Origin of the sequence: Paenibacillus cucumis (ex Kampfer et al. 2016) (assembly GCF_019748695.1) — a bacterium.
Taxonomy (GTDB): domain Bacteria; phylum Bacillota; class Bacilli; order Paenibacillales; family Paenibacillaceae; genus Paenibacillus; species Paenibacillus polysaccharolyticus.
The window spans coordinates 1-57,671 of record NZ_JACLIC010000041.1 but is presented as its reverse complement, the minus strand read 5'-3'; the positions used below and the strand labels follow the sequence as shown (position 1 = coordinate 57,671).

General features: G+C 46.1%; 51 protein-coding genes. All 51 read left to right on the top strand.

The annotated features are described in order from the left end of the window. The first annotated feature begins 204 nt into the window (after window positions 1–204). The 51 genes from rpsB to miaB all read left to right on the top strand — a co-directional run bounded on the left by rpsB (window position 205) and on the right by miaB (window position 57,457). Window positions 205–903 (top strand): 30S ribosomal protein S2, encoded by a 699-nt coding sequence (rpsB, locus tag H7T88_RS23125; protein ID WP_024630243.1) that lies wholly within the window; start codon window positions 205–207, stop codon window positions 901–903. 123 nt (window positions 904–1,026) lie between these two features. Continuing rightward, a complete protein-coding gene (gene tsf / locus H7T88_RS23120) occupies window positions 1,027–1,677 on the top strand; it encodes a translation elongation factor Ts (RefSeq protein ID WP_056700641.1) in 651 nt (216 codons plus the stop codon). Window positions 1,678–1,908: 231 nt separating this feature from the next. After that, on the top strand, window positions 1,909–2,637 hold the full coding sequence (gene pyrH, locus H7T88_RS23115; protein WP_090923844.1) for a UMP kinase: 729 nt from the start codon (window positions 1,909–1,911) through the stop codon (window positions 2,635–2,637). After that, complete coding sequence (frr, locus tag H7T88_RS23110) at window positions 2,637–3,191, top strand: ribosome recycling factor (protein WP_090923843.1); 555 nt, start codon at window positions 2,637–2,639, stop codon at window positions 3,189–3,191. The genes pyrH and frr overlap by 1 nt, the downstream gene beginning before the upstream one ends. An 89-nt stretch (window positions 3,192–3,280) precedes the next feature. Then, window positions 3,281–4,048 (top strand): undecaprenyl pyrophosphate synthase, encoded by a 768-nt coding sequence (gene uppS, locus H7T88_RS23105; RefSeq protein ID WP_090923842.1) that lies wholly within the window; start codon window positions 3,281–3,283, stop codon window positions 4,046–4,048. A gap of 16 nt (window positions 4,049–4,064) precedes the next feature. Then, entirely contained in the window at window positions 4,065–4,859 is a 795-nt protein-coding gene (locus H7T88_RS23100; protein ID WP_221790546.1) for a phosphatidate cytidylyltransferase, read from the top strand. A 72-nt stretch (window positions 4,860–4,931) separates the two neighbouring features. Further along, window positions 4,932–6,071, top strand: coding sequence for a 1-deoxy-D-xylulose-5-phosphate reductoisomerase (locus H7T88_RS23095; protein WP_221790544.1), 1,140 nt, complete (start codon window positions 4,932–4,934; stop codon window positions 6,069–6,071). 113 nt (window positions 6,072–6,184) lie between these two features. Next, window positions 6,185–7,456, top strand: a complete 1,272-nt coding sequence (rseP, locus tag H7T88_RS23090; RefSeq protein ID WP_221790541.1) for an RIP metalloprotease RseP — start codon at window positions 6,185–6,187, stop codon at window positions 7,454–7,456. Window positions 7,457–7,518: 62 nt separating this feature from the next. Next, window positions 7,519–8,973 (top strand): proline--tRNA ligase, encoded by a 1,455-nt coding sequence (gene proS / locus H7T88_RS23085; protein WP_221790539.1) that lies wholly within the window; start codon window positions 7,519–7,521, stop codon window positions 8,971–8,973. A 148-nt stretch (window positions 8,974–9,121) separates the two neighbouring features. Then, window positions 9,122–13,444 (top strand): PolC-type DNA polymerase III, encoded by a 4,323-nt coding sequence (locus tag H7T88_RS23080; RefSeq protein ID WP_221790537.1) that lies wholly within the window; start codon window positions 9,122–9,124, stop codon window positions 13,442–13,444. Window positions 13,445–13,711: 267 nt separating this feature from the next. Continuing rightward, a complete protein-coding gene (gene rimP, locus H7T88_RS23075; RefSeq protein WP_090923836.1) occupies window positions 13,712–14,173 on the top strand; it encodes a ribosome maturation factor RimP in 462 nt (153 codons plus the stop codon). Between the two features lie 123 nt (window positions 14,174–14,296). Beyond that, window positions 14,297–15,394, top strand: a complete 1,098-nt coding sequence (nusA, locus tag H7T88_RS23070; RefSeq protein WP_090923835.1) for a transcription termination factor NusA — start codon at window positions 14,297–14,299, stop codon at window positions 15,392–15,394. Between the two features lie 27 nt (window positions 15,395–15,421). Beyond that, the gene (rnpM, locus tag H7T88_RS23065) at window positions 15,422–15,730 is read left to right on the top strand and encodes an RNase P modulator RnpM (protein WP_090923834.1); all 309 of its coding nucleotides are present in this window, start codon (window positions 15,422–15,424) and stop codon (window positions 15,728–15,730) included. Beyond that, complete coding sequence (locus tag H7T88_RS23060; RefSeq protein WP_154886347.1) at window positions 15,723–16,052, top strand: L7Ae/L30e/S12e/Gadd45 family ribosomal protein; 330 nt, start codon at window positions 15,723–15,725, stop codon at window positions 16,050–16,052. Before rnpM ends, H7T88_RS23060 begins: the two co-directional genes overlap by 8 nt. Beyond that, window positions 16,045–18,624, top strand: coding sequence for a translation initiation factor IF-2 (gene infB / locus H7T88_RS23055; protein WP_221790535.1), 2,580 nt, complete (start codon window positions 16,045–16,047; stop codon window positions 18,622–18,624). Before H7T88_RS23060 ends, infB begins: the two co-directional genes overlap by 8 nt. A 25-nt stretch (window positions 18,625–18,649) precedes the next feature. Beyond that, entirely contained in the window at window positions 18,650–19,015 is a 366-nt protein-coding gene (rbfA, locus tag H7T88_RS23050) for a 30S ribosome-binding factor RbfA (RefSeq protein ID WP_090923831.1), read from the top strand. Window positions 19,016–19,034: 19 nt separating this feature from the next. After that, window positions 19,035–20,012: a DHH family phosphoesterase gene (locus tag H7T88_RS23045; RefSeq protein ID WP_090923830.1), complete on the top strand. Its 978-nt coding sequence runs from the start codon at window positions 19,035–19,037 to the stop codon at window positions 20,010–20,012. Further along, a complete protein-coding gene (gene truB / locus H7T88_RS23040; RefSeq protein WP_154886344.1) occupies window positions 20,006–20,929 on the top strand; it encodes a tRNA pseudouridine(55) synthase TruB in 924 nt (307 codons plus the stop codon). Before H7T88_RS23045 ends, truB begins: the two co-directional genes overlap by 7 nt. Window positions 20,930–20,998: 69 nt before the next feature. Beyond that, window positions 20,999–21,937 carry a bifunctional riboflavin kinase/FAD synthetase gene (locus tag H7T88_RS23035; RefSeq protein ID WP_423246155.1) on the top strand — a complete coding sequence of 313 codons (939 nt, stop codon included), beginning with the start codon at window positions 20,999–21,001 and terminating at the stop codon, window positions 21,935–21,937. A gap of 158 nt (window positions 21,938–22,095) precedes the next feature. Next, window positions 22,096–22,365: a 30S ribosomal protein S15 gene (rpsO, locus tag H7T88_RS23030; protein WP_056700672.1), complete on the top strand. Its 270-nt coding sequence runs from the start codon at window positions 22,096–22,098 to the stop codon at window positions 22,363–22,365. Window positions 22,366–22,624: 259 nt separating this feature from the next. Continuing rightward, window positions 22,625–24,727 (top strand): polyribonucleotide nucleotidyltransferase, encoded by a 2,103-nt coding sequence (gene pnp, locus H7T88_RS23025; RefSeq protein ID WP_090923827.1) that lies wholly within the window; start codon window positions 22,625–22,627, stop codon window positions 24,725–24,727. A 180-nt stretch (window positions 24,728–24,907) separates the two neighbouring features. Beyond that, complete coding sequence (locus H7T88_RS23020; protein ID WP_221790531.1) at window positions 24,908–25,903, top strand: polysaccharide deacetylase family protein; 996 nt, start codon at window positions 24,908–24,910, stop codon at window positions 25,901–25,903. 96 nt (window positions 25,904–25,999) lie between these two features. Further along, window positions 26,000–27,280, top strand: coding sequence for a M16 family metallopeptidase (locus H7T88_RS23015; RefSeq protein WP_090923826.1), 1,281 nt, complete (start codon window positions 26,000–26,002; stop codon window positions 27,278–27,280). Further along, complete coding sequence (dut, locus tag H7T88_RS23010; protein ID WP_090923825.1) at window positions 27,246–27,689, top strand: dUTP diphosphatase; 444 nt, start codon at window positions 27,246–27,248, stop codon at window positions 27,687–27,689. Before H7T88_RS23015 ends, dut begins: the two co-directional genes overlap by 35 nt. Before the next feature lie 184 nt (window positions 27,690–27,873). Further along, window positions 27,874–28,773, top strand: coding sequence for a dipicolinate synthase subunit DpsA (dpsA, locus tag H7T88_RS23005; protein WP_090923824.1), 900 nt, complete (start codon window positions 27,874–27,876; stop codon window positions 28,771–28,773). Beyond that, the gene (locus H7T88_RS23000) at window positions 28,770–29,366 is read left to right on the top strand and encodes a dipicolinate synthase subunit B (protein WP_090923823.1); all 597 of its coding nucleotides are present in this window, start codon (window positions 28,770–28,772) and stop codon (window positions 29,364–29,366) included. The genes dpsA and H7T88_RS23000 overlap by 4 nt, the downstream gene beginning before the upstream one ends. Window positions 29,367–29,669: 303 nt before the next feature. Further along, window positions 29,670–30,887 carry an aspartate kinase gene (gene dapG / locus H7T88_RS22995; RefSeq protein WP_090923822.1) on the top strand — a complete coding sequence of 406 codons (1,218 nt, stop codon included), beginning with the start codon at window positions 29,670–29,672 and terminating at the stop codon, window positions 30,885–30,887. Window positions 30,888–30,934: 47 nt separating this feature from the next. After that, entirely contained in the window at window positions 30,935–31,813 is an 879-nt protein-coding gene (dapA, locus tag H7T88_RS22990; RefSeq protein ID WP_221790529.1) for a 4-hydroxy-tetrahydrodipicolinate synthase, read from the top strand. Between the two features lie 512 nt (window positions 31,814–32,325). Then, a complete protein-coding gene (locus tag H7T88_RS22985) occupies window positions 32,326–33,975 on the top strand; it encodes a ribonuclease J (RefSeq protein ID WP_373323207.1) in 1,650 nt (549 codons plus the stop codon). A gap of 246 nt (window positions 33,976–34,221) precedes the next feature. Beyond that, window positions 34,222–34,998, top strand: coding sequence for a ClpP family protease (locus H7T88_RS22980; protein WP_418792739.1), 777 nt, complete (start codon window positions 34,222–34,224; stop codon window positions 34,996–34,998). After that, window positions 34,995–35,225, top strand: coding sequence for a YlzJ-like family protein (locus tag H7T88_RS22975; protein ID WP_090923819.1), 231 nt, complete (start codon window positions 34,995–34,997; stop codon window positions 35,223–35,225). Before H7T88_RS22980 ends, H7T88_RS22975 begins: the two co-directional genes overlap by 4 nt. Window positions 35,226–35,315: 90 nt before the next feature. Further along, the gene (locus tag H7T88_RS22970) at window positions 35,316–38,099 is read left to right on the top strand and encodes an FtsK/SpoIIIE family DNA translocase (RefSeq protein ID WP_221790527.1); all 2,784 of its coding nucleotides are present in this window, start codon (window positions 35,316–35,318) and stop codon (window positions 38,097–38,099) included. Between the two features lie 179 nt (window positions 38,100–38,278). Next, window positions 38,279–39,112 carry a spore cortex-lytic enzyme gene (gene sleB / locus H7T88_RS22965; RefSeq protein ID WP_221790525.1) on the top strand — a complete coding sequence of 278 codons (834 nt, stop codon included), beginning with the start codon at window positions 38,279–38,281 and terminating at the stop codon, window positions 39,110–39,112. Between the two features lie 126 nt (window positions 39,113–39,238). Next, window positions 39,239–40,522, top strand: a complete 1,284-nt coding sequence (gene yfmF / locus H7T88_RS22960; RefSeq protein WP_221790523.1) for an EF-P 5-aminopentanol modification-associated protein YfmF — start codon at window positions 39,239–39,241, stop codon at window positions 40,520–40,522. Between the two features lie 2 nt (window positions 40,523–40,524). After that, the gene (gene yfmH / locus H7T88_RS22955; protein ID WP_090923815.1) at window positions 40,525–41,805 is read left to right on the top strand and encodes an EF-P 5-aminopentanol modification-associated protein YfmH; all 1,281 of its coding nucleotides are present in this window, start codon (window positions 40,525–40,527) and stop codon (window positions 41,803–41,805) included. A gap of 91 nt (window positions 41,806–41,896) precedes the next feature. Further along, a complete protein-coding gene (gene ymfI, locus H7T88_RS22950) occupies window positions 41,897–42,628 on the top strand; it encodes an elongation factor P 5-aminopentanone reductase (RefSeq protein WP_090923945.1) in 732 nt (243 codons plus the stop codon). A gap of 141 nt (window positions 42,629–42,769) precedes the next feature. Continuing rightward, window positions 42,770–43,033, top strand: coding sequence for a DUF3243 domain-containing protein (locus tag H7T88_RS22945; RefSeq protein WP_090923814.1), 264 nt, complete (start codon window positions 42,770–42,772; stop codon window positions 43,031–43,033). Between the two features lie 197 nt (window positions 43,034–43,230). Further along, window positions 43,231–43,998, top strand: coding sequence for a DUF3388 domain-containing protein (locus H7T88_RS22940; protein ID WP_090923944.1), 768 nt, complete (start codon window positions 43,231–43,233; stop codon window positions 43,996–43,998). 66 nt (window positions 43,999–44,064) lie between these two features. Continuing rightward, window positions 44,065–45,147, top strand: a complete 1,083-nt coding sequence (locus H7T88_RS22935) for a helix-turn-helix domain-containing protein (protein ID WP_221790520.1) — start codon at window positions 44,065–44,067, stop codon at window positions 45,145–45,147. A gap of 73 nt (window positions 45,148–45,220) precedes the next feature. After that, window positions 45,221–45,385, top strand: coding sequence for a hypothetical protein (locus tag H7T88_RS22930; RefSeq protein ID WP_167375816.1), 165 nt, complete (start codon window positions 45,221–45,223; stop codon window positions 45,383–45,385). A gap of 149 nt (window positions 45,386–45,534) precedes the next feature. Next, window positions 45,535–46,026 (top strand): YajQ family cyclic di-GMP-binding protein, encoded by a 492-nt coding sequence (locus H7T88_RS22925; protein ID WP_221790518.1) that lies wholly within the window; start codon window positions 45,535–45,537, stop codon window positions 46,024–46,026. A gap of 317 nt (window positions 46,027–46,343) precedes the next feature. Continuing rightward, a complete protein-coding gene (gene pgsA, locus H7T88_RS22920; RefSeq protein ID WP_090923811.1) occupies window positions 46,344–46,931 on the top strand; it encodes a CDP-diacylglycerol--glycerol-3-phosphate 3-phosphatidyltransferase in 588 nt (195 codons plus the stop codon). 109 nt (window positions 46,932–47,040) lie between these two features. Continuing rightward, entirely contained in the window at window positions 47,041–48,297 is a 1,257-nt protein-coding gene (locus H7T88_RS22915; protein WP_221790516.1) for a competence/damage-inducible protein A, read from the top strand. A 240-nt stretch (window positions 48,298–48,537) separates the two neighbouring features. Next, window positions 48,538–49,602 (top strand): recombinase RecA, encoded by a 1,065-nt coding sequence (gene recA / locus H7T88_RS22910; RefSeq protein WP_090923809.1) that lies wholly within the window; start codon window positions 48,538–48,540, stop codon window positions 49,600–49,602. A 241-nt stretch (window positions 49,603–49,843) separates the two neighbouring features. Then, complete coding sequence (locus H7T88_RS22905; RefSeq protein ID WP_167375815.1) at window positions 49,844–50,614, top strand: regulatory protein RecX; 771 nt, start codon at window positions 49,844–49,846, stop codon at window positions 50,612–50,614. Window positions 50,615–50,925: 311 nt separating this feature from the next. Beyond that, window positions 50,926–52,467 (top strand): ribonuclease Y, encoded by a 1,542-nt coding sequence (gene rny / locus H7T88_RS22900; RefSeq protein ID WP_090923808.1) that lies wholly within the window; start codon window positions 50,926–50,928, stop codon window positions 52,465–52,467. A gap of 80 nt (window positions 52,468–52,547) precedes the next feature. Next, window positions 52,548–53,342 carry a TIGR00282 family metallophosphoesterase gene (locus tag H7T88_RS22895; RefSeq protein ID WP_154886335.1) on the top strand — a complete coding sequence of 265 codons (795 nt, stop codon included), beginning with the start codon at window positions 52,548–52,550 and terminating at the stop codon, window positions 53,340–53,342. 117 nt (window positions 53,343–53,459) lie between these two features. Beyond that, a complete protein-coding gene (locus tag H7T88_RS22890; RefSeq protein ID WP_007430104.1) occupies window positions 53,460–53,720 on the top strand; it encodes a stage V sporulation protein S in 261 nt (86 codons plus the stop codon). Window positions 53,721–53,839: 119 nt separating this feature from the next. Next, window positions 53,840–54,844, top strand: a complete 1,005-nt coding sequence (locus tag H7T88_RS22885; protein ID WP_221790514.1) for a dipeptidase — start codon at window positions 53,840–53,842, stop codon at window positions 54,842–54,844. Window positions 54,845–55,020: 176 nt separating this feature from the next. Further along, complete coding sequence (pduL, locus tag H7T88_RS22880) at window positions 55,021–55,593, top strand: phosphate propanoyltransferase (RefSeq protein ID WP_090923805.1); 573 nt, start codon at window positions 55,021–55,023, stop codon at window positions 55,591–55,593. 307 nt (window positions 55,594–55,900) lie between these two features. Continuing rightward, a complete protein-coding gene (gene miaB / locus H7T88_RS22875) occupies window positions 55,901–57,457 on the top strand; it encodes a tRNA (N6-isopentenyl adenosine(37)-C2)-methylthiotransferase MiaB (RefSeq protein WP_090923804.1) in 1,557 nt (518 codons plus the stop codon). Window positions 57,458–57,671 lie beyond the last annotated feature (214 nt).

Below are 57,671 nucleotides of genomic sequence, written 5' to 3'. Positions count from 1 at the left end.
GTGGATTATTTTTGATATAATGTAACTATAAAATTTAGATTCAGATAATGTTGCAACAGACTGACACTTATGATATATTAGATAACGGTGTTAAAACACACGCTGTGCTAATTTTGTTGAGGGTGCTTTCCTAATGGAGAGTCTTAGCGAAAAATGATGCTGGCGGAGGACACAATAAAAAACCATATTAGGAGGTGTGTGAAGATGGCAGTAATCTCCATGAAGCAGCTTCTCGAAGCTGGGGTACACTTCGGTCACCAGACTCGTCGTTGGAACCCAAAAATGGATCGTTATATCTTCACTGAAAGAAACGGAATTTACATCATCGATTTGCAAAAAACGGTGAAAAAAGTCGAAGAGGCTTACAACTTCGTTAAAGGAATCGCAGGCGAGAATGGTACTATTCTTTTCGTAGGTACTAAAAAACAAGCTCAAGACTCCGTTAAAGAAGAAGCTGAACGCGCTGGTCAATTCTACATTAACCAACGTTGGCTCGGCGGTACCCTGACTAACTTCTCTACTATTCAAAAACGTATTGATCGTTTGAAACAGTTGGAAGCTTGGGAAGAAGACGGTACTTTCGCTGTTCTGCCTAAAAAAGAAGTTATCTTGCTTCGCAAAGAAAAAGATCGTCTCGAGAAATTCTTGGGCGGTATTAAAAATATGAAAGGCCTGCCTAGCGCCCTGTTCATCATCGATCCACGCAAAGAGCGTATCGCTGTTGCTGAAGCTCGCAAATTGGGTATCCCAATTGTTGGTATCGTTGATACTAACTGCGATCCAGACGAGATCGATTATGTTATCCCAGGTAATGACGACGCGATCCGCGCTGTTAAATTGCTGACAGGTAAAATGGCTGATGCCGTTATCGAAGCTAACCAAGGCGAAGAAACTTCCGCTTAATAGTTTTCGAACATAACATTCATGAATTAAATGAAAAGGGTGGTTGGTAGGTGGATAACCTCTCACTGCCCTTTTTTTAGAGTGTACGTGTACGTACAATACTTAATCTGGAGGGAATTTATAATGGCAGTTAATGCGAGTGCAGTAAAAGAACTTCGCGAAAGAACGGGCGCTGGTATGCTCGATTGTAAGAAAGCACTGGAAGAAGCCAACGGTGATGTAACGAAAGCGGCTGAATTGTTGCGTGAAAAAGGTCTTTCTGCAGCAGCAAGCAAAGCAGGTCGTGCAGCTACTGAAGGCGCTGTAGAATCTTACATCCACGCTGGCGGACGTATCGGTGTCTTGGTTGAAGTTAACTGCGAAACTGACTTCGTTGGTAAAACGGATCAATTTAAGGATTTCGTTAGAGACGTAGCTATGCAAATCGCTGCAGCTAATCCTAAATATGTTACACGCGAAGAAGTTCCTACAGATGAGTTGGAAAAAGAAAAAGAAATCTTGAAAGCTCAAGCTCTTAACGAAGGTAAACCAGAAAAAATCATTGAGAAAATGGTTGAAGGCCGTATCGGTAAATACTACGAAGAATATTGCCTGATGGAACAAACTTTTGTTAAAGATCCAGATAAAACAATTTCCCAATTGTTGAATGAAAAAATCAGCCAAATTGGTGAAAACATCTCCATCCGTCGTTTCGTTCGTTACGAACTGGGTGAAGGTTTGGAGAAAAAAGTGGATAATTTCGTAGAAGAAGTTATGTCCCAAGTTAACAAATAAGACGTTATCAAGCCGACAAAGCAGGATTGATTTTCGAAGATATAAGAATGATGAAACTTCGAAGCGTAAACTCCCTTATATCTCAGGAAAACAATGACTGAACGGCAATTTGTTTTTCCTAAAAGAGCGGAACACTTCTGTGTTCCTTTCTTTTTAAGCAGGAGTCCATGCGCGAGAAGTTTTGTTGGTTGGACACTGGAAGGTGTTCAATTCAAAGTGGAGGGTGAACAATTGGAACAGCCAGTATTTAAACGTGTTGTCTTAAAGGTGAGCGGAGAGTCTCTTTCCGGTCAAAACGGCTATGGCATTGATGCAGTAACGATCTCATCCATTGCCCAGCAGGTAAAAGATGTAGTTGCGCTTGGCGTACAGGTTGCGATTGTATGCGGCGGAGGAAACATCTGGCGCGGTATTGCTGGCAGTGAAAACGGGATTGATCGTGCAACTGCGGACTATATGGGTATGCTCGCGACGGTGATGAACTCTCTGGCGCTGCAAGACGCACTTGAACAGATTGAAGTGCCAACTCGTGTGCAGACATCAATTGCTATGCAGCAGATTGCTGAGCCGTACATTCGTCGTAAAGCCATTCGTCATCTGGAGAAAGGCCGTGTCGTTATTTTTGCAGCAGGTACAGGTAATCCGTTCTTCTCCACGGATACAACAGCAGCACTGCGCGCAGCGGAGATTGAAGCAGAAGTGATCTTGATGGCCAAAAATAAAGTGGATGGTGTCTATTCGGCAGATCCATTCAAAGACAGCACAGCTGAAAAGTTTGAGCAGTTGACATACCTGGATGTACTTAACAAAAACCTTGGCGTAATGGATTCAACGGCGTCCTCGCTCTGCATGGATAACAACATTCCGTTGATTGTATTCAACATTACTGAACAAGGTAACATCAAACGTGTTGTTCTGGGCGAGCGTATCGGAACAATCGTTAAAGGGAGTGTAGATTAATGCCACAAGCAGTTAAACAACATGCTGAAGAGCGTATGGAAAAAGCAATTCAGGCATTGCGCCGTGACCTAGCTACGTTGCGTGCAGGTCGTGCAACGCCTGCTCTTCTGGATCGTGTGCAAGTTGAGTATTATGGTGCAATGACACCTCTGAACCAATTGGCAAATATCAGTACACCGGACTCCCGGACACTGATGATTCAGCCTTGGGACAAATCAGCGATGAGTGATATCGAACGTGCGATTATGAAATCAGACCTGGGTCTGACCCCGGCTAACGATGGCAGTATGATTCGTCTCGCTATTCCGCCGCTGACGGAAGAGCGTAGAGCTGAGCTTGTCAAACTAACCAAAAAGTTTGGCGAAGAAGGTAAAGTTGCGATTCGTAACATTCGCCGTGATGCGAATGATGATATTAAGAAAATGGAAAAGTCCGAGATTTCCGAAGATGAATCCCGGAGACATCAGGACGACATCCAAAAGTCGACTGATAAATTTATCGCTGAAGTCGATAAGGTACTTGCTGCCAAAGAAAAAGAAATCATGGAAGTGTAAGACAAGCGCAGCCCCTCCAATACGGTGGGGTTTTGTCTCTTTTTCCAAGCTTCAGATGAAGAAACTTCAGGGATTTTGGAGGAACAGGAATGATCAAACGGGTTCGGTCGTGGTGGAATGGGGCTGACAAGCAGGAAACGCTGACTATATCCGAGGATAATATCCCGCAGCACGTCGCCATCATTATGGACGGCAATGGACGATGGGCCAAACGTCTGGGTCTCCCGCGTATAGCTGGACACCAGAACGGCATGAAGGCAGTCAAACGTGCAACCATCGCGGCGGATGAACTGGGCATCAAATATCTGACGATGTACGCTTTTTCGACAGAAAACTGGACGCGTCCAAAAGAAGAAGTGGATTTTCTGATGAGACTTCCGCAAGAGTTTTTGGCTATTGAGTTAGAAGAACTGATCGAAAAAAATGTACGTATCCGTATGATGGGACATGAGGAACATCTGCCTTCACATACGGTTAATGCTTTGCGGGAAGCTATTCGTCTTACGGAGCATAACACTGGTCTGGTGTTGAACTTTGCAATGAACTATGGAAGCCGCCGGGAGATGACGGAATGTGTGAGAGACATTGCTCTGCAGGTAAAGTCGGGGGAACTGGCTGCAGAAGATATCACACCTGAACTTATTGACAAACATATGCTGACCGCAGATATGCCAGATCCGGATCTGTTGATTCGAACGAGCGGAGAACTGCGACTGAGCAATTTTATGTTATGGCAGCTTGCATATAGCGAATTATGGTTTACGGATATATACTGGCCCGAATTTGGCAAACAGCATCTGCTTGAAGCAGTAGCCGAATATCAGCGCAGAACAAGGCGTTACGGCGGTTTGAAATAGATGGAGGATGAAGCCGTTGAAACAGCGATTAACGACTGGAATTATTGCAGGTGTGTTGTTTTTGGGTTTTTGTATGCTTGGCGGGCCTTGGTATCACGGATTGGTCTTGCTTATGGCTCTCATCGGTTATTATGAATTTGTGAAAATGACCGGGGTGAAGCCGTTTTCGGGTGTAGCCCTAATCGGATATGCTGGAATTGTTTCTATGGTATTTCCTTGGGAAATGGTATGGGATGTAAGACCGTTATCCTTGTTTCAAATTTCGTGGATCATCATGCTCATTTTGATGACCGCTTCGGTTGTCACTAAGAACAGATTACCAATTAATACAGTCGCTATGCTTTTCATCGGCGTGTTGTATATTGGAACAGGATTCTATTACATCGCAGAGTCTAGACATTTACATCATGGTTTATTCTGGACATTCCTTCTGCTAGGTTCGATCTGGGCAAGTGATGCCGGAGCATATTTTGTAGGTAAGTGGATTGGGAAAAACAAACTTTGGCCTTCGATCAGTCCAAACAAAACTGTGGAAGGCGCACTCGGCGGCATTGTTATTGCGATTGCCACCGCGGTGGTGTTTGCCTTGGTATCAGATGGCTTGCTCTCCTGGCAGAGAGCAATTCTCATCGGGATTGCTTGTGCGGTAGTTGGTCAGATGGGTGACTTGATCCAGTCAGCCTACAAACGCGTTTACAACATTAAGGATTCAGGCAATCTTCTTCCTGGGCATGGTGGTATTCTGGATCGGTGCGACAGTTGGATTGTGGTGTTTCCATTTGTACATATACTGATGCTACTGCCTTATTAGAAGAAGACGGCTTAAAGATGACTAAGGTGGCTCGCCCACAAGCATTGGATTCGTTAGAGGTGAGGTGCATTAATGAAAAAAATAGCGATTCTTGGTTCGACAGGGTCGATTGGGACACAGACATTGGATGTTGTTGATATGCATCCAGAACACTTTCAAGTGGAAGCACTAGCTGCAGGGGGCAATACAGATTTGCTGATCGAGCAAGCTAGACGTTATCAGCCTAAAAAGATTTCGGTAGGATCAAAAGAGTTGGCTGATAAGATTGCTCCACATGTACCAGCAGGTACGAAAGTGTATTACGGTTCAGAAGGTCTCATCGAGGTTGCTGCAGGAACAGATGCAGACACGGTTGTTACGGCTGTTGTAGGAAGTGTTGGGCTGGAGTCTACGCTTGCAGCGATCGAGTCCGGAAAACAGATTGGACTTGCCAACAAGGAGACTCTGGTTACAGCTGGACACATCGTTATGGAAAGGGCAGTAGCCAAAGGAGTTTCTATTTTACCTGTTGACAGTGAACACTCGGCAATTTTCCAGTGTTTGAATGGAGAGAATCGCTCCAGTGTGGCTGGAATTACATTGACTGCATCAGGTGGTTCATTTCGACATCTTACACGTGAGCAACTACAGCAGGTGACTGTAGAGGATGCACTCAAGCATCCAAACTGGTCCATGGGTTCAAAAATCACGATTGACTCAGCAACGATGGTTAACAAAGGCCTTGAAGTCATTGAGGCACATTGGTTGTTTGGTCTTGATTATGAACAGATTGATGTACTACTTCATCCAGAGAGCATCATTCATTCTTATGTGGAATTTGAAGACACAAGTATCATTGCGCAGCTTGGTACTCCGGATATGCGTGTCCCAATTCAATATGCTTTGACCTATCCTGACCGTATGCCTTCTCCGGCAAAACGGTTGTCTCTTGCCCAAATTGGACAACTTCATTTTAGGGAGATGGATATGGATCGTTTCCCGTGTTTAAGAATGGCATATGAATGTGGTAAAATGGGAGGGACTGCAACGACGGCTTTTAATGCAGCCAATGAGGTTGCTGTAGCACGTTTCTTGCGGAAAGAGATTTCATTCCTTAAAATAGAAGATATCATTGCCTCAGTGCTAGAAGCGCACCAAAATGTGGACAACCCTGATCTGGAGCAAATTGCTGCCTGTGATCAGGATAGCCGCAAGCTTGCTTCCGTGCTGTAATCTCTTTTTTTGAGGTAAACGGAACGAAGCGATTCTCTTGTGCGGGATTAGAGAATAATGATAGTCTAGAGGGACAGACTGCGGTACGTGCCGTGAAGGAGGATGAATAGGGATTGGAAACCATACAAGTGGTATTTCTAACGGTGCTTATGTTCTTTGTCATCGTAACGGTGCATGAATGGGGGCATTATTATTTTGCCAAGCGCGCCGGCATTCTTGTACGGGAATTTGCGATCGGTTTTGGTCCCAAATTATTCTCATATAAAAGAAATGAGACGCAGTTCACACTGCGCTTGCTGCCTTTTGGCGGATATGCACGGATGGCAGGAGAAGACCCGGAACTGATTGAGATTCAAGAAGGACAGACCATAGCGGTACGAACTGTGGACGATCAGGTCAAAATGATCTATTTGGACCAATTGGATAACCGTAAAAATGTGATTCGCGGTGAAGTGATCTCCATTGATATGGAGATCGCGCTTAAGTTACAACTGGATGTGGATGGCGAAGTGCAGCATTATCAAATACATCCACGAGCAATGTTGGTCAGCCGAGGCAAGCAGACACAAATTGCGCCTAAAGATCGACAGTTCGGCAGTAAAACGGTTGCTCAACGCGCTATGGCAATTTTTGCAGGTCCACTCATGAACTTTATTCTTGCTTTTGTTCTGTTCGCTGTTTATGCACAGATGGCAGGCGTTCCGGTGGAAAATCCAAAGAATTTGCAGATCGGTGAAGTGTTTAAAGGCGGAGCGGCAGATCAAGCGAATCTACAAAAGGGCGATATCATTGAAACCATTAACGGTACAGTTATCGGTACGGATTCTAAGAAGATGGTATCCATGATTGCTGAGTCCAAAGACAAGCCGATGGAATGGACTCTGCGCCGGGGGAACGAGACATTTAATGTCACGATTACACCTCGTGCGGTAGAAGGTCAGGAAGGCGGAAAGGTAGGCATTGCGCCTGTCTTGCCGACTCGTTCTGTTGGATTCGTGGAAATGTTCAAGTTCTCGGGAGTAGCTATGGTGGATACGACCAGGGTTATCTTTGAAGGATTCAGACATTTGATTAATCAGTTTAGCATGGATGACATTGGTGGACCTGTGCGTACGTTTGAGGTAACTGGTCAGATTGCCAAGCAAGGTATCGAGCAATTAACAAGATGGGCGGCGATTCTAAGCCTTTATTTGGGAATCTTCAATTTGCTCCCGATTCCTGCGCTTGATGGAAGCCGTCTCGTTTTCCTCGGAATCGAAGCGTTGCGTGGACGTCCGGTTGACCCTAACCGGGAAGGTATGGTGCATTTTGTCGGGTTCGCGATGCTCTTTGTGCTAATGCTGGCTGTAACATATAATGATATACTACGTTTAATTAACGGATAATTACGGTTTGACTATGTTCTGAGTATTCAGTACTAGTCGTTATGGGAGGACGCTGGAGTCTTATGTCAAAGGAAAACGATAAACAGTTCGTGACAGAAATTACACCGCAGGGTGAGGATTTCTCTCGCTGGTACATTGATGTTATTAAAAAAGCAGATCTGATGGACTACTCACCGGTTCGTGGCTGCATTGTATTTAAACCGGACGGCTTCGAAATTTGGGAGCATATCAAGGATGAGATGGATCGCCGTTTCCGCGAAACGGGCCATCGCAACGCGTACTTCCCAATGTTCATTCCCGAAAGCTTTTTCCAAAAGGAAAAAGAGCACGTAGAAGGGTTTAACCCTGAGTTGCCTTGGGTAACTGAAGCAGGCGGAGAAAAGCTCGAAGAACGTTTGGCGATCCGCCCAACTTCCGAAACGATCATTGGACATATGTACTCCAAATGGATTCAGTCCTATCGTGATCTGCCAGTATTGATTAACCAATGGGCTAACGTGGTTCGTTGGGAAAAGAGAACGTTGCCGTTCCTTCGCACGAGTGAGTTCCTGTGGCAAGAGGGGCATACAGCGCACGAGACAGAAGAAGAAGCTCGCGAAGAAACGATGAAAATGCTTGAAATCTACCGTGAAGTAGTCGAAGAATACCTTGCCATTCCGGTTATTACGGGGCAGAAGACCAAATCCGAGAAGTTTGCCGGGGCTGTGGATACGTTCTCGATTGAAGCCATGATGAAAGATGGACGTGCCGTACAGGCAGGTACTTCTCACTACATGGGAACGAACTTTGCCAAAGCCTTTGAAATTCAATATTTGAGCCGTAATAACGTTCTGGAACTTGCGCATACCACTTCATGGGGAACAAGTACACGTTTGATCGGAGCTTTGATTATGGTTCACGGAGATGACCGTGGTCTTGTGCTGCCGCCAAAAGTGGCACCAACGCAAGTGGTGATGATCCCGATTGGACCGCCAAAAACACGTGATGCCGTTGTAGGTCGTGCGGATGAATTGTTTGCTGAACTGAAAAAAGCAGGTATTCGTGTGAAAATGGATGATCGCAGTGATGTTCGTCCAGGCTGGAAGTTCAACGAGTATGAGATGCGTGGTGTACCGATCCGTTTGGAGATTGGCCCTCGTGATATGGAGAACGGCGTATGTGTTCTTGCCTCCCGTATTACTGGAGAGAAGAAAGTGGTTGAGCAAGCAAACCTCGTTGAAGAGATTCAAACGATGTTAACTCAAGTTCAGGCAGACATGCTTGATCGTGCTCGTACATTTATGTCAGACAACTTCTACTCCGTAGACACACTGGATGAGATGAAAGAACTGATGGAAAACAAACGCGGATTTACACTGGCTGGCTGGTGTGGGTCAGAAGTATGTGAAGATAAAGTAAGAGAAGTCACGGGTGCAACCAGTCGGAACATTCCGTTCCAGCCTGCGGAAGAAAAGCACATATGTCTGGCGTGTGGTGAAAAAGCGCAGCACACTGTTGTGTTTGCAAGAGCATACTAGTTGACGGCTTGATGAAGAGAGCTTATTCACCGGTTTAGTAATGAATGAAGAGCTTCTGTCGGATAAAATGGATCGGTGCGGGTTCGGATCGGGGACATTTTTGAATACAGAGGCTTTTCATGTTTTAAGGGGGCACAGGAGGAACACGATGAGTGGATTTGAGGAGAAGAGAAAACGGTTTGAGTTGTTGATGAAACAGGCAGAACTTCCGGTAGGTTTGACTGACCCTTATTTCCTGGATGGGTGGATTGAACAGGTCGAGACCAATCGTACGAATCGCGAATGGCATATTCAGATTGGAAAGGACACACTGGTGCCAGCGCCGATCTATCGAACGTTCAGTCTGCATATTCAGGAGAAGTTAAATCATATAGCTAAAATTACATTTGCTTTTAAATATACAGACAAGGTGCTGTCTAATGATATCGTAAATGAGTATTGGAACCTGTTTCTGGAGTGGGTTACTCGTGAAATTCCGTCTGTAAATGGTTGGATGAATCGTGCGACAGTGGAATGTGAAGACGATCTGCTGCAACTGACGATGAGTGATTCCACATCTATGGAACTTGCTCGCAAAAAGCAGATTGACCAAGCTATTACTCGATTCTACGAGAAGTATTTTCACTTGCCACTGCGTATTAAAATACAGGTGGGTGAAGCGGGAAGCAACAAAGAGGCGATGGAGCAATTCCAGGCCCAGAAGAAAGTAGAAGAACGACAGGTAATCGAAAAAATGATGAGTGAAGTCATAGAGACGGAACTGCCGGAAGAAGAAGATCAAGGTGATGTGCGGTTGCAGATGGGGTATGAGATCAAAGAGCCGGCTGTTCCGATGCAGGAAGTTCAGGATGAGGAGAAGAAAATTACACTCCAGGGAACGATCTTTGGTCTGGACCGCAAGGAACTGCGGAATGGAAATACCTTATTCACCTTTTATCTGACAGACTTTACGGATTCAATGCAAATGAAGATGTTTGCCAAAACCAAAGAAGATGTCAAAATTCTCAGCTTGCTGGCGAATGGAAAATGGGTAAAAGTTCGCGGACGTGTAGAGTACGACCGGTTTATGCAAATTCCTGAGCTTGCTATGATTCCTTCGGATCTGACTGAAATCAAGGCACCGCCATCTCGTAAGGATACAGCGGAGGAGAAACGTGTAGAATTCCACTTACACTCTACGATGAGCACGATGGATGCCGTAACGTCCATTGATAAATATGTCAAAACAGCTGCTGATTGGGGACATAAGGCCATTGCCGTAACGGACCACGGTGGTGTTCAGGTTTACCCAGAAGCATCCAAGGCAGCCAAGAAAAATGGGATTAAGATGATCTACGGCCTGGAAGCGAATGTGGTGAATGACTCTGTAGCGGTTGTGCTAAATCCACAATCAATGGATCTGAAAACGGCGACGTATATCGTATTTGATATCGAGACCACGGGACTGTCGGTAACGCAGAACAAAATCATTGAGATCGCCGCTGTCAAAGTTCAAGAGGGCAAAGAGGTGGATCGTTTTGCTACCTTTGTCAATCCGCATGAACGAATCCCATACAACATTCAACAGTTAACCAACATTACAGATGAGATGGTAAAAGATGCACCAGAGCTTGAACCGGTTATTCGTGACTTTGTTGCTTTTGCCGGAGATGGTGTACTGGTCGCGCACAATGCACGGTTTGATATGGGCTTTATTCAGGCATCCCTCAAAAATCTGGACATGCCTGAGCTACCAAATCCGGTGCTTGATACCCTAGAACTGGCTCGTCTTTTATATCCAAAAATGAAAAATCACCGGTTGAATACACTGGCTGATAAATATAAAGTTGCACTGGAAAGCCATCACCGGGCGATCGATGATACGATTGCTTTGGCAGGCATTTTGAATGGACTCATCAATGATGCAGCCCAATTAAAAGGTCTGACGATGCTGGATCGTTTGAATGATTTCGTTGGGGTAGATTTGTCGAATACACGTCCTTTCCACTGCGGAATTTACGCGTTGAATGATGTAGGCAAGAAAAATCTGTATAAGCTGGTTTCCCTCTCACATACCGAATACTTCAAACGTGTTGCATGTATACCAAAGTCCAAGCTCGTAAGCTTGCGCGAAGGATTAGTTGTCATATCAGGCTGTGAAAAAGGAGAATTCTTCGAAGCTGTCCTTAACAAATCGGTGGAAGAAGCCGAGGAAATCGCCGAGTTTTACGACATTCTGGAGATCCAACCATTGACCATGTACATGCATCTGGTGGACAAAGGACTTGTGGCTACGCCAGAAGAACTAAAACTTGCGGTTCGTAAAGTCGTAGATATCGGCGCCAAATTGAATAAACCTGTCATTGCTACAGGTAATGTTCATTACTTGGAGCCGCGAGATAAAATTTATCGGGATATTACGATTCATGGGATTACCGGATTCAGTCCGCTTAAAGACCAGCGCAAACCGGATGCTCACTTCAGAACGACAGCCGAAATGCTGGAGGAATTCCAGTTCCTTGGACAGGATAAAGCGTATGAAGTTGTGGTTACCAATACCATTGAGCTAGCCGATCGTTTTGAGGAGATCAAGCTCTTTCCGGACAAACTCTTTACGCCGATTTTGGAGGGTGCGGAGGAGGAAATCCGTAACACCTGTTACAACACGGCCAAATCGATCTATGGTGAAGACCTGCCGGAAGTCATTATTGCTCGTTTGGAAAAAGAATTGCAGCCAATCATCAAATACGGATTTTCTGCCAACTATCTGATCTCGGAACGTCTCGTTAAAAAATCAAATCAAGATGGTTATCTTGTAGGTTCGCGGGGATCGGTGGGTTCGTCCGTCGTAGCAACGTTCCTGGGCATCTCGGAAGTTAATCCGCTTCCTGCACATTATATCTGCGTGAACCCTGAATGTAAGCACAGCGAATGGTTCCTTGACGGTAGTGTACCGAGTGGATTTGACTTGCCAGACAAACCATGTCCTGATTGTGGTGGGAAACTCAAAGGGGAAGGACAGGATATTCCGTTTGAAACTTTCCTTGGGTTTAAAGGGGATAAAGTTCCCGATATCGACTTGAACTTCTCGGGGGATTATCAGCCCCATGCCCATAATTACACGAAAGTGCTGTTTAGTGAGAAAAGTGTGTTCCGTGCGGGTACGATCGGAACGGTCGCTGAGAAAACGGCGTTTGGTTTTGCGAAGAAATACGAAGAACAACATCAAAAGAAATGGCGCGGCGCCGAGCTGAATCGTCTGGCATCCGGCTGTACCGGTGTAAAGCGAAGCACGGGACAGCATCCCGGCGGAATCGTCGTTGTACCGGATTATATTGAGGTGGAAGATGTTACACCTGTCCAGTATCCGGCAGATGATGTTACAGCAGAGTGGAAAACGACCCACTTTGACTATCACGCATTTGAAGAAAACCTGTTGAAGCTTGATATTCTGGGACACGATGATCCGACGATGATGCGTATGCTGCAGGATCTTACGGGCGTTGATCCAACAACGATTCCGATGAATGATCCCAAAGTCATGAGCATGTTCAACTCCACGGATGCCCTTGGCGTAACCCCGGAGCAGATTCGCTCCCCTGTTGCGACATTCGGTGTGCCAGAGATGGGTACGAAATTCGTGCGTCAGATGCTTGTCGAATCTCAGCCGTCGTCTTTTGCCGATTTGTTGCAGATTTCGGGGCTTTCTCACGGGACTGGCGTATGGCTTGGCAATGCGCAGGATCTGATCAAGAACGGCACATGTAACATCAAAACGGTAATTGGCTGCCGGGATGACATCATGTTGTTCCTGATCTATAAGGCGGGAATGGATGCGAGTCTGGCCTTTAAGATTACAGAGAGTGTTCGTAAAGGACGTGGACTGCCACAGGAATGGATTGACGAGATGAAAAACTGCAAGGTACCGCAATGGTACATTGACTCCTGTCTCAAAATCCAGTACATGTTCCCGAAAGCCCACGCGGCTGCTTACGTTATTTCAGCTGTACGTACAGCATTTTTCAAGCTGTATCATCCGATTGAATATTACGCGACATACTTTACCGTTCGTGCAGACGAGCTGGATATTGAGCTGGTGTGCCAAGGTTATGATGCCATCTATCGCAAAATCGTAGAGATCGAACAGCTCGGTTTCCAGGCGCCGCCAAAAGAGAAAAACAGCCTTCCTGTTCTTGAAATGGCACTGGAGATGGCCGCTCGCGGCTTCTCGCTTAAACCGATTGATCTGTACCGCTCAGAAGCGACCAAATTCATTGTGGACGAGAAGTCTCTGATTCCTCCATTCTCTGCACTGGCAGGTATTGGGGATAACGCGGCTCGTAACATTGCAGCGGCCCGCGAGCATGGGGAATTTCTGTCGATTGAGGATTTCCAGCAGAAGTCCAAAGCAACCAAAACGATTGTGGAGTTGCTGACCAACATGGGATGTTTCCGTGGTTTGCCTGAAAGCAATCAGCTGTCCTTGTTCTAATTGACAGGCAATTAGCAGGATAACTTCATTTGTTATGTCTGAAGCCATACACTTCGATTTTTCCTTCATTAGTGTGGTTGGTATGCAAAGGTGGGTTACTTGTCACTATTACCAGACTATGTTATAATTTTTGAAGTGAACGAGATAGTACGAATTTCTGAAGAGTGGGGAAACCCACTCTTTAGTCTTTGGTATACAAGAATCTTGGGTATTTAATCATCTGCCAGCGATTATAGTTGGTGTGACCTAAGTTGGAGGTTATCGGTTTTGAGCACAACGAATATTAAATCTACCGTGGAAGAAATGATCCAACCCTACTTGAACGAACAAGGCTTCGAGCTGGTTGACATCGAATACGTCAAAGAAGGCAGCAACTGGTTTTTACGGGTGTATGTCGACAAAGAGGGTGGAATCGACATCGACGATTGTGTCTTGATCAGCGAAAAGCTGAGCGCCAAGCTTGATGAGAACGATCCGATCCCATCTGTCTATTTCCTTGAAGTGTCTTCTCCCGGTGCGGAGCGTCCACTGAAAAAAGCGGAGGATGTTGCCAAAGCCGTAGGCAAAAACGTATTTGTTACAACCTACGAGCCGGTGAATAAATTAAAGGAATTCGAAGGCAAGCTGCTTTCCTTTGATAATGGGGAGCTTGTAATTGAAGCAGGCAAGAAGCAGCATACCATTTCTTATGAAAAGGTTGCCAGTGCGCGCTTGGCCATTTTGTTTTAAAGTGCCTTGTTCACTTGATTAATGAAAAAGACACATCTCACGATAACGGCAAGGTGCTCACAAGTTTCGAGCCTTAGCCGTTTTACGTATGGGATGCCATGTTTGAAAGGGGGATCAACATTCATGAGTATGGATTTTATTGAAGCAATGAATGAATTGGAACGGGAAAAAGGGATCAGCAAGGATGTGCTGTTTGAAGCGATCGAGGCTGCACTTATCTCCAGTTACAAGCGTAATTTTAACACGGCGCAGAACGTACGTGTTGACATGAACCGTAATACGGGGGTTATTCGCGTATATGCCCGCAAACTGATCGTGGAAGAAGTCCTGGATTCACGCACTGAGATTTCATTGCCTGCTGCACGGGAAATTAATCCACACTTCCAGCTGGAAGATATTGCGGAGATTGAAGTTACGCCGCGCGACTTTGGACGTATCGCCGCACAAACGGCTAAACAGGTTGTAACTCAGCGGATTCGTGAAGCCGAACGTGGCCTGATCTACAATGCTTTCGTGGATAAGGAAGAAGATATCGTTACGGGAGTAGTGCAGCGTCAGGATTTGCGCAATATCTACATCGACCTGGGCAAAATCGAAGCGGCACTGCCACTCACAGAGTTAATGCCGAACGAGAAGTTTGTTCACGGTGACCGCATCAAGGCTTACATCACCAAAGTAGAGAATACGACCAAAGGGCCACAAATCATTTTGTCCCGTACTCATCCGGGCCTCTTAAAACGCCTTTTCGAACTGGAAGTGCCTGAGATATTTGACGGTGTAGTTGAGATTCGTTCGGTTGCCCGCGAAGCAGGATTCCGTTCCAAAATCGCAGTTCATTCTCGCAATGAGGAAGTTGATCCGGTTGGATCTTGTGTAGGTCCAAAAGGGATGCGCGTGCAGACCATTGTGGGTGAGCTGCGCGGTGAGAAAATCGACATCGTTCGTTATTCCGAACAAGTGGACGAATATGTGGCGAATGCACTGAGTCCTTCTAAAGTCTTGGAAGTTCACGTGTTCGAGGAGGAAAAGATGGCTCGGGTGATCGTTCCTGACTATCAACTGTCCCTTGCCATCGGCATCAAAGGTCAAAATGCTAGATTGGCAGCCAAATTAACGGGCTGGAAGATCGACATTAAGAGCGAGAGCCAGGCGGAGCAGGAATTCGGCAGAGAAAAAGATTCTTCTTCGGAAATGCATCAGGATTCCGTCTCCGTCGACTAAAGGAAAGCACGGAGGGGGCGCTGACGTATGAAACCTAAAAAAGTGCCGCTGCGCAAATGTGTGGCATGTCAAGAAATGATGCCCAAAAAACAACTGATTCGCATCGTTAAAACGCCTGAGGACGAAGTACTGATCGATTTGACCGGGAAAAAGTCCGGACGAGGCGCATATCTGTGTGGCAAAGAGTCTTGTTTCAAGCTTGCACTTAAAAATCGTGCGCTTGATCGTGCGCTGAAGAGTAAAGTTTCACCAGAAATCTATGAACAGCTCGCTGCCGATTTCGTTGCAGTTGAGGATGAATTCATTGCTGCACAGGAGCGTGAAGAGGATGAGTGATATGAAAGTGTTGTCTTACCTCGGTCTGTCCATGCGCGCTGGTAAACTGCTCACAGGTGATGAGATTGTGCATAAGGCGATCCGTTCGGGTGAAGCCAAGATGGTTATAGTTGCAGGCGACGCCTCGGCGAATACACAAAAGAAATTTCGCGACAAATGTGCTACTTACAAGGTTCCGCTTCTTATCGGATTGGATCGTGACCGTATTGGGTCAAGCATCGGTAAAGACACGCGGGTGGTTCTTGCAGTAACAGACCTTGGGTTTGCAAAAATGATCTCCAAGCAAGTCGGTATAATGTCGGAGGTGGAGTATATTGAGTAAACAGGAAAACAAGGAAAAATTGCGAGTTTATGAATATGCGAAGTCCCTTAACATGAGCAGTAAAGAAATTATAACCATTCTTAAAAAGCTGGATATTCCCGTTAACAATCATATGAGTGTGATGGAGAATGGTTCAGTCGGTAAAGTGGAACAATTTTTTAAAGATATAAAATCCACTGCCGCTTCGAAACAAGGTGGCGAAGCCAAGTCTGTTGCGACTTCGGCTGTGCGCAGTGACAAACCAGTGGACAGCAACAAGCCGGGCGGCGGAGTGAACACGCCGAATAACAGCACAACAGCCGGTAGTCCCGTACAAACAAAAATACAACAGGAAAAGCAGGTAGGTATGAACAATAGACCAAATTCCAACAATAACAATGGCACTCAGAGACCAAGCGGCCAAGACAGCCGTAACAGAACAAATTCTTCTTCCCAAGGTTCAAGCCAAGGAGGACAAACAGGAAATCGTCCAAGACCAGCTTCAAGCGGTCAAGGAAACACGGCTTCCCGCCCGCAAGGGTCCGGACAACGTCCGAACAATAGCGGTGGTCCAGGCAGAACTACAGGACCGAACACCGGTAGTAACTCTGCCAATAGCGCTAACCGTACTGGTGGCCAAGGGCAGGGACAAGGCGGCCAGCGCAGAGGTGGTCAAGGCAATTCCGGTAATAATAACAGCGGCAACCGTTCCAATAGTGGTGGCGGAGGCGGACGTCGTTTCGACGATAACCGTGGCGGTAACTTCCGTAATAACCGTGGTGGCAAGAACAACCGTAACAGAAATCAGCAACAATATGTACAACGTGAGAAAATCGATAACACGCCGAAGAAAATCATCGTTCGTGGTGATATGACGGTTGGTGAAACAGCGAAACTTCTTCACAAGGATGCTTCTGAAGTTATTAAAAAGCTGATTGGTATGGGTGTTATGGCAACCATTAACCAAGAGCTTGATATCGATACCATTCTCCTCCTTGCAGGTGAATTCGGTGTTGAAGTTGAAGTGAAAATTGTGCTTGAAGACGATCGTTTTGAAACCGTTGAAGAGAATGATGATCCTGCTGACCTTCAATCCCGTCCTCCAGTTGTAACGATTATGGGTCACGTTGACCATGGTAAAACAACATTGCTGGATGCCATTCGTTCTACGAATGTAACTGGCGGCGAAGCGGGCGGAATCACTCAACATATCGGTGCATATCAAGTTGAAATTAACCACAAGAAAATCACGTTCCTGGATACTCCGGGTCACGAAGCATTTACAGCAATGCGTGCCCGTGGAGCACAAGTTACAGATATGACGATTATTGTAGTCGCTGCCGATGACGGTGTTATGCCACAAACGGTTGAGGCGATTAACCACGCGAAAGCGGCAGGTTTGCCAATCATCGTAGCGGTTAACAAAATTGATAAGCCGGGCGCTGATCCTGACAAAGTAAAACAGGAACTGACCAACTATGAACTCGTTCCGGAAGAGTGGGGCGGAGATACGATCTTTGTAAACGTATCTGCGAAACAAAGAATGGGTCTGGAAGGTTTACTTGAAATGATTCTGCTCGTTGCAGAAGTAAATGAATACAAAGCAAATCCAGATAAACGTGCCCGGGGTACGGTCATTGAGGCTGAGCTTGATAAAGGACGTGGACCAGTTGCACGTATCCTTGTACAGCATGGTACACTGAAAGTCGGAGATGCGTTCGTAGCGGGTAACTGTTTTGGTCGTGTACGTGCAATGGTCAATGATAAAGGCCGCCGTCTGAAAGAAGCAGGACCATCTACACCGGTAGAAATTACAGGTTTGACTGAAGTGCCAGGAGCAGGAGATCCGTTCATGGTGTTCGAAGATGAGCGTAAAGCTCGTTCCATCGCTGACAAACGTGCGATTACGCAGCGTGAATCCGATCTGGGTACGAACACACGTGTAACTCTGGATGATCTTTTCCAACACATCAAAGATGGTGAGATCAAAGATTTGAACGTGATCATTAAAGGTGACGTACAAGGTTCGGTTGAAGCATTGAAAGGTTCCCTTGCGAAAATCGAGGTTGAAGGTGTACGCGTGAAGATCATTCACAGCGGTGCTGGTGCGATCACGGAATCCGACATCATTTTGGCTGCAGCTTCCAATGCCATCGTGATCGGTTTCAACGTTCGTCCTGAAAACCAAGCCAAAATTACTGCGGATCAAGAGCAAGTAGACATTCGTCTGCACCGCGTCATCTACAGTGTTATCGAAGAGATTGAACAAGCAATGAAAGGTATGCTTGATCCGATCTACAAAGAAAAAGTGATTGGCCATGCTGAAGTACGTAATACCTTCTCCATCAGTAAAGTGGGTACCATTGCGGGTTGTATGGTTACCTCTGGCAAAATCACTCGTTCTGCGGAAGCTCGCCTGATTCGTGATGGTATCGTCCTTTACGAAGGTAAGCTGGATTCCCTGAAACGCTTTAAAGATGATGCCAAAGAAGTGGCTCAAGGTTACGAGTGTGGTATCACATTGGATAAATACAACGATCTCAAGGAAGGCGATGTAATTGAAGCCTTCATCATGGAGACCGTACAACGATAAGCAAGGAAGTTTGAGGTGAACAACAATGGCTAAGATTCGTACAGGTAGAGTGGGCGAGCAGATCAAGAAAGAACTGAGTCTGCTCATCCAGTCAGAACTGAAAGATCCACGCATCGGTTTTATTACCGTGACAGGAGTTGAAGTAACTGGCGACTTGTCGCAAGCCAAAGTTTATCTGAGTGTCTTCGGTGAACAGGAGCAAAAGGATAACTCGCTTAAAGCACTTGCAAAAGCAAACGGCTTTTTGCGCACGGAGCTGGGCAAACGTATCCGGTTCCGTCATGTTCCCGAGTTGATATTCAAGATTGACGAATCAATTGCATATGGTAGCCGAATTGAAAAGCTGCTTGGCGATATTGGTTCTGACAACGACAAAAACGAATCCCAGTAACAGAATAGAGGAGACGGCAATGCACACTTATGAACAGGCGCTCCAGGCAGGAAAACAATTCTTGCTGGAGCATGACGATTACCTGGTCGTGTCGCATGTACAGCCGGACGGTGACGCAGTCAGCTCGACGGTAACGATGGGCTGGCTGCTGTCATGTCTGGGAAAAACATTCACAATGATTAATGAGGGCGAAATCCCATCACGCATGCGTTTTCTGTATCATGCGGATGCCATTGTGAACATGACCGAACAACCCCCGGAGCGTAAGTTTAAAGCGATCATTTGTGTTGATTGCGCTGACTTTGCAAGAGTGGGGCTTACCCGTCAATATTTTGAAGAAGACGCCATTATTTTGAATATCGATCATCATCCTACGAATAACGGATATGGTTCAGTTAACATTATAAAATCCGATGCAGCAGCAACGGCCGAAATTTTGTTTGAATTGCTACAACTATTTGACATTACATGGGATAAGGATATAGCTACGGCAGTATATACAGGCTTGCTAACAGATACGGGTGGATTCCGTTATGCGAATACAAGTCCCAATGTGATGACTGTTGCTTCCCGCTTACTGGAGCATGGTGTAGATGGGCCTTATTTGGCACAAACGCTACTCGAAGAGGTGACGCTCCCGCAGATTCGCATATTGAACAAGGCACTGTCCTCTTTGCAAATGTCAGAAGACGGTAGAGTTGCCTGGGTTGTTATTACACCAGAAGATATGCAGGAGTGTGGAGCAGCCAACGAAGATCTGGAAGGGATCGTCAACTATACCCGTAACATTCGTGGAGTAGAAGTGGGCATCTTTTTCAAAGTGATCAACGATAATGCTGTTAAAGCTTCCTTGCGTTCTGCCGGTAAAATAGATGTTGCAGCACTGGCACAAACTTTTGGTGGCGGCGGACATGTTCTCGCAGCTGGATGCCGACTGGAAGGCAAAGTCGAAGAAAGCGTGGAAAAAGTGTTGAAGCAGGTGAATACACAATGGTAAAACCGTTTGAAGGTATTCTCCCGGTATACAAACCAGCGGGATTTACTTCCCATGATGTTGTAGCCAAAATGCGTCGGATTTTGAAAATGAAGCGCATCGGTCACACGGGCACGCTCGATCCGCAGGTAACTGGCGTTCTTCCGTTATGCCTTGGGCGAGCGACACGGGTGGTGGAGTATATGCAGGAACTTCCGAAGGAGTATCTGGCGACACTAAGGCTGGGCCTTGCTACAGACACCGAGGATCTGACGGGGGAAGTTATTGAACGTTCGGAATCCCCTGTAGAAGTAACTCAGGATCAGGTGGAAGAGGTGTTACAGAAGTTTCTGGGTACCATTTCGCAGGTTCCGCCGATGTATTCAGCAGTAAAGGTCGACGGAAAACGGCTATATGAGCTTGCCCGCGAGGGTAAGACTGTAGAACGCAAGAGTCGTGAAGTCACCATCTACGAGCTTGAGCTTATCGGGATCGAAACCCATGATGGCACAACGGATATATCGTTCCGTGCCTTGTGCTCAAAAGGGACGTATATTCGCACATTATGTGTAGACATCGGTCGTGAACTTGGTTTCCCTTCCACCATGGTTAAGCTGGAGCGCACCATATCTGCTGGTATCTCGGCAGATCATTGTCTTCGTATCGAAGACGTGGAACAGCGTATGAACGAAGGGACTCTCTCTGAAGCATTGATTCCCGTAGATGAAGCGATCTCTTCCATTCCAGCCCATAAAGTTGGAGAAGAACAGACGAAGGGCGCTCTACAGGGCCAAAAGCTGTCAGCACGTTTACTGGAGCCACCTGTGGAGAAGCCAGGGCTACTCCGTCTATACGCTCAAGATGGAACGTTTCTAGGTATTTTTGAACGGGATGAATCGAAACCAACCGTGAGGGCTGTTAAAGTCTTCTTACCGGAATAAAGAGGCAATGGCTTGGCGTGATGACGAGGTTCAAGCTTGGCCTATCAAGTGAAATGCAGGTGAATGATTGTGAAAACCGTAATGCTAACCTATCCGCAAACATTGCAATCGGCGGAACTGAGTACACATCCCCAAGTGCTGGCTATCGGTCAATTTGACGGGTTGCATCTCGGACATGCAAGCGTCATTCTATCCGCTGTTCGCATCGCTAGGGAATCGGATATGAAGGCGGCCGTCATGACCTTCCACCCACATCCGAAGGAAGTTATGCGCAAAGGGGATTACGAAGGTTATCTGACGCCTCTGAGAGACAAAGAAGAAATTTTGGCTGGCATGGGCGTAGACATACTCTATGTTGTTGAGTTCAATGAATCATTTTCACAGCTCTCGCCAGAGCAATTCGTTCATGAACTGTTGCTTCCTCTCCAAACGCGTACAGCGGTTGTTGGATTTGATTTCCGGTTCGGGCACAAAGGTGCTGGGGATGAACGAATGCTTCGTGCGCTCGGGGATGGAGAAATGACAGTAGAGACCGTGCCTCCGTTCTTGCTGGGCGGGGAGAAAGTAAGTAGCTCGCTGATCCGTGCTCTTTTGAAGCGTGGTGAGATGGATGAGGCAAGCCAGTGGCTTGGACGTCCTTATAGTGTCAGAGGTACTGTGATTCACGGAGAGAAAAGGGGACGGACCATCGGTTTTCCTACCGCCAATCTCGAACTTACCGATCACTATGTTACACCAGCCAAAGGTGTATATGCTGTACGAGTAAACGTTGGCGATCAAGAATTGACAGGTGTGATGAACCTTGGTGTCAAACCTACCTTTCACGAGAATGGAATGAGACCGACGTACGAAGTACATCTGCTTAATTTTGACGGCCAAATCTATGATCAGGAACTGAAAGTAGAACTGGTGCATTACATTCGAAATGAACGAAAATTCGATTCCATCGATGCTCTGATTGCTCAGATCCGAGAAGATGCACTGACCGCAGCTCGCTTACTGTCCTAAAAACTTTAATAAAATGGATGTTTACATTTACTTTGTCAGGGCAAGTATGGTATAATGTACTACGTTGTCGAATGAGGCAACATTAACCTTAGCTTGGTTACACGCTCTCACCGGCGGTGACGAGGCTAATGGCGATTATAATGAAGGAGGTGAATAGGATGGCATTGACTCAAGAACGTAAACAACAACTGATCGACGAGCACAAAACTCATGAGTCCGATACTGGATCACCTGAGGTGCAAGTTGCTATCCTTACGGAAAACATCAGAAGTTTGACAGACCACTTGCGTACGCATAAGAAAGACCACCACTCACGTCGTGGACTTTTGAAAATGGTAGGTCAACGTCGTAAGCTTTTGGCTTACGTGAAAAACAAAGATGTTAAACGTTACAGCGCACTGATCGAAAAACTCGGATTGCGTCGTTAATTATCGTACATGTTTTCAAAATCAACCTGGCTGTTATCCGCTTTTCTTTTGTCTAAAAGGACAAGCGGAGCTTACAGCCGGGTTGTTTTGTAGATGAACATGTTGCCATATATTTGTAGCTGAGGGCTCCGCAAGGAGCTTTTGTTTTGCAAGTCAGTCTCCGGCCTGTCCAACTATAGTTAATGAATGCTGGACAAGCAGGAAATACTGTGAATATGCAGAATCCATTGTGATAGGAACGAATTAAAGGAGGGATTTCATGGAACAGCGTGTTGAAATGCAGCTTGGTGGAAGAAAGCTTACGCTTGAAACCGGGCGTTTGGCCAAGCAGGCAAATGCTGCCGTAAAGGTAACATACGGGGATACCGTCGTATTGTGTACCGTGACAGCATCCAGTGAGCCGAAAGATTTGGACTTTTTCCCACTAACGGTGAACTATGAGGAAAGATTGTACGCTGTTGGTAAAATCCCAGGTGGATTTATTAAGCGTGAAGGTAGACCATCCGAGAAAGCAATTCTGGCAAGTCGTCTGACAGACCGTCCGATTCGTCCATTGTTCCCGGAAGGTTTCCGTAACGATGTACAAGTTCTGAATATTGTTATGAGCGTGGATCAGGATTGTGAACCACAAATCGCAGCAATGATTGGTACTTCAGCAGCACTGAGCATTTCCGATGTACCTTTCAGTGGGCCAATTGGCGGTGTGAAGGTGGGCCGTATTGATGGAGAGTTCATCATTAACCCAACAATTGCACAGCTTGAAGTCAGCGAACTTGAACTCGTGGTTGCAGGAACTAGAGATGCGATTATGATGGTTGAAGCCGAAGCGAACGAGTTACCAGAAGAAGTGATGCTTGAAGCAATCATGTTCGGACATGACGAGATCAAAAACATCGTAACGGTGATTGAGCAGCTTGTACAAGTAGCTGGTAAAGAAAAAATGGAAGTGAAACTGCATGCCGTTAATGCAGAAGTGAACAGCAGCGTGCGTGAGTTTGCAAGTGCACGTTTGGTGGAAGCTGTTAAAATTGCTGAGAAACATGCCCGTCAAGATGCGATTGATGTCGTGAATGACGAAACTGTTGCTCATTTTGAAGAGAAATACATTGAATCACCTGAATTGTTAAAAGATGTGAAAGAAGTGCTGCACGATATCGTCAAAGAAGAAGTGCGCCGTCTGATCACTCACGATAAAGTACGTCCGGATGGACGCGGCCTTGCTGAAATTCGTGCAATTGAATGTGATACTTCACTGCTTCCGCGTACACATGGTTCAGGTCTGTTCACACGTGGACAAACGCAAGCACTGAGCATCTGTACACTAGGTGCACTGGGTGACGTTCAAATTCTGGATGGCATCAGTTTGGAAGAAACGAAACGTTTCATGCATCACTATAACTTCCCGCCGTTCAGCGTAGGTGAAGCTCGTCCGCTTCGTGCGCCAGGACGTCGTGAAATCGGACATGGTGCCCTTGGTGAGCGTGCATTGTCTAAGGTTATTCCTTCTGAAACGGACTTCCCATACACGATTCGTTTGGTATCTGAAGTATTGGAATCCAACGGTTCTACGTCCCAAGCAAGTATCTGTGCAAGTACACTTGCCATGATGGACGCAGGTGTACCAATCAAAGCACCGGTAGCTGGTGTGGCGATGGGTCTGATCAAAGACGGAGACCATGTATCTATCCTGAGTGATATTCAAGGTATGGAAGATCATCTGGGCGATATGGACTTCAAAGTAGCAGGAACACCTGAAGGCGTAACAGCGATTCAAATGGATATTAAAATTGATGGAATCGATCGTCAAATCTTGTCCGAAGCGCTAGCTCAAGCCAAAGAGGGACGTATGCACATTTTGGGTAAAATGACCGAAGTGATGAAAACACCTCGTGAGCAATTGTCCCAATATGCGCCTAAAATTACGACTATGCATATCAATCCGGACAAAATCCGTGATGTCATCGGCGCTGGTGGTAAAATCATCAATAAAATCATCGAAGAAACCGGTGTTAAAATTGATATCGAGCAGGATGGACGTGTCTTTATCGCTTCTTCCAATCAGGAGATGAATGATAAAGCCAAAGCGATCATCGAAGGCATTGTACGCGAAGTACTTGTTGGCGAAATCTATGTCGGCAAAGTAAAACGCGTTGAGAAATTCGGTGCATTCGTTGAAGTGTTGCCAAACAAAGAAGGTCTGGTTCACATCTCCCAATTGTCTACTGAGCGTGTAGCGAAAGTAGAAGATGTTGTGGCGATTGGTGATTCTATTACTGTAAAAGTAACCGAGATTGATCCGCAAGGTCGAATCAACTTGTCTCGTAAAGCAGTACTAACAGCAGAAGCTCCTGCGCAATCCTAGGTTGCTGACGTTGGTTTGAATAACATAAGCATGATTGAATGAAGAGACAGAATGTGAATTTCTGGCTCTTTTTTTAACGTTTAAACAAAAATACGTTCCATTCATAAGATTGCAGTTTTTATTCATATTCCTGTCCTTGTCCTCATATGATGGGGACAAAGACGGCAGGAGGATGGAGCTGTGAGAAACCAATCCAAAAAACTGGCGGTTGTTCTTGCGGGTGTGGCGGCGGTCATGCTAATCGGACAAGTGGACAGTGTACGTACATACATTACGGAGATCCGTGATGGTCCGGGAACTCAGAATGCTTTTGACATGTTTAAGGAAGCGACCGGAGAAGAGTCATTGTTATCTGCGATCAAGGATAAGGCAGCTGAAACTCGAATTGCACCGGTGAATGCGAGAGTTGATCGAGTATGGAAAGCGATCCCGGGTTATAACGGCCTGGAGATCGACGTAGAAGCTACGTATCGCAAGGCGCTGGGTGGCACGCTGAATACCAAAATTCCATATGTCTATCGCCAGACCGAGCCGGAAATTCAGTTAAAAGACCTGGGGGCACATCCGATTTATCGAGGCAATGAGAGTAAACCCATGGTTTCTTTTATGATTAATGTCGCTTGGGGCAATGAATTCCTTGTTCCAATGTTGGACACGCTTGACGCGGAGAAGGTGAAGGCTACATTTTTTCTGGATGGAAGTTGGCTGAGCAAAAATGCAGAACTCGCCAAGGAAATTCAGAAGCGTGGACATGAGCTTTCCAACCATGCATATTCACATCCCGACATGAGTCGTTTGAGTGCAGAGCGAGCCCGATTAGAAATTAGCAAAACCCAGGATCTGTTGCAACAAACCCTTGGAGTGGAAAATCGTTGGTTCGCTCCGCCTTCGGGTGATTTTAATCAAAAAACGGTGGATATCGCGGCATCTATGGGGCTAAAAACCGTCTTGTGGACGGTAGATACAGTGGACTGGCGCAAACCCAGCCCAGACTCTGTCATAGCCAAAATTGCCAATAAAACCGAGGCCGGATCGTTAATTCTCATGCATCCAACCGCATCCTCCGCAGGAGCACTGAAAGGTATGATCGATTCCATCCATGCTAAAGGACTGTCGTTAGGAACTGTAAGTGAAACGTTGTCTTCTGAACGGGTGCAAGGCCATACGGTTGAGTGAACGCCGTTTTTTTGTTAATATCAAAAAGTTGGAACCAAATGTCGATTTCATCATTATTGAAATCAGGGCAATTATAGAGATGTAGGAGGGCCAACCGTGAAAAAAATTCAGCTGGGCAATGGCCTCAGAGTTGTGATGGAACAAATCCCGACCTGTCGTTCCGTGTCATTTGGAATCTGGGTCAAAACAGGTTCGCGTAATGAGCGAACAGAAAATAACGGGGTATCCCATTTTATTGAACATATGCTTTTTAAGGGGACGGATCGGTTTGATGCGAAGGCGATTGCGGAGCAGTTTGATGCGATCGGCGGTAACGTAAATGCATTTACCTCCAAGGAATATACCTGCTATTACGCAAAAGTGTTGGATGAGCATCTGCCTATTGCGGTGGATGTGTTGTCCGATATGTTCTTTCGCTCCAAAATGGACGACGGTGAACTCGTCAAAGAGAAAAATGTGATTTTGGAAGAAATCTCAATGTACGAGGATACGCCTGACGACATGGTTCACGATTTGATGGCGCTCGCTGCATATGGAGAGCATCCACTGGCATATCCAATCCTGGGAACCGAAGAACGTCTTAAAGCGATGGATTCCAGTCATTTACGTGCATATATGAAGGAACATTACACCATCGAGAACACCGTGATCAGTATTGCGGGTAACATTGACGATAGCGTGATTGATCTGATGGAGAAACACTTTGGTGCGTTTGATGTTAACGGTGTAACCGAGGAAGTAAACATTCCGGCTTTTCAAAGCGGTCAGCTCTTCCACAAAAAGAAAACGGAGCAGAATCATATCTGTATTTCGTTTCCAGGTTGCAAAATCGGAGACCCGCTACAATTTGCGATGGTTGTTCTTAACAATGCGATTGGTGGCGGTATGAGCTCCAGATTGTTCCAGGAAATCCGTGAAAAGCGAGGGCTAGCTTACTCCGTTTATTCTTATCACAGCTCTCATGCGGACAGCGGACTATTCACGATCTATGCGGGTACAGCGCCGAAACAGACCAAAGAAGTACTGGATCTAACCAAAGAAGTGCTACGTGATCTGGCTGTAAATGGATTATCCGAAGATGAACTGCGTAAAGGCAAGGAGCAGCTGAAAGGTAGTCTGATCCTGAGTCTGGAGAGCACGGGCAGCCGTATGAACCGACTGGGAAAAAATGAATTGATGCTTGGCAGACATCATACGCTTGACGAGATGATTGCCAAGATTGAGCAAGTCACGATGAAAGACATTGACGCTGTGCTTGATCTGATGTTTGCAGAGCCGTTTGCGCTCGCGATGGTAGGAGCATCAGACAAGACGATTGCTGGACTTAGAAGGGATGATTTGGTTGCATTACGTTCAAATAAAGAAATTACCGGGTAACGAAGATATTAAACTGCCGCAAAAGATGTCCGAGCTGGCTGCTGGCTTTGATGTGGTGGCGGCATTGGAAGAAGAAGTTGTGCTAGAGCCAGGGCAGCGTACATTGATTCCGACTGGTCTTGCGATGGCGATGCCTGCCGGGCTGGAAGCTCAAATTCGTCCACGTAGCGGACTTGCTTTCAAACACGGGATTACTTGCCTGAATACACCGGGAACCATTGATGCGGATTATCGTGGTGAGGTGAAGGTGTTGCTCATTAATTTGGGTCAGGAGCCCTTTACGATTGTGCGTGGGGAACGGATTGCTCAAATCGTGTTTCAGACGGTGCCTGCCATCGAATTGACGGAAGTGGCTGAACTTTCGGAGACCGTGCGGGGCGAAGGCGGATTCGGGCACACAGGTAAATAACAATACCGATTTCTTTTTTTCAAATATATAGTTGGATAACTATAATAATATCGTGTTTTTCCCAGCCGTCCTTTACAGGGCGGCTTTTTATGTTGAACAAGGATTTCATTCCTTTATTGTTTCACCCCCCTGTAGGCCACTGCATACGATAAGGCATACATGTGGTGAAAGGAGTGACGTCCCGATGCTGACCGGAGTCCGGATAGTCGTTCTTGGCGGAGATGCAAGGCAACTTGAAGTCATTCAAAAATGCGCCGAGCTCGATGCGACGGTAAGTGTAGTAGGCTTCGATCAACTGGAGCAAGTGATTCCGGGCATTGAGCACCGCGAACTCAAGGATGAAGTATTTGCTTCTGCAGATGTACTGGTACTGCCTGTTGTGAGCTGTGATGATCAAGGAAAAGTGAGCTCTTCGTTTAGTGGTGAACCGATTGTTCTGAAAAAGGAACATATGGCCGCCCTGCCGGAGCATTGCACCGTATTTACTGGTATGGCAAAGCCGTTTTTGCGTGAACTTTGCGAGGAGAATGGCCTTCGGCTTGTGGAAGTGCTTGATCGTGATGATATCGCACTATACAACTCTATTCCGACAGCGGAGGGAGCCATCGCCATTGCAATTAAAGAAACGGATTTTACGATTCACGGGTCTGAATGCATCGTGCTTGGCATCGGTCGAACAGGGTTTACGCTAGCCAAAACATTGCAGGGACTTGGAGCTAATGTACGAGTGGGAATTCGGCGGAATGAGGATGTTGCCAGAGCAACAATCATGGGCTGGAAGCCTTTCATGACAACGGATTTGGCCGCTCAAACCGGGGAAGTTGACTTGCTTTTTAATACGATACCGACTATGATAATCACAGCACAAATCCTGTCCAGAATGCCTCAAAAAGCGGTTATTATTGACCTTGCATCCGCTCCTGGCGGCTGCGATTTCAGATATGCCGACAAACGTGGCATCAAGGCACTGCTCGCACCAGGCCTCCCCGGCATTGTTGCTCCCAAAACGGCTGGCGGCATTATTGCCGACGCGTTAATCCGTTTGCTTTTGGAAGAACAGAACGCACGGGAGGTTAAATCATGAACTGGCAGGGTAAAACGGTAGGTTACGCAATTACGGGGTCTCATTGTACGTTTGAAGAGGTTATGCCAGTCATTAGCCGCTTTGTATCCGAAGGCGCGAATGTCGTTCCGATTATTTCGAACTCGGTACTGACGACGGATACACGTTTCGGTACAGCGCAGAATTGGCAAAAACAATTGAAAGATATAACGGGTAATGATATCATCTCTACAATTGTTGAGGCGGAGCCTTTAGGGCCCTCTAAGCTGCTTGATGTGCTGGTCATTGCTCCATGTACGGGGAATACCACAAGCAAGCTGGCGAACGCGATGACGGATAGTCCGGTGCTTATGGCTGCAAAAGCGCAGATGCGTAATCAGCGTCCGCTTGTGCTGGCGATATCGACGAATGATGGACTTGGTTTGAATGCAGCAAATATAGCTAAATTATTAGTGGCCAAATATGTATATTTTGTACCGTTTGGTCAAGATGATCCAGTGAAAAAACCAAACTCGTTAGTTGCCAAAATGGAACTTATCCCGGAGGCTTGCTGGAGTGCACTAGAAGGAAAGCAATTGCAACCGATGATTGTGGAGCGTGCTCCACAGGCTTAAGGATGGCATTAGGGCAATAACGGCAATGCGCTTGGAGAAATGAAGAAGGGTACGAGAGACAAAGAAAATCATGGGGGACGATAGCTGGTCTATACAGCTACCTCTAAACACGTTCCTGTTCATAAGGGCATTCCTGCTTGCATATGATCTTCATGCAGCAAGCAGGAGAGATGTATTTGATATACATGTCATACATGCCGTATACATTGCTGAGATTATCGCATCGGAACGCTCCCAAGGGTTATGCATTTGTTGATTTGACCCGTGTCCAGTCTTCTTGCGTACACAAATGGAGGAATAAAGATGCGTATTATGGTACAAAAATTTGGAGGTACATCGCTCTCTACAGTGCAAGCGAGAGAGCATGTGCTCCGGCATGTTAAACGTGAGCTCGAAGCGGGTTTTAACCTCGTTATTGTGGTTTCAGCTATGGGCCGCCGCGGTGAGCCGTATGCTACGGATACACTTTTGGACTGGGCTGCACAGAACGGAAATGCTCTATCTGCTCGGGAAAAAGATTTACTGCTGTGCTGTGGTGAAATTATTTCTGCAACAACGCTCAGCAGCTTGCTTGAACATGAAGGCATTCCAACTTCAGTGCTGACCGGCGCACAAGCGGGTTTTGTGACGGACGACAATTTCGGGAATGCCCGGATATTGGATGTCCGTCCTGTTCGTGTGCTGGAACAGCTTCAACTTGGTCGTGTTGTCATTGTAACTGGATTCCAGGGACAAACGGAAAAAGGCGATTTTACCACACTCGGACGCGGAGGCAGTGATACATCCGCTACAGCTCTGGGTGCAGCACTACGAGCTGAGATGGTGGACATCTACACGGACGTTAACGGGATATTAACGGCTGACCCTCGGATTGTTGAAGATGCTCGTCCACTAACCGTAGTAAGCTATGCAGAAATCTGTAACATGGCTCATCATGGGGCAAAGGTTATTCATCCGCGTGCCGTCGAGATTGCGATGCAATCGCAAATTCCTGTGCGGGTAAGATCTACTTTTGCCGATACAGAAGGTACGCTTGTTACCCATCCGGAAGGGTTTCAGGATGTACAGACAGGCATTATTGACCGCTATGTAACCGGTATTGCTTATGTGAGCAATGTTACGCAAATTACGGTGGATGTGCCTGGTGGGACGGATCGACTGCAATTAAAAGTTTTCAAAACGATGGCTGAAAATTCAATTAGCGTTGATTTTATTAATGTTACCCCCTCGGGAGTCGTCTATACCGTGTTTGATAGTGATTCAGAGAAGGCTATACGCGTATTGCAGGAGATCGGTCTAAAGCCTCAAAGTCTGTCCGGCTGTGCCAAAGTATCTGTTATTGGCGGAGGAATTAACGGTGTGCCTGGAATTATGGCCCGCATTGTGGAGTCACTGACGCTCGCAGATATTCAGATTTTGCAATCAGCGGATTCCAATACGACGATCTGGGTGCTTGTCAAAAAAGAAGATATGGTTCAGGCCCTGAGGGCACTTCATACCTCATTCGAACTTCACTTGTAACTCACCCATGTTAGCGGAGCCAGACTTGTTTTGAGGGAGGAATCGATTTGGACTTTGGAAGATTGATTACAGCAATGGTCACTCCGTTCAATGCACAAGGAGAGATACATTGGGAGGAAACGGCACGTCTCATCGATTATCTGATCGTTGATCAAAAGTCGGAGACTCTCGTGATTTCTGGTACAACAGGGGAGTCGCCAACACTTAGTGATACAGAGAAAGTTCAATTATTCGAATTTGCAGTGAAACATGCGGCTGGAAGGTGCAAGATTATAGCCGGGACGGGCAGCTACAATACAGCGCATTCTATCCATCTGACAGAGGAAGCTGAACGTGTCGGGGTAGACGGGGTATTATTAGTTGTACCGTACTACAACAAACCTAGCCAAGAAGGTATGTTTAGACATTTTGAAACGATTGCTGCTGCAACGACGTTGCCAGTGATGCTGTACAATGTACCTGGACGTACTGTCGCAAACCTGTCTGCCGCAACCACATTGCGACTGGCACAAATCCCGAATATTGTGGCGACGAAGGAATGTGCATCCATGGAGCAGGTGACTTTAATAGCAGCGGGTGCGCCTGACCATTTCAGAGTCTATACAGGGGATGACGCAGCAGGTCTGCCTGCTATTGCAGTCGGTGCTCACGGTATTGTTAGCGTGGCGAGTCATGTCGTAGGTGCGGAGATGAAAAATATGATCGATGCCTTTTATGGCGGCGACCCTCTACAGGCGAGACGCATTCATCAGAAGCTCTTCCCGCTCTTCAAAGGGCTGTTTGAGTGCCCACAGCCTTTGCCTAATCCGGTAGCGGTAAAATATGCATTAACTTTACGTGGACTGGACGTAGGTTCAGTACGTCTGCCTTTGATTCCGCCTACTACGGAGGAGCAGGATTACATTAAAAATTTGCTTCAATTGTAAATAAAAGTTGGATTCTTTAGACGTTTATTAATGATAAGCATGAACGCTTTGTTTAACGAAAGAACCGCACCTCTCAAGTAGAGGCAGCGGTTCTTTTTTTGACGAGCGATGTAAGGTTTCTTTTTTTGCAGGAAGGGAAACCTACAGGTTAACGAGAGAGTGACTTGTTTTTTCTGTTTTTAATCATGTATAATGATGTCAAGTGACTGGGTGCGGTATTTTTTTGAAATTGAAAGCGACATCGTTTCGTTGGTGTGGCTTTGCGGTGAAAAAGGAAGGAACGGCTAAGAGGGGAAATTCGGATCCAACCTGTTGGTGATGGGGTATAACTTCGAAGAACTTCTTCCAGATATCGTGAATAAAGGTGTTCTTTTGCATTCATCCCTAATTCTTAGGGGTGTGATGTTTGAACTACTTTTCTTAACTTACAATAAATAATAAGGTACGACGTCCAACTACCATAGGAGGTTCAGATTCATTTGTCTAAGAAAAATAATAATAACGAGAAGCTGATGATTTTTGCATTGGGCGGCGTAGGCGAGATTGGTAAAAATATGTATGTTATCCAATACGCGAACGACATTGTAGTCGTAGACGCTGGTCTTAAATTCCCTGAAGAAGATATGCTTGGTATTGATATTGTCATCCCTGACATTTCGTACTTGACTGAGAACCGTGATAAAGTACGCGGCATTATTTTAACTCACGGACATGAGGATCACATCGGCGGTTTGCCATATGTCCTCAAACACTTGAATGTTCCTGTTTACGGAACAAGACTTACACTTGGTCTTGTCGAGAACAAACTGAAAGAAGCTAATTTGCTTGGTGAGACGAAACGTATCCTCATCAACGCAGATTCAGAGCTCGAACTGGGAACAACGCTGAAAGCATCATTCTTTGCTACTAACCATAGTATTCCGGATTCCGTCGGGGTATGTGTAGAAACGCCGGAAGGCGCAGTTGTTCACACGGGAGACTTTAAATTTGATCATACGCCAGTGAATGGTCAGTATGCAGATCTTCAACGTATGGCACAGATCGGAACCAACGGCGTACTTGCGTTGCTCTCTGACAGTACCAATGCGGAGAAACCTGGATTCACTCCATCTGAGAAAAACGTAGGCATTGTGCTGGAAGATATTTTCCGCAAAGCTAGCCAACGTGTCGTTGTCGCAACGTTTGCTTCCAACGTGCACCGTATTCAACAGGTGATCAATGCAGCAGAGGTTACTGGACGAAAAGTTGCAGTGATCGGACGTAGCATGGTAAATGTGGTGGGGATCGCTTCGGATTTAGGTTATCTGGAAATTCCAGACGGAATGATCATTGAGCCGGAAGAAGTTGGCAAAATGGCTGCAGATCGTGTAGTTATTCTTTGCACAGGTAGCCAAGGTGAGCCAATGTCCGCATTGACACGTATGGCGCGTTCTACGCATCGTAAAGTGGACATCCTTCCTGGAGATACTGTTATCATTGCGGCAACACCAGTACCAGGAAACGAGAAGTATGTAGGCCGTACAATTGACGAACTGTTCCGTTTGGGAGCTAACGTACATTACAGCGGTGCTAACAGTGGCGTTCACGTATCTGGTCACGGAAGTCAGGAAGAATTGAAGCTTATGCTCAACCTGATGAAACCGAAATACTTCCTGCCGATTCACGGTGAATTCCGGATGCAACGTCGTCACGCGGTTCTCGCTGAATCTGTAGGCATCGACCCGGACAATATTTTCATTACGGATATCGGTGAAGTTGTCGAGATTCAAGGCGGAGCTGCACGTAAAGCAGGTAAAGTAACTGCAGGTAACGTGTTGATTGATGGTCTGGGTGTAGGTGATGTTGGTAACATCGTATTGCGTGATCGTAAGTTGCTGTCGCAGGATGGTATTCTGGTTGTCGTGGTAACACTCAGCAAGCAGGATGGTAAAATCGTCTCTGGTCCGGATATTATCTCCCGCGGATTCGTGTATGTACGTGAATCAGAAGGACTGCTGGATGAGGCTAATCGCATTGTAAGCAGTACTTTGCAGAAGCTGATGAGTGAAAATGTAAACGAGTGGGCATCACTTAAAACAAATGTTAAAGATGCTTTGGGACGTTTCCTGTATGAGCAAACGCGTCGTAGACCGATGATTTTGCCAATCATTATGGAAGTTTAAAATAAGTTTAATGAAAAACATATAATCAGGCACACAGTCGCCCCTTCTCTACGAGTAATATTGGACGGTTCCTCGTAGAGAAGGGGCTTTTTTGTGTTTTTAAAAGGGAGTATGAGAGGGGAGCAAAAATTTCAAAGACGGATTGATGGAAATGTTTGTTCAGGGAAAGTATAAGGTCGTTGACAGATTCCCCATACTAAGGAAAAGACAACAATTATATTTTTCAGGAGAAGGAGACAGCATTTTATGAATGAGCAGATGAATGACAACAAACGAATGCCAAAATCCAATCAGTCGGAGGCCGAAGCTCCAGATATTCCGGTGCAGGAGGAGAAGCAACTTTCTCCAGTCACAGAATCCATTCAGCAGTTCGGGCAAACACAGTCACCAGCCAGTGAATCTAATATTTTCTGTATGACCATTATCGGTCAGGTAGAGGGACATTTGATTTTACCCCCACAGAACAAAACAACCAAGTATGAGCATATTATCCCGCAGCTGGTAGCGGCAGAACAAAATCCGAAGATTGAAGGCATTTTGATTATTCTCAATACGGTAGGTGGCGATGTGGAGGCTGGACTTGCTATTGCTGAGATGATTGCCTCTTTGAGCAAACCAACGGTGACCGTTGTCATTGGAGGAGGGCATAGTATTGGTGTACCTATTGCAGTTGCTTCCACGTACTCGCTTATTGCGGGAAGTGCCACAATGACGATTCACCCGATACGTATGAACGGACTTGTCATAGGTGTACCCCAGACGTTTGAATACATGGAGAAGATGCAGGAACGTGTTGTACGGTTTGTAACTTCGCACTCTAACATTTCCGAAGACATGTTCAAAGAATTGATGTTCAAGACAGGAGAATTGAATCGGGATATTGGAACAGCGGTAGGAAGTGCGGACGCAGTGAAGTACGGTTTGATGGATGCTGTTGGTGGTATTGGTCAAGCCATTGCACAATTGAACAAGCTTATGGGAGATAAAAGACAGTCGATGCAGGCGGGAGGATACACGCAATGACAATGTATACTGTGATGCCTCCAGAGCAACTATGGTCAGGCATGTGGACAGAGGCGGGGGATACGAAAGAGATTCGAATGAATGGTTTATTAATGCAGGTCAGACCGGTAAACGACACCGAGGCTGTTATTGTGCGTTTACTTGACTGCCCACTTGAAGCGTATCTGGACCCGTCCAATCTGCCGGGCGCAACCGTTCCGCTTTCGGGTAACACAAGTCCAACATAACGCGACGAATTCAGACAAATGGTGCAGAAAAAGAACATATGTACGGAATATATTTGTATGGTATAATATTCTTCTGGGGGTGACCTGATTTTGGCCAGAAGAAAAAAGAGGAAAAAAAAGGGTGCCGGATTTAGTGGCGTCTTAAAATATGAAATTTATGGCATTGTGCTAATCACGCTGGCAGTTATAGCACTATCGGGTGAAGCTACAGTGGGACGCTCGCTTTCCAAGATGTTTGGACTGATGCTTGGCAAGTTTTATTTTGCGATTCCGCTTGTGGGCATATATTACGGTTTGATGGTGATGATTCATCGGAAGTGGCCGAGTGGCTGGACTACACGCAAGACTGGTTTGGTACTGCTCGTCTTTGCGTTAACCTTGATGAGCACCATATCCGCCATGCATCAGAAGCTGCTTCCGGTTGACGCACTTGAACCAGGTGCGGTGCTGACCCAGGTACATAATGATATGCAAATTGAACTATTGACACCTGCTGCCTCTGGAGAACGGGATTCCATGCTGGGTAAGGATATTAGCGGCGGGTATCTTGGTGCAGGACAGTTTGCTTTATTTTTGTGGTTATTTGGCAGTCTAGGCGCAAGATTGATCATGATCGTCATGTTTGTGATTAGCTTTATGCTTGTTACGGGATTGTCCTATGTTGATTTGATACGCATATTCCGAACAAAGATTTGGGATGCTGGCAGCTCGATGTACAAAAAGCTGGAATCCAGACCAGCAAAACGTTCCGCTTCCAGTGTGGCGGGGATTAAGAAAAACAACGCACGTAAACTCGCAACTGTACCCGTTGATGATGAGGAAGAGGATGACGAATATGATTCTCCCGACTCCCAAGAAGGACAGCTGCCCAAACGTAAGGCACCGATATTCTTCCAGTTGTTTGGAAAATGGGGGGCGGATCGTCAGTCGTCGACGAAGCAGGCTGATGAATCATCGCAAACAGATGTGCTTGAATCGGAACAGGTCGTTTATCGTGCTGGGCAGGAGTTGCCAACCGAGGCATGGTCTGGGGAGCCTGAGTCACCTGTGATCAAAGGTTCTGTTGTAGCAGCTGTTGGTGCAAGAGCATCAGTAACGCAGACCAAGGCAGATTCGGCACCGATCATTCGTGACTTCTTTGAACATGTCAGATCAGATGGCTCTGACAAAGATGATGATCTGGATGATGCATATCCGTTTCCGGACGATCTGAATCATAACGACAGTACTCTGGATCAGGTAGACAAAGCGGATATTAAATTTACAGATGAACTGGTAGAAGCTGAGTGGACTGATGCGCATGACGCAACAGACAAGCTTCAAGCCGATCTTGAGCAAGAGATAACGGATGGAGCAGACGGACCGAGTGAAACGTTGAACTCAGGAACGGAGCAGGATGGTGTGACAGGAGAGAATGCGCAACCGGTCGTACCGCCACCACCACCGCCGAAACCATACAAGCTTCCTTCATTCCGTCTTTTGTCCAAGCCTAATAATAATGGAAAAGGCGCAGACCAGAAGGATTATATGCAGACAGCACGCAAGCTGGAAGCGACGCTAGAAAGTTTCGGTGTACGTGCCAAAGTTCTGGAGGTTGTCCGAGGTCCAGCGGTCACAAGGTATGAAATTCAGCCAGATATCGGGGTCAAGGTTAGCCGGATCGTCAGTCTTACCGATGATATCGCTCTAGCTCTGGCTGCGAAGGATATTCGGATGGAGGCACCAATTCCAGGAAAATCGGCAATTGGCATTGAAGTTCCGAATGGCGAGGTATCCGTTGTGACCATGCGTGAAGTGATGGAAACAGCCACGTTCCAGGATGCTGAATCCAAAGTAACGATCGCATTTGGACGTGATATATCAGGTCAGACGATCATTGGCAACTTGGCCCGTATGCCCCACTTGTTAGTGGCTGGTGCTACCGGATCAGGAAAGTCGGTATGTATCAACGGCATTATTACCAGCATTTTGTATAAAGCAAAGCCGGATGAGGTCAAGTTTCTAATGGTTGACCCCAAAATGGTTGAGTTGAATGTTTATAACGGAATTCCGCATCTGATGGCACCCGTTGTGACCGATCCGAAAAGAGCGTCGCTTGCGCTCAAAAAGATCGTAGTCGAGATGGAGAAAAGGTATGAGTTGTTCTCCAAATCAGGTACACGTAACGTTGAGGGATATAACAATCTGATGAAAGATAATCCGGCGGCGGTACTGCCTTACATTGTGGTTATTGTGGACGAGCTCGCTGATTTGATGATGGTAGCTGCTGGAGATGTAGAGGATGCGATTGCGCGTCTTGCGCAGATGGCTCGTGCAGCCGGCATTCACCTGATCATTGCGACGCAGCGTCCTTCCGTTGATGTTATTACAGGGGTAATCAAAGCCAATATTCCTTCACGGATTGCATTTGGCGTATCCTCACAAGTCGATTCACGGACGATCCTGGATATGGGCGGAGCGGAGAAACTGTTAGGTCGGGGCGATATGCTGTTCATGCCAATGGGTGCTTCCAAGCCAATTCGTGTTCAGGGTGCGTTTATGAGCGATGAGGAGGTTGAAAATATTGTGAATTATGTCCGAGGTCAAGGTGAAGCGCAGTATGATGAATCCCTTGTACCTGAGGTAGATGATTCCAATCAAGCAACGGAAGAAGTACAGGATGAGCTATACGAACAGGCTGTACAGATCATTCTGGAAGCGAAGCAGGCTTCGGTGTCACTCTTACAACGTCGAATGCGGGTAGGTTATACGCGTGCAGCGCGTTTGATTGACTCGATGGAAGCCAGAGGTGTGATTGGGCCATATGAAGGCAGCAAACCGCGCGAAGTCCTTGTTTCGCTGGAACAATATCAACAGAACAAAATAAGCTCATAGCGAAGCATTAGAAAACCTTCAACCGTTATGGTTGAAGGTTTTTTGCTGGTTCACAGCTTTTGAGGTTTTGCCATTTGATCCAGAGTTCGGATCGTTTGGTGCATAGGAAACAACACTGCTTGTCATAATAACGGTAGCGATTCTGTTAAATCCCACAAGAGAAAGGTAGAGCATAGTCTATGCGAAAAATGAACCTATGGCTTTTCACTGCTATTTTGCTGATAACCGCGCTTGGAATCCGTTATTTGCTTCCTGAGCATACAGCACCTCAAAGTGCTGCTCAGAACAACCCTCCAGTAGAGGAAAAAGCAGTGCCGACCTTCAGTAACAATACCGTGAAATATGGCAGTTACGGTCAGGATGTCTACGAGCTTCAGGGACGATTGAAGTATCTCGGTTTTTACAATGGCAAAATCGATAGTAATTTCGGCAGTAGCACGCTAAAATCAGTGAAATGGTTTCAATCTGAATTTGGCATGAAGGCAGATGGCGTGGTTGGAGCCAAAACGAAGCTAAAGCTGTATAACGCCAGCACCAAATGGTCCCCTACCGAGCCTCCTTTGCACAAAGAAGGAGCATCTGGCGGAGACACAGGCGGAGGTGGAGAACCTCCAAGTAATGAGAAGGACAATATGGGTTCTGCCAATGCGCTCGGACTCTCCGAGAACGAGCTTAAAATTATGGCGAATGCCGTATATGGCGAAGCGCGAGGAGAACCGTTTGAAGGTCAGGTAGCCGTAGCCGCTGTTATTCTGAATCGCGTAAACTCAACAAGTTTTCCATCTACGCCTTCTGGGGTCATCTTTCAACCGGGAGCCTTTACAGCCGTAGCAGATGGACAGATTTATCTGGAGCCCAATGCACAGGCGAAAAAAGCTGTAGAACAGGCATTGAACGGGTGGGACCCTTCCGGTGGATGTTTGTATTATTTTAACCCGAAGACAGCCACATCCAAATGGATATGGACTCGTCCGCAGGTGAAAACGATTGGGCAGCATATATTCTGCATGTAATCGGGCGGGAAGCAACCAGAAGGCATGACTTCGGTTGCTTCTTGGCTTTTGGATGGTTTAAAATGGTGGTTACGTTTAAGCTTGAGGAAATGTTATCTAAATGACGCCGTAAAGGGGTTTTGACATTTGAATACCGTAGCATTTGAACGAGGTAGCCGTAAACAGCTACGTATCCATGTGCTTCCAACCAAACGTTTCAAGACGTTCGCTATCTCACTGTATGCTGGAGTTCCGCTACGCGAGGACACCGTTACTCCCGTGGCACTGACACCGTTTGTTTTAAGAAGAGGGACGGAGTCGTATCCGGAAACAACGCAGTTTCGAGAGCAATTGGAGCACTTGTATGGAGCAGGATTTGGTTTTGACGTCTATAAACGCGGTGATTATCAGATTGTGCAGTTTCGTATGGACACCATTAATGATTCGTTTGTCGGAGGTGGGGAGCAGCAACTTCTGGATCGTTCGTTTGCGTTTCTTGGAGAAGTATTGACCAAGCCCGCGAGGGAAAATGGACACTTCAAAACGTCGTATGTACAGGCAGAACGCGAGACGGTTCGTAAAAAGCTGGAGTCGATTGTGAACGATAAAATGCGTTATGCAGCTGAACGGTGTATCGAAGAAATGTGCAAGCATGAACCTTACCGGCTTCATCCCTTGGGTGAACGAAAAGCACTGCCAGCCATTGAACCTCCTGAATTAACAGCTACTTATGAAAACTGGCTAAAAGAAGCCAGTATGGACTTGTATGTGGTCGGGGATACAACTCTGGAAGAAGTGGAGGAACTGGTAGAGCGTCATTTTAACCTTGAACGCAAGACTTCCTCTGACTATCAGGCTCAGAAGTCGGTGCGTGGGGATGAGGAGCCAAATACGGTCATTGAACGGCTGAACATTGGGCAGGGCAAGCTGAACCTGGGGCTTCGCACTTCCATTACCTATGCAGACGATAAATACGCATCAGCGCTAATGTATAACGGTATTCTGGGTGGATACCCGCATTCGAAGCTGTTTGTCAATGTTCGTGAAAAAGAAAGCCTCGCCTATTATGCTTCTTCCAGATACGACGGGCACAAAGGCATTGCTACTGTTCAATCCGGGATTGAAATTCCAAATTATGAAAAAGCAGTGACCATCATCAAGCAGCAACTTGAGGAAATGAAACTTGGCCATATCACCGATCTGGAGATGTCCCAGACGAAAGCGATGATCCGTAATCTGTTAAAAGAAATGCAGGATGCTGCTTTCGAGATGATTGCTTACGATTTTAACCGTCAGTTATCTGGTAAGGAAAGAACGTCTGAAGAGCTACTTGCACAAATCGAGCAGATTACCAAGCAGGATGTTCGTGAGGCCGCAGAGCAGTTCCGTCTGGATACGATTTATTTCTTGCGGGACGAGAAGGAGGAATAGTCGTGGAGAGCATTCGGTATGAACATTTGCAGGAGACATTATATTACGAAGTAATGGCGAGTGGACTGCATGTCTATGTTTTGCCTAAACCGGGTTTTCAGAAAACATATGCCACCTTTGCGACCAAATACGGGTCAGTGGACAATCACTTTCAGGTGGAAGGGCAAGCCGAGGTAAAGGTGCCCGACGGTATTGCTCATTTTCTGGAACACAAAATGTTTGAGGAGCCAACGGGTGATATTTTTGCAACATTTGCTTCTCACGGTGCTTCTGCGAACGCTTTCACAAGTTTTGATCAGACCGTTTATTTGTTTTCAGCAACCGAAAATATGAACGAAAATATACAAACATTAGTTGATTTTGTGCAAAATCCGTACTTTACTGATCAGAACGTCAATAAGGAAAAAGGCATCATTGAACAAGAAATTAATATGTATGCCGATAATCCGGACTGGCGTGTTTATTTCGGGTTGATTGAAGCAATGTATCAAAAACATCCTGTGCATATTGACATTGCGGGCACGGTCCAATCCATTAACACGATCACCAAAGAAACGTTGTATACGTGTTATAACACATTTTATCACCCAAGTAACATGCTCTTGTTTGTTGTCGGCGGTGTTGATCCTGAGCAGGTCATTAGCATGGTTCGTTCCAATCAGGAGCAGAAAAATTTCGAGCCGCAGGGCCCGATTCACCGCTTCTTTGAATCAGAGCCTGAGCAGGTGGGGGAGGCCAGACGAGAGGTCAAATTATCCGTTTCCCTGCCGAAATGTTTGTTTGGATTCAAAGAAACGGATGTTGGACTTACAGGAGAGCCACTTTTGCGCCGGGACACGACCACGCAGCTGATGATGGATCTGTTGTTTGGTTCCAGCACACGTCTGTTTCAGAAGCTTTATGATGAAGATCTGATCTCGGATAGTTTTGGACATGACTATATCAGTTCACCACAATATGCCTTCTCTGCAGTTGGTGGGGATACGAAAGACCCGGATCAATTGTTGAAACGGATACGCCAAGAAGTCGAAGCGATTATGCAAAAAGGATTCGATGCTTCCGATTTTGAACGTGCGCGCAAAAAGAAAATTGGCGGTTATTTGCGCATGCTCAATTCACCGGAAAACATTGCGAATGAATTCACACGTCAGCATTTCCGTGGCGGTGACTTTTTCAATATGATTTCATTGTATGAAACGATTACACTTCAAGATGTGAATCAAAGATTGAAAGAGCATATTCGTTGGGATCAGCTGGCTGTATCACTCGTTGTTAGTCCTTAACCATGGAGAGGGAATAGGACAGCGATCGAAGGGTTCACTAGATTGAGAGTGAAAGTTATGGGGGGAACACATTGTGAAAGCTATAGGGGAAATGACTGTTCTGGTTACCGGGGCAAGCGGAGGCATAGGAGCTGCAATTGCAGAGCGGTTTGCCAGTGTAGGTATGAATGTTGTGTTGCACTACATGAAATCGCATGAAGCAGCCAATGAAGCGGCAAGACGTTGTATGGAGCGAGGAAATGGACGTATCATGACGGTTTCAGCGGATCTTCGCAGCAGGGAACAGATTCAGCGTATGCGGGAAAAATTGGCTGCTCACGAGTTGTTGCCAGATATTCTTGTGAATAACGCTGGTATATCTCACTATGGTTTGCTAGCTGATGTGACAGAGGAAATATGGGATGAAGTGATGGCAATTAATCTGAAAGGTACCTTTCTATGCACACAAGAGATGATGCCACACATGATCTCCCAAAGATACGGTCGAATTATCAATGTGTCGTCCATCTGGGGGCTATCTGGTGCTTCTTGTGAGGTGTTGTATTCCACAACCAAGGGAGGGGTAAATGCCTTCACGAAGGCACTTGCGAAAGAGCTTGCTCCCTCCGGCGTTACGGTGAATGCTGTTGCCCCAGGGGCTGTTCAGACGACGATGTTAGACCACCTGGATCAGAGTGAGTTGAAGATGTTGGAAGAGGAGATCCCTGCGGGACGACTGGCGCAGCCGGACGAGATTTCGTCATTGGTTTATTTTCTCGCGCTACCTGAGTCGGGATATATCAATGGACAGATTATCAGTCCGAATGGGGGCTGGCTCACATAATGCCGTGTTCAAGTTGCAAGTCAGTGCATTGTGAACTTACAGCTTGATTTTAATTTTAAATGCTCGTATATAAAATGTCCCGAAAGCACATATTACAACTGTTGATTTTAAATCTCATGCGTCAGCCAAGGAGGATTTATCATGTCAACAGACAAAACAGTGGTTTCTAACTTCGACACATGGAAGAAGTTCCTGGGTGATCGCGTACTGCAAGCTGAGAGGATGGGGATGAGTGAAGAAACCATCAACAAACTGGCATACGAGATCGGCGACTTTCTGGATGAGAAAGTTGACCCGGCGAACCATTCCAACCGAGCATTGAAGGAACTATGGGATGTCGGCGATGCGGATGAGCGTCGTACGATTGCGTGCCTGATGGTCAAATTGGCCAAACAAAACGCATAAGGCTAGAGATGAAGAGCTCCCGCAAGGGGGCTTTTCTCTAATGATTACAAACGGATTACAGAGCTGTTCTTGTAATTCATTTTCATTTTATATATCATTAACGTGACCCATTTTTAGAAGATGACCCGAAATAGCGTCCAATGGACACGTTCGGATGTTGTCGAATAATGTGGAATAATGCATTACGGGGTGTATATATGGAAACTAAACAATGGTATATGGAATATAAAATACATAAGAACAGACCTGGTCTTTTGGGGGATATCGCCTCCATGCTAGGGATGCTTGAAGTCAATATATTGACCATCAACGGTGTTGAAGGCAAAACACGGGGCATGTTGCTCGAGTCAGATGATGACGAAAAGATTCGTCTGCTGGGAGAGATGCTTGGTAAAGTCAACAGCATTACGGTATCTGCATTGCGTCAACCTAAATTGGTGGATATTCTGGCTGTACGTCACGGTAGGTACATTGACCGGGATTCAGATGATCGCAAAACATTTCGTTTTACTCGGGACGAACTTGGGTTACTCGTTGATTTTTTGGGTGAAGTATTTAAAAGAGAAGGCAATCAGGTCATCGGCTTGCGGGGTATGCCGCGAGTTGGTAAAACAGAGTCAATCATCGCAGGCAGTGTATGTGCCATGAAGCGTTGGACTTTTGTATCTTCTACCCTTCTTCGCCAAACGATACGTAGCCAGATGTCAGAAGATGAGTTAAACCCGAATAATGTATTTATTATCGATGGGATTGTCAGTACGATTCGCTCCAGTGAGCGGCACTATAATCTTTTGCAGGATATCATGTCGATGCCTAGTACGAAAGTGATTGAGCATCCGGATATTTTTGTGCAGGAATCTGAATATGATTATAATGATTTTGATATTATTATTGAATTGCGTAATAATCCTAACGAAGAAATTATTTATGATACGTTTACGGCAAGCTATACCGACGAACTGTAAAGCTCCGTACGGAATCATGGAATAGATCAGCAACAACTGAAGAGTTAAACATAAGGAGGAGATGGCATGTCTGAACTGGGTCAGCAGTTAAGAGAGGCCCGGCTGCAAAAAGGGATGAGTCTCGACGATGTACAGGAAATGACGAAAATTCGCAAGAGGTATTTGGAGGCTATAGAAGCAGGGGACTATAAAGTGTTACCCGGCAGCTTCTATGTGCGTGCATTTATAAAAACCTATGCGGAAACGGTGGGACTTAATGCCGATGAGCTGCTGGAAGGACACAAAAAGGACGTACCTGCGGAAACGGCGGAAGCAACGATGGAGCCGGTAATCCAGAAGCGCTCCAGCCGGCCGGCGGAGCGGAGCAACCGCTGGATGTCTGTTGCTCTGATGTGGACTTTCCCTATTCTGATTATCGTGCTCTTGTATCTGTATATGGCAAACAACAAGGGCGATGACACCAATCCACAAGGGCTGGATGATACAAAGATTACGGACAGTCAAAAACCTGCTAATGACAAACCTGATCAACCATCCGATAACGGGCAAACTGCAACTCCGCCTGCAACCGATTCGGGATCGAATGATATCGGAAAAGGTGATGCTGGCGGAAACGGCGGCGGTAATGAAACGAATGGTCAGACCGACGGAGAAAATAAAGGTCAAACCGATGGACAAACTGACGGACAAACGGATGGACAAACAGGTGAGAACCCAGAGGGAACACCGCCAACCACACCTGGTTCTGTAACTGTTTCTGAAGATGGAAAATCAGGTAATATTACAAACTTTAAAGTTAGCGGAAGCACGGGTCAGCCTGTAACCGTAACGATCAAGGCGACAGGTCATAGTTGGCTTGAAGTGTATAAAGGTGAGAATTCCAGCGGTGAGAAACTCGAGTATGGCAATACTGCTGACGGTGACACGTTCACATTTACATTGGACAGCGCTGGCATGTACATTAAATCCGGTTATGCGGCGGCAACAACAATTGATGTTGGCGGTCAAGTCGTAACGGACGGCAAAGCAACCAACCGCATTCGTCTTAAACTGGATACAGATAGCGCGGCTACTTCCACGGGAACTGAAGGCATGACAGACACAACGACCAGTGGTTCCTCGGAAGGCGGAAGCTCAAGCAACGAATAACCTGGCTAACTGCAGGGGACAATAATCTTGTCTTCAATTGCAGTTAACTTATGGTGAAGTGAGGTGGAAGGCCGTGACAGTCAGCTGGATCGTAACCGGTTTAGGGATCATTGTCAGCCTCCTGGGTTATTACCTGACTCCAAATGCCTGGGGTTACGGAATATTGGGCTTTGGACTTGCGCATATCGTTCTCGGTGTGCTCGATATGTTCAGACAGCCTAACCGTAGCCGGTATTAAGGTAGCTCGACCAGCAAGCATTTTTGGTGACCGAATGGTACTCCAAAAATGCTTTTTTCTATGAGTAAACATGACTAAAATTAGACTTTTGCTTGAAGTTTACTCTATAATGTTACAGAACATATGATTAATTGAAAGGGTGACTTGGTTTGAGTTCAGAAAATTCATTTGATATTGTGTCCAAAATGGACTTGCAAGAATTGACCAATGCCGTTACGCAAACGGAAAAAGAAATTGGTGCTCGTTATGATTTCAAGGGCAGTAAAAGTAGCTTGAAACTGGATAAGGATGCTCTTACGATTGTGTCTGATGATGAGACCAAATTAAAAGCGGTTATTGAAGTTTTACAATCCAAAATGGCAAAGCGTGGGCTTCCGCTGAAAAATATGGATTACGGGAAAGTGGAGCCAGCTTCATCCGGTACAGTTCGCCAGCGTTTGAATTTCAAGCAGGGCATTGATCAAGATGTGGCTAAAAAAATCAATATCCTCATCCGTGATTCCAAACTGAAGGTGAAGAGTCAGATTCAGGGAGACCAGCTTCGGGTGACAGGTAAGAGCAAAAATGATCTGCAATCCGTTATGCAACTTCTTAATGGAGCTAACTTGCCACTAGATCTGCAATATACTAATTTTAAATAAAACTCTTGTACAGAAATGTCTTTTTGACACTGTATTGGTACGTATATTATACTGAATGTGCATTGCTGGCAGTCATGCATCAAGTCCAGTCTTCATCGTTAGCTGACTTTGTGAAAAGCAGTACACTTCTGGAAGTCACCGGAGCGTTTAAAAGCAGTTTTGCGTTTGAGCGGTAGACTTTATTTTTTGCGTTTCTACATAGGCTTTTATGTAAATATAAGTCGACGTTTCAATCGTTCATTTCTTGCTTCAGATGATGAATACGGAATGTAAGATGATTGTTTGAAGTAATGGAGGATACAAAGGGAGGGCGTCTTGTGAATTTACCCAACCGGATTACGCTTGCACGAATTTGCTTAATCCCTTTTTTGATGGTGTTTCTGCTCGTGGATTTTCCGTTTTATCCAGAGCCGTTACATCTCGGGAGCTTTACGCTTCCGTATAATCAGTTAATTGCTGCTTTTATTTTTATCGTTGCTGCAAGCACGGATGGAATAGACGGCTATCTTGCAAGGAAAAACAATATGGTCACCAATCTGGGCAAACTGCTTGATCCTCTGGCAGACAAGCTTCTGGTTACCGCTGTTTTGATTTCATTGGTTCAAATGGGTAAGCTGGATTCATGGATTGCAGTCGTTATTATCAGCCGTGAATTTGCCGTGACCGGCCTACGTCAGATTGCCTTGTTGGACGGTTCGGTTGTAGCTGCGAGTGCTTGGGGTAAACTGAAAACAGTAGTACAGATTGTAGCCATTGTTTTGCTACTGCTGAACAATTTCCCCTTCTCATACACGGGTATTCACGTCGATGAAATTGCGGTATATGTAGCGGCTCTGATCACCATCTGGTCTGGAATTGACTACTTTATCAAAAACAAAAACTTGCTTCATTTATCAAAAGCGTAATGATTTAAGCTGAATCGGGTAATGATGAAAGACTCATTGGGTCAAAGGGCAATAGGAACTCATCCTATTGCCCTTTGACTACTCCACATATGTACAGGAGGAAGCCAAAATGAAGGCAGAGATTATTGCAGTTGGGACAGAGTTACTACTGGGACAGATCGTAAATACCAATGCCAGATACCTTTCCCGTGAACTTGCTGCAATGGGGATTGACGTATATTTTCAAACGGTAGTTGGAGATAATCAGAATCGGCTTAGTGAAGCGATACGCATCGCGCAGGGCCGTGCAGACATTATTTTATTTTCTGGAGGCATCGGTCCAACGCAGGATGATTTGACTAAAGACGCACTGGCTGCAGTGTTGAATCGGAAGTTGCATATTGACCGTATGGCTATGGATAAAATTGAAAGTTTCTTCCGCGATCGGAATGTGGAAATGACGGAAAATAATCGGCGCCAAGCCATTGTGCTTGAGGGTGGAACCCCTCTGGCGAATGAAACCGGACTTGCTGCAGGAAACGCGATTGCGGATAACGATAAATATTATGTTGTTATGCCTGGGCCACCTAAAGAATTGATTCCAATGTTCGAGCAGGAAGTCAAACCTTGGTTGCTTCAGCATGCTCTTACAGAAGAAATGCCGATTTATTCACGAATGTTGAAATTCGCAGGCATTGGAGAATCTGCTCTGGAGGACCGTTTGCTTGACTTGATTGACGGACAGACAGACCCTACGATTGCTCCTTACGCGAGTGAGGGAGAAGTAACCGTACGTGTGTCTACCAAGGCTCCGAGCGAAGGAGAAGCCAAGCTAAAGCTGGATGCGATGGAAGTGCAGATTCGTGAGCGTTTATCTGAACATCTCTACGCTAACGAGGATGTGCCTATAGAGTACACGATTGTTACAATGATGTCTGATATGGGGCTGACCCTGAGCGCGGCTGAAAGCTGCACAGGAGGGCTTGTGATGCAGAGCTTAACTTCGGTGCCTGGAAGTGCCTCGATGTTAAAAGGTGGCATTGTATGTTACTCTAATGAGATCAAAGAAAAGCTGTTAAATGTGCCTCACAGTTACCTGGAGGGTGAAGATGCACCAGGTGCCGTTAGCCCAGAGGTGGCAAAAGTGCTTGCAGAGCAGATCCGTATGATCGGGGATGCTGATTTTGGATTGGCGATTACCGGAGTAGCCGGTCCGGGATATTCGGAACGTAAACCACCAGGCCTCGTGTTTATCGCTTTGGCTGAGCGTGGGAAGGATACGGAGATTCATGAACTCCGGATTAACGGTAACCGGGAAACGGTTCGCATTCGCTCGGCAAAAGCCATTCTGTATCGGTTATGGCAAAAGTTAGTCGCTATTGATTGATGATTACGCAGGCAGATTGCATTTGCATAATTGAGGAAGTATAATGATTGTAGACGGAAGAACCGTAAAATGTGGCTTTACAGCCTTGTTTACGGTTCTTTTTCTGTTTTTTCATCGATTTTCATGAGGAAGAGGCGCCTCGGCCTGAACAAAAAAACGAATGTATGTTCGAAAAAAAGCTTGGCAAACGAGTTAAAACAAGGTATCATTATATTATAAACAGTAAAGGGTGTGAGTTTATTGTCAGACCGTCGTGCCGCGCTTGATATGGCGCTCCGTCAAATAGAGAAGCAATTTGGTAAAGGTTCCATCATGAAATTGGGTGAGTCAACTCACATGAATGTGGAAATTATTCCCAGCGGATCTTTGGCTTTGGATATTGCATTAGGAACAGGCGGCTTGCCGAAAGGCCGTATTGTTGAAATATATGGACCTGAATCTTCAGGTAAAACAACTGTGGCATTGCATGCCATTGCTGAAGTCCAACGTGTAGGTGGACAAGCTGCGTTTATCGATGCTGAGCATGCGCTTGATCCGAATTATGCAAGCAAACTGGGCGTTAACATTGATGAATTGCTCTTGTCACAACCGGATACAGGTGAGCAAGGATTGGAAATCGCCGAGGCTCTTGTACGAAGTGGTGCAGTAGACATCATTGTTATTGACTCGGTAGCAGCGCTTGTACCAAAAGCGGAGATTGAAGGAGAGATGGGAGATTCTCACGTTGGTCTGCAGGCTCGTTTGATGTCTCAGGCACTCCGTAAATTGTCCGGTGCAATCAGTAAATCTAAAACGATTGCCATCTTCATCAACCAGCTTCGTGAGAAAGTTGGTGTTATGTTTGGTAATCCGGAAACGACACCAGGTGGCCGTGCATTAAAGTTCTATTCCACGGTTCGCCTAGATGTACGCCGTATTGAGAGTATCAAATCGGGAAATGACATTACAGGTAACCGTACCCGTATTAAAGTTGTTAAAAACAAAGTGGCACCTCCGTTCAAACAAGCGGAAGTTGACATTATGTATGGTGAAGGTATTTCCAAAGAGGGAAGTATCATCGATATCGGTACAGAGCTGGATATCGTTAACAAAAGCGGTGCTTGGTATTCGTATGAAGGTGAACGTTTAGGCCAAGGTCGTGAGAATGCGAAACAGTTTATGAAAGAACACAAGGAAATTGCGGATGTGATTGAGCAGAAAATCCGTGAAGCCAGCAATTTGACAACAGCTGTTCCTGCACCAACAAGTGAAGAGCAAGAAAAAGAAGCGGCTGAGGAACAGGAATTATTCGAAATTAATGAGTAATTTCTTCTGTGCGGGAAGGCTTTGATCTTCTGTCACAGTATGAACTTTGTATTGAGCGACTGCTAATGCTTAGCTAGCTAAATAGGATTGGTTTTTCGCGATGCTAACAGCCTCTGTCCATTCCGGACAGGGGCTGTTAGCATCTATGCCATATGTGGCCTGAATGAAAATCAAATAAGAGGATTAGCTGAGGAAGTCTTTTTTTACCCTAAAACACAAACAAGGGAGCGTGAGGATCACAGTGAAACGTCGCCAATATCAGCAGGAATATGATGCACATGATGATGACGAAGAGTTGCAAGAAGAAGCAGAACTAAACGCCGTCTCCCAATTTCCAGACGATGAAGAACTTATCATCACCAGAGTAGAGCGGACGAAGAGTCGTGAAGCACGCTACCGGATTTCATTTGGTCACTATTCGCTTACGGTTCTGGAAGATGTGATGATTAAGTACAGGATGACACGTGGCAACATTTTTATGAAGAAAGATCTGGAGGAAATCATTATTGCGGATGAACGCCAGAGGACATACGTGCAGTCACTGCGTTTTTTGGAGTTTAAGCAGCGGACACGTCATGAATTGCGGCAAAAGCTAAAGCAAAAGGAGTTCGCGGCACCGATTATTGAAGAGGTCCTAGATCGGCTTGAGCAAGAAAAGCTTGTCGATGATGACCTGTTTGCCAAGGAATGGACAAGACAGCGTATGGAGGGGCAGCGGAAGGGAAAACTGTGGATAAGGCAAGAATTGCGTCAAAAAGGAATTACAAATGAACTTATTGCGGAGGTACTGGATGATGTTAGTGCAGATGCAGAATTCGACACGGCATTAACAGCTGGCCGTAAGAAGTGGAAACAAGTTCGAGGAGACGTGCAGGAGAAGAAACGTAAAACGTTCCCGTACTTGATGCGACGCGGTTTTAGCATGGATCTGGTGCGCCGAGTCATGAATCGTTTAATGGAAGAGGATGGGGCAGAAGATGCCAAAGAGGATGAAGCATTGTTATGGGACTAGACGAGGAGACTAACAATACTGCATTCTCTTGACAATTTCTTTCGTCAAATACTAAAATGGACATGAGTCTGTAAGAAATGGACAACCCTTTTTCCTTCCAAAAAAGCGGTTTCGGTTTCTTCAGATTTAGTCCATTCCTGATTATGGGTTCACTGGAAACAGTGGATAGTACATGTAATCATGTACATGTGAAATGAAAATCGGCGGGGGATCGCCGTGAGTATTCGTTATTCCCAAACATATGTAAGGCATGAAAACAGAAAAGTTGACCCAAGGAGTGCCTTGGAGGAACCAACGAGGAGGTGAACAGTATGGATATTGCTATCACGATCATTCTCGTTGTGGCCGCGCTCGTTATTGGGTTCGGAGTCGGATATTTTATTCGCAAATCTCTTGCAGAGGCTAAAATCTCTAGTGCGGAACAAGCTGCCGTACAAATCGTGGAGAACGCGAAAAAAGAGGCAGAGGCACTGAAGAAAGAAACGGTGCTGGAAGCGAAGGATGAGATTCATCGCATTCGCGCCGAAGCTGAAAAGGACACTCGTGAACGTCGGAACGAAATTCAACGACAAGAGAGACGATTGTTGCAAAAAGAAGAGTCGCTGGATAAAAAATTGGAATCACTCGAACGTAAAGAAGAGCAAGTGGCTAACAAAGAGAAACGTATCGATGAAACACAGCAACAGATCGAAATGATCTACAAAAACCAGGTGACGGAGCTTGAACGAATCTCCAATCTCACGATGGAAGACGCACGCAGTATCATACTGTCCAACGTAGAACAGGAAGTTCGTCATGAGACGGCTCAAATGATCAAGGACATTGAACAGCAAGCGAAGGAAGAAGCGGACAAAAAGTCCCGCGAGATCATTACACTCGCCATCCAACGTTGTGCGGCTGACCATGTAGCGGAGACAACGGTATCCGTTGTAACGCTGCCTAATGAAGAAATGAAAGGCCGGATTATCGGTCGTGAAGGACGTAACATCCGTGCGCTTGAAACCCTTACCGGGATTGACCTCATTATCGATGATACGCCAGAAGCTGTTATTCTGTCGGGCTTTGACCCGATTCGCCGTGAGATTGCCCGGACGGCACTGGAAAAACTGGTGGCGGATGGACGGATTCACCCGGCACGTATTGAAGAAATGGTGGAGAAATCACGTAAAGAAGTGGATGAGCGTATCCGTGAATACGGTGAACAAGCTACCTTTGAAGTGGGCGTGCATGGTCTGCACCCAGATCTCATCAAAATTCTGGGCCGCCTGAAGTTCCGCACAAGTTACGGTCAGAACGTCCTGAAACATTCGATGGAAGTTGCTTATTTGGCAGGACTAATGGCTGGAGAACTTGGAGAAGACGTAACTTTGGCAAGACGTGCAGGTTTGTTGCACGACATCGGTAAAGCGCTGGATCACGAAGTGGAAGGATCACACGTTGAAATTGGCGTGGAGCTGGCGAAGAAATACAAGGAACACCCAGTGGTTATCAACAGTATCGCTTCCCATCACGGGGACTGCGAAGCAACTTCAGTTATTGCGATGCTGGTGGGTGCAGCTGATGCGCTGTCCGCAGCTCGTCCAGGTGCACGCCGCGAAACATTGGAGACATACATCAAACGACTAGAGAAGCTGGAAGAAATCTCGGAATCTTTCGAAGGTGTCGAGAAATCGTACGCCATCCAGGCTGGACGCGAAGTTCGTGTCATGGTGCAGCCTGAGAAGATCGATGATGCTGAAGCTTTCCGCCTCGCTCGTGACATCACGAAGATGATCGAGAATGAACTTGATTATCCAGGTCATATCAAAGTCACCGTGATCCGGGAAACCCGGGCGGTTGAATACGCAAAATAGAGTATTTTGGAAAAGTGGCCGCTTCAGTGGGCCACTTTTCCTGTTGATAAGCCATGCAGGAATTGAGGAGGCAACAAATCATGAAAGTTTTGTTTATTGGGGACATTGTAGGAAACGTAGGGCGTAAAGCGCTTAAGGAGAACTTACCATACCTGAAATCGAAATATAAACCCCATGTAATCATTGTCAATGGTGAGAATGCTGCAGCAGGACGCGGCATTACAGGTGCAATTGCCAATGAATTTTTTAACTGGGGCGTGCATGGCATTACGCTTGGCAACCATACTTGGGACAATAAGGATATTTTTGATTTTATAGATGATGAACCACGTATGATCAGACCAGCCAACTTTCCACCAGGTACACCTGGACGTGGGTATACCGTAGTTAAGGGGGAAGGGAAAGAACTTGCGATCGTGAACCTGCAGGGCAGAACCTTCTTGCCTGCGATTGATTGCCCGTTTCGCGCAGCGGATGAGATTGTGGACGAGCTACGGAGAGACTATAAATGTATTCTTGTGGATATGCACGCGGAAGCAACGTCTGAGAAGATTGCGATGGGCTGGCATCTCGATGGACGCGCATCCTTCGTTGTAGGTACGCATACCCATGTGCAAAGCAACGATGAACGTATTTTGCCTGGAGGTACGGCATATTTGACAGATGCGGGTATGGTAGGACCTCGTGACGGCATCCTGGGCATGGAGCGTGAAGCGGTGCTACGTAAATTTTACACCCAGCTTCCAGTGAGATTTGTCGTGGATGACGGCAAATGGCATTTTCATGGCGTGATCGTGGATATTGACGAAGAAACTGGTGCGGCTACGCGGATTGAGAAAATACGTTTGATGGAAGATGAGTGGCGCATGGAATAGGGGCATTGTCCCATTTTGCCGGGAAACCCTGCTAAAAAGAAGGAATTTTTTTTCCTCCCGCGAATAACATCTAGTAAGTGGAAACAAACTTTCAACATTCCCAGGGAGGTACTTACCATGGATGTATTAAAAGTTTCAGCAAAGTCCAATCCTAACTCTGTAGCCGGCGCTCTTGCAGGAGTTCTTCGTGAACGTGGAAATGCTGAACTGCAGGCAATTGGAGCAGGAGCACTGAACCAAGCCATTAAAGCGGTAGCGATTGCCCGGGGATTTGTAGCACCAAGCGGAGTTGACCTGATTTGTATTCCAGCTTTTACAGACATTGTGATTGACGGTGAGGACCGAACGGCCATTAAGCTGATTGTGGAGCCCAGATAATACATGAGTTGAAGGTACGCATGAGCCTGTTTACGAATAAAGTAGACAGGTTTTTTTGCGTTATTCTACAAAAGAATCGAGCGGAAATGGGTAATTATACGTTATGGGGAGGGTGGGCTATGTCGAGAACAGGCCAGCGTATCGCTGATTTTCATTGTGATGCATTAAGCAAACTGCTGATGAAACCTGAACTTTCTTTTGAGAAGGCTTCCGAACTGGATGTCAATCTGGAACGCATGCAAGAAGGTGGTGTTCAGCTGCAGGCATTAGCGATTTATTTACCCGAAGTGCTGGGCAGAGGCAAGTTTGAACATGTGATGGGACAGCTGGAGCTGTACCGTAAAAAGGTAGAGCATAGCGCACAGCGCTCTGGAGGGGTCAAGACACTGCTTTGGCGTGAACAGGTAGCAAACTTGCGAACGAAAGTGGAAACCGCTCCATGGGGCCTAATCACATTGGAGGGTGTCGATGGGCTGGAAGGAAACTTGTTTTATCTGGAATTGTGTTTTCAGATGGGGGTACGCGTCGTTGGTCTTACATGGAATCATGCGAATTGGGCTGCGGACGGCATTATGGAAAAGCGGGGGGCGGGTCTGACAGAGAAAGGCAAGGAACTGGTGCGTCTCTGTAATCAGATGGGGATGCTCTTGGATGTGTCTCATTTATCGGAAAAGGGGTTCTGGGAACTGGCCGATCTGAGCGAACGTCCTTTCATAGCCTCGCATTCTAACAGCTATAACGTATGTCCGCATATACGTAACTTGAAGGATGACCAGATTCAGGCCATAGTTGCGAGAGATGGACGTGTTGGCCTGACGTTTGTACCCTGGTTTGTCAAAGAAGCGGATGAAGTGCGAATAGAGGACTTGCTACCACACATCGAACAGATCTGTTCGCTAGGCGGGGCTCATCATCTGATGATGGGATCAGATTTTGACGGGATCTCAACCAAAATTCAGGATTTGGAGCATGCTGGATGTTATCCAAAGCTGACAGAAATACTGTTGAAGCATTATGACGAAGCACTAGTGCATGGTTGGTTATGGGGGAATGCAATACGTTATCTCGGGGAACACTTGCCAGAGGGTGGACTAGTGCATGCAAGTAAAAGAAAGAGGATGTAATAAATCTCACTTTTTTCAAAATAAGAGTCCCAAAATGGAAATGAATTAGCGAAAATAAGTGTATTTCATGAATTTTCATCAGTTTGTTTTCATTTCACAGTAAAAAGGAGTATAATACCACTTGGATTGTTAAGAGCCTGTCTAAAGGCCATAGATAAACAAGGAGTGAATTTACGATGAGTAAAACAGTACCTGTGGGCGTATCCGCCCGTCACATTCATGTATCCCAAGAGCACGTTGACATTTTGTTCGGCAAAGGTTATGAACTGACTGAATTTAAACCTTTGTCCCAGCCCGGACAATACGCTGCCAATGAAACCGTAGCGGTCATTGGTTCCAAAGGACAGTTTGATAAAGTGCGTATCCTCGGACCTGTTCGTCCAGAAACACAATTGGAAATCTCCATGACGGATTCTTTTGCGATCGGTGTAAAAGCACCTGTGCGTGAATCTGGTAGCATCGAAGGTACACCTGGAATCACAATCAAAGGTCCAGCTGGCGAAGTAACGATTGACAAAGGTGTTATCGTTGCGGCTCGTCACATCCACTTCCATACGTCCGATGCAGCAAAATGGGGCATTGAAGACAAACAAATGTTGAAAGTTCGCTTGGGTGGGGATCGTGGTCTGGTACTTGAAAATGTACTGGCTCGTGTATCTGATTCCTTTGCACTGGATATGCACATCGATACAGATGAAGCTAATGCAGCAGGCGCTCGCAATGGCGACACTGCTGAAATCATTGACTAATGATTTCACACGGTCTATAGCGTTGCAGTACAACGAAAAGGCCGGATATAAGTAAAAATGACCTGAGTACACTGGCAGAGGCGGTTCATCTTGAACTGTGCGTCAATGTGCTCAGGTTTTTTTGTGCAAGGCAGATCAGGACGGTAGAATGGAGTGAGCAGGACCATGTTTGCTTGTGGAACTACAGCCCAATTCATGTTATAATTTGCTGTAATGCTCTTTTGAAGCATGAGGAACCAAATGGTTGAATTTTGTGATGAAAAGAACGCTTTTTATGAATAGAGGCTGTAAGGAGTGACCGAAGGAAATGGCTAAAGACTCAAAAAAGGATTACTCCCAATATTTTGATTTCTCCGATGCCAAAGTAATTTCGCAAGATGAATTCAGCAAAAAGATTAGAATTCGCGGACGCGAGATTAATATCAAAGCGGAACCGAACCATCGCCAGGAGAAACAAAGGGGCAAGGAAGACATTCAGGTACTGTATGAGACGGCTGTTCCCGAAGAGTTGAAAACGATCGGAAAGGGCAAGCATTATATCGTATACACCTATGGATGTCAGATGAATGAACACGACTCCGAGACGATCAAAGGTTTGCTGGAGACGATGGGGTATCAAGCTACGGAAGATCGAAAAGCAGCGGATATCATTTTGCTTAACACGTGTGCGATTCGTGAAAATGCAGAAGACAAAGTATTTGGTGAACTGGGCCATCTGAAAACACTGAAGCTGGAAAACCCAGGCTTATTGCTTGGCGTTTGCGGGTGTATGTCTCAAGAAGAAGGTGTTGTTAACCGGATCATGCAGAAGCATGGTTTTGTCGACATGATCTTTGGTACCCACAATGTACACCGTCTGCCGCACCTGATTCAGGAAGCGCTCTTTAGCAAAGAGATGGTTGTGGAAGTGTGGTCCAAGGAAGGCGACATTATTGAGAACCTGCCGAAGAAAAGGGAAGGCATGCGCGGCTGGGTAAACATTATGTATGGTTGCGACAAGTTCTGTACATATTGCATCGTGCCGTTTACCCGGGGGAAAGAACGTAGTCGTCGTCCAGAGGACGTTATTGCAGAAGTAAGAGAACTGGCTAGACAGGGATTCAAGGAAATTACATTGCTAGGTCAGAATGTGAATGCGTATGGTAAGGATTTTACGGATCTGAAATACACCTTTGGTGACTTGATGGACGATATTCGTAAAATAGATATTCCACGCGTGCGTTTTACAACGAGCCATCCGCGTGACTTTGATGATCACTTGATCGAGGTGCTTGCCAAAGGTGGTAATCTGGTGGAGCACATCCACTTACCGGTGCAATCAGGCAGCACGGAAGTACTCAAACGTATGAGTCGTAAATATACGCGGGAACACTATTTGAATCTGGCGGCGAAGATCAAAACGGCCATTCCAGACGTCGTTCTGACGACGGATTTCATTGTCGGATTCCCTGGTGAAACGGACGAGCAGTTTGAGGATACACTCTCTCTGGTTCGTGAAGTTGGTTATGATTTTGCCTATACGTACATCTACTCTCCACGCGAAGGTACACCTGCAGCAGTGATGGAAGATAATGTGCCGATGGAAGTGAAAAAAGAACGTTTGAAACGCCTGAACGAAACGGTAAACGAGTACAGCCAGCGTAGCAACGAGCAGCAACGTGGCAAGATTGTTGAGGTACTTGTCGAAGGCGAGAGTAAACGTAATTCAACTGTTCTGGCTGGACGAACACGCAGTAACAAGCTGGTGCATTTTGAAGGCTCTAAGGAGCTGATTGGTACCTTTGTACAAGTGGAAATTACCGATCCGATGACGTTTTATATTCGCGGCAACTTGCTTACCGAGCCGGTAGCTGCGAATCAATAGCGGAGGGGAAGGAATCGATTCTGTAGAAGCGAAGCGTTCGCCTTTATCGCCGGATTTTCCCCTTGGAGAAGGGGATCGAAAAAAAATCCGGAGATAACAGCGATCGAAAGAACGATCCGAACCCGAAGTGGCCACCCAAGCCTTACTATTACAAAAAAACTCACCTAACAAGATGAGATTTACAGGTTCAATATAAGATTTGGACATTGGCTTG

Excerpts from the sequence above, each read along its gene's own strand:
- H7T88_RS23095 (WP_221790544.1), top strand. The coding sequence starts at position 4,932 with ATGAAAAAAATAGCGATTCTTGGTTCGACAGGGTCGATTGGGACACAG.
- H7T88_RS22985 (WP_373323207.1), top strand. The coding sequence starts at position 32,326 with ATGATTTTTGCATTGGGCGGCGTAGGCGAGATTGGTAAAAATATGTAT.
- H7T88_RS23060 (WP_154886347.1), top strand. The coding sequence starts at position 15,723 with ATGAGTGATATGAAAGTGTTGTCTTACCTCGGTCTGTCCATGCGCGCT.
- H7T88_RS22945 (WP_090923814.1), top strand. The coding sequence starts at position 42,770 with ATGTCAACAGACAAAACAGTGGTTTCTAACTTCGACACATGGAAGAAG.
- rpsB (WP_024630243.1), top strand. The coding sequence starts at position 205 with ATGGCAGTAATCTCCATGAAGCAGCTTCTCGAAGCTGGGGTACACTTC.
- H7T88_RS23080 (WP_221790537.1), top strand. The coding sequence starts at position 9,122 with ATGAGTGGATTTGAGGAGAAGAGAAAACGGTTTGAGTTGTTGATGAAA.
- pnp (WP_090923827.1), top strand. The coding sequence starts at position 22,625 with ATGGAACAGCGTGTTGAAATGCAGCTTGGTGGAAGAAAGCTTACGCTT.
- rnpM (WP_090923834.1), top strand. The coding sequence starts at position 15,422 with ATGAAACCTAAAAAAGTGCCGCTGCGCAAATGTGTGGCATGTCAAGAA.
- H7T88_RS22935 (WP_221790520.1), top strand. The coding sequence starts at position 44,065 with ATGTCTGAACTGGGTCAGCAGTTAAGAGAGGCCCGGCTGCAAAAAGGG.
- H7T88_RS22940 (WP_090923944.1), top strand. The coding sequence starts at position 43,231 with ATGGAAACTAAACAATGGTATATGGAATATAAAATACATAAGAACAGA.
- dpsA (WP_090923824.1), top strand. The coding sequence starts at position 27,874 with ATGCTGACCGGAGTCCGGATAGTCGTTCTTGGCGGAGATGCAAGGCAA.
- H7T88_RS22885 (WP_221790514.1), top strand. The coding sequence starts at position 53,840 with ATGTCGAGAACAGGCCAGCGTATCGCTGATTTTCATTGTGATGCATTA.
- rpsO (WP_056700672.1), top strand. The coding sequence starts at position 22,096 with ATGGCATTGACTCAAGAACGTAAACAACAACTGATCGACGAGCACAAA.
- H7T88_RS23045 (WP_090923830.1), top strand. The coding sequence starts at position 19,035 with ATGCACACTTATGAACAGGCGCTCCAGGCAGGAAAACAATTCTTGCTG.
- tsf (WP_056700641.1), top strand. The coding sequence starts at position 1,027 with ATGGCAGTTAATGCGAGTGCAGTAAAAGAACTTCGCGAAAGAACGGGC.
- dapG (WP_090923822.1), top strand. The coding sequence starts at position 29,670 with ATGCGTATTATGGTACAAAAATTTGGAGGTACATCGCTCTCTACAGTG.
- nusA (WP_090923835.1), top strand. The coding sequence starts at position 14,297 with ATGAGTATGGATTTTATTGAAGCAATGAATGAATTGGAACGGGAAAAA.
- H7T88_RS22895 (WP_154886335.1), top strand. The coding sequence starts at position 52,548 with ATGAAAGTTTTGTTTATTGGGGACATTGTAGGAAACGTAGGGCGTAAA.
- H7T88_RS22975 (WP_090923819.1), top strand. The coding sequence starts at position 34,995 with ATGACAATGTATACTGTGATGCCTCCAGAGCAACTATGGTCAGGCATG.
- H7T88_RS22980 (WP_418792739.1), top strand. The coding sequence starts at position 34,222 with ATGAATGAGCAGATGAATGACAACAAACGAATGCCAAAATCCAATCAG.
- H7T88_RS22890 (WP_007430104.1), top strand. The coding sequence starts at position 53,460 with ATGGATGTATTAAAAGTTTCAGCAAAGTCCAATCCTAACTCTGTAGCC.
- rbfA (WP_090923831.1), top strand. The coding sequence starts at position 18,650 with ATGGCTAAGATTCGTACAGGTAGAGTGGGCGAGCAGATCAAGAAAGAA.
- frr (WP_090923843.1), top strand. The coding sequence starts at position 2,637 with ATGCCACAAGCAGTTAAACAACATGCTGAAGAGCGTATGGAAAAAGCA.
- proS (WP_221790539.1), top strand. The coding sequence starts at position 7,519 with ATGTCAAAGGAAAACGATAAACAGTTCGTGACAGAAATTACACCGCAG.
- H7T88_RS22915 (WP_221790516.1), top strand. The coding sequence starts at position 47,041 with ATGAAGGCAGAGATTATTGCAGTTGGGACAGAGTTACTACTGGGACAG.
- H7T88_RS23000 (WP_090923823.1), top strand. The coding sequence starts at position 28,770 with ATGAACTGGCAGGGTAAAACGGTAGGTTACGCAATTACGGGGTCTCAT.
- rny (WP_090923808.1), top strand. The coding sequence starts at position 50,926 with ATGGATATTGCTATCACGATCATTCTCGTTGTGGCCGCGCTCGTTATT.
- ymfI (WP_090923945.1), top strand. The coding sequence starts at position 41,897 with ATGACTGTTCTGGTTACCGGGGCAAGCGGAGGCATAGGAGCTGCAATT.
- pduL (WP_090923805.1), top strand. The coding sequence starts at position 55,021 with ATGAGTAAAACAGTACCTGTGGGCGTATCCGCCCGTCACATTCATGTA.
- miaB (WP_090923804.1), top strand. The coding sequence starts at position 55,901 with ATGGCTAAAGACTCAAAAAAGGATTACTCCCAATATTTTGATTTCTCC.
- sleB (WP_221790525.1), top strand. The coding sequence starts at position 38,279 with ATGCGAAAAATGAACCTATGGCTTTTCACTGCTATTTTGCTGATAACC.
- truB (WP_154886344.1), top strand. The coding sequence starts at position 20,006 with ATGGTAAAACCGTTTGAAGGTATTCTCCCGGTATACAAACCAGCGGGA.
- uppS (WP_090923842.1), top strand. The coding sequence starts at position 3,281 with ATGATCAAACGGGTTCGGTCGTGGTGGAATGGGGCTGACAAGCAGGAA.